Below are 57211 nucleotides of genomic sequence, written 5' to 3'. Positions count from 1 at the left end.
AGGCAGGTAGATCGAGCGGGTGATCGAGGCGGGGTCTCGGCCGATCTGCGCGCAGTAGCGGTCCAGCAAGGCGCTGCGGCCGATCACGTCCTCGATGTCGCCGCCGGGGATGTTCCACACGTCGGCGTGTTCGGCGACGACACGCAGTGTCGCCGACGACCGGCCGCCGATGACGATCGGCGGATGCGGGCGCTGGACGGGTTTCGGGTTGCCGAACGCCCCGGTGAGCTTGATGTACTCGCCGTCGAAGTCGAACGGGTCGTTCTCCGTCCACAGTCGACGGATCACCGTGCACGCTTCGGCGAGGCCGCCCACGGCGTGGGCGGTGTCGTGGAAGGGCAGGCCGTGGGCTTCGTACTCGCGGCGGGCCAGGGGATGGCCGGGCCGGGAGCCCACGCCGATGCCGAAGTCGAGCCGTCCGCCGGAGACGATGTCGACGGTCGTGGCGATCTTGGCGAGCATCGCGGGCGGCCGGAACCGGTTGCTGGTCACCAGCAGGCCGAGCCGCAGCCGCCGGGTCTGTGCGGCGAGGGCGGAGAGCAGTGTCCAGCCTTCGTGAATCGGGCCGTCCAGCTCGCCCGCGATCGGCATGAGGTGGTCGAACAGCCACGCGTGCTCGATGTGGGGGACCGTGTCGGCCTCGCGCCAGACCCGGACGATGTCGTGGTAGTCGACCTGCATCGGGGCGGTCATGATCCCGAAGCTCGGCCGGGATGGGTCGGTCATGCGCCGGGTGTCCTTTCGACATGGCATGATGAGCAAACGGAACGTTGCTCCGCTAACGATACGGAACCGTGTTCCGTTTAGCAAGCGTGCGGAAAGGTGCGATGCGGTGAGTGAAGGCGCGGGCCGGGCGAAGCGGGCGGACGCCCGGCGTAACGAGAAGGCTCTGCTCGACGCGGCCGCCGACGTGTTCGTGACGTCAGGCGTGGACGCGCCGGTCCGCGACATCGCGGCCAAGGCGGGCGTCGGGATGGGGACGATCTACCGGCACTTCCCGACCAGGGCGGATCTCATCGTCGCCGTCTACCGCCACCAGGTCGAGGCGCTCGCCGAGGCCGGCCCGCACCTGCTGGCGACGAGCGAGACCCCGTACGCCGCCCTGGCGAAATGGATCGACCGCTTCGTCGATTTCCTGGTCACCAAACACGGACTGGCCGCTGTGCTGCAGTCCGACGACGCCGGATTCCAGACGCTGCACGCCTACTTCCTCGACCGGCTCGTGCCCGTGTGCACCGAGTTGGTCGAAGCCGCCGCCGGTTCCGGCGAGATCCGCTCCGACATCGGGGCCCTGGAGCTGATGCGCGGCGTGGGCAACCTCTGCGTCAGTCCCGACAACGACAAGCGCTACGACCCGCGCCGGCTGGTCGCGCTCCTCATCGCGGGACTGAAAAAGCCCGGGCCCTGACACCAGTGTCAGAGCCCGGGCTTGGTCAACCGGGATCAGAGCCGAGCGTCGCCCTTGGCGGCGGCGGCCTTCTCGGCGGTGGCCACCCGCTCGGCGGCCTTCGCCGCGCCGGTGCTCTCGCGCTCCGCGGCCAGGGCGGTGCGGGCAGCGCCCAGTGAGGTGGACTCACCGGCGATGCCGCCACGGATGCTGTTGTTGTCCGCGACCTCGGCGACCGGGTCGTTCGCGGTCAGCTGCAGCTGGCCGTTGATGATGTTGTCGTCCAGCGTGGTGCGGCCGGAGGTGTTCGAGATGGCGACATCCCGGGCGAAGTAGTTGCCCGACGCGCACGAGTCCAGCCCGCCGTTCGGGCCGAGCTGCACGCCGCCCAGGTTCCCGGCGAACGTCGACTTGCCCAGGACGGCGCTCCCGCAGATCACGCTGCCGGTCGCGTTGTTCAGCACCGACACCGCACCGTCGACGAAGACGTTCCTCAGGTCGGTGAAGTAGGCGCCGCTCGTGCTGACGGTGCCGGTCACCTCGCTGTCGGTCACGCTGACCTCGCCGACCTGCGAGTTGAGGTTGCCGTCGATCTTCGAGCCCGCCTCGACGAAGAGGAAGCCCTCGACCGGCTGCGTTCCCTTGGGCTGCACCACGACCCGGGCGGTGTCGGTGTTCTTCAGGTAGATGCCGAATCCGCCGGCCGCCAGTGTCACGTCACCGTCGACGCGGGTGTCCACCGAGTCGAAGTAGGCGTTCGCCGCGACCTGCACCTCACCGTTGACCGTGCCGCCCTTGATCACAAGGTTGGCGTCCTTGGCCACCCGGACGTTGCCGGTGATGGTCGTGCCCTGCAGGGAGCAGGACTCGCCCGGCGGCACGTACAGGTCGCTCGGCACCGTCACGGCGCCGCCCGTCCCGACGCAGTACATGACCAGATCGGCGTTCGCCGGCGCGGCCATCATCACGGACGCGGTGACCATCGCGCTCAGGGTCGCGAGCGCTGAAGCGGTCCGTCTAGCCATCTTTGTTTCTCCCTGCTGCGTTGAAAGGAACTAGTTGCCGATGTCGGATCGCGAGGCCGCGCGCACGATCGTGCCTGCGTCCCGCGGGGACAGCACGCCACGGTTCACCAGCTCGGTGGTGACCGCGTCGACGTGCCTGACGAATACCCCGTGGCTCGGCCAGTCGCCGTACTGGTCCACGAGGTCGCTGACGGTGCAGCCGTTACCGGTGTCCACATTGGCCACACCGGTGTCGTCACGTCCGATGATCACGGTCTCGCGTGTGTCGGACTCCGGGCACGCGTCGGTGCCCGGCTCGACGACCGTGAAGGACACGGACTTCTCCGGCGCGACGTTCCCCGCGTTGTCGCTGGCCCGGTACTTCACGGTGTGCGCGCCCTTGGCGCTGACCGGGAAGGTGTTCGTGTACTGCGTCCAGGCCCCGTTGTCCAACGAGTACTCGACGAGTTTGACGCCCGACTGGCTGTCGGTCGCGGTGATGGTGACCGACGCGGTGTCGACGAAGTTGCCGTTCGGGTCCTTCGGGCCCGCGACGGTCGCGTTGGTCGTCGGTGCGGTGGTGTCGGCAGGCGGCGGTGCGATCGTGAAGCTCGTCATGCCTTCGGCCGACACGTTGTTGGCGTTGTCGGTGGCCCGGTAGTGGACCATGTGCGCACCGGTTGCGGTGACGTCGAAGGGTGCCGTGTAGGCGGTCCAGTTCCCACTGTCCACCTTGTACTCGGTCGACTTGACGCCGGACTGGCTGTCCGTGGCGGTGATCGTCACCGTCGCCTTGGCAATGTAGTTGCCGTTCGGGTCCTTGTCACCGGTCACGGCCGCGTTGACGGTCGGGGGTGTGGTGTCCGGTTGTCCGACGATGGTGAAGCTGGTCATGCCTTCGGCGGAGACGTTGTTGGCGTTGTCGGTGGCCCGGTAGTGGACCATGTGGGCGCCGGTTGCGGTGACGTCGAAGGGTGCCGTGTACGGCGTCCAAGCGCCGGAGTCCAGTTTGTACTCGGTGGACTTGACGCCGGACTGGCTGTCGGTCGCCGTGATGGTGACCGTGGCTTTCGAGATGTAGTTGCCGTTCGGGTCCTTGTCACCGGTCACGGCCGCGTTGACGGTCGGGGGTGTGGTGTCCGGTTGTCCGACGATGGTGAAGCTGGTCATGCCTTCGGCCGACACGTTGTTGGCGTTGTCCGTGGCCCGGTAATGCACCATGTGCGAACCGGTCGCGGTCACCTCGACCGGAGCCGTGTACGGCGTCCAAGCTCCCGAGTCGAGCTTGTACTCGGTCGACTTGACGCCGGACTGGCTGTCCGTGGCGGTGATGGCGACCGTGGCCTTGGAGATGTAGTTGCCGCTGGCGTCCTTGTCACCGGTGACAGTGGCGTTGACCGTGGGCGGTGTGGTGTCTGGCTGTCCGACGATGGTGAAGCTGGTCATGCCTTCGGTCGAGACGTTGTTGGCGTTGTCGGTGGCCCGGTAGTGGACCATGTGGGCGCCGGTTGTGGTGACGTCGAAGGGTGCCGTGTACGGCGTCCAGTCGCCACTGTCCAATTTGTACTCGGTGGACTTCACACCGGATTCGCTGTCCGTGGCGGTGATGGCGACCGTGGCCTTGGAGATGTAATTGCCGTTGGCGTCCTTGTCACCGGTCACGGCCGCGTTGACCGTCGGGGGAGTGGTGTCCGACGGCGGCTCGACCACGCGGAACTGGGTCGAACCGGTCTGGGACACGTTGCCGGCCTTGTCCGTCGCCCGGTACTGCACCGAGTGGTCACCGATGGCCGTGACGTCGAAGGGCTGGGTGTAGGTCTGCCAGCTCGTGTCGTCGACCTGGTACTCGACCTTGTCCACACCGGACTCGCTGTCCGTCGCGGTCACCCCGACCGTCGCCTTGCCGACGTAGTCGCCGTTGGTGTTCTTGGTTCCGGTGACCGTGGCGTTGACCGTCGGGGGAGTGGTGTCCGGCTGAGTGGGACCCACGATGAGCTCGCCGGCCATGGTCTGGTGGCCCGGCAGGGCGCAGAAGTACCGGTACTTGCCCGGTGTCAGCGTGACTGTGACTTCGGCCTTGTACGGCGGGAGGAACGCGTCGACGGTCAGGTTGACCGAGACATCGTGGTTGTAGCCCGGCGTCGACTGGTCGAACGTCAGGTTGTGCGTCGTCTGGCTCTGGGTCTGCGGGCCGTTCTCCAGGACGATCGTCGTCGTGCCCGCGGCCGCGTGTGTCGGCGCTGACTTGAACCTGGTCATGTCGTTGTCCGTGGTCCAGGTCAACGTCTGCGCCTGGATCAGGACCGGGTCGGGGATGGGGCCGGCGGACGCGGGAACGGCGACGGCGATCGACGTCACCATCAACGCGCCCGCCACCCCGGTGATCAAGCGTCGAAACATGCTGCACCTTCCATGAGTGCGGGGGACCGGCCGGTGCGCCACCTCGGGCGGCGCACCGGCCGGTCGTTCGCGGTTAGAGCGACCGCACTCGGATGTTCTGGAAATCGATCACGTCGGCGTTGCCGTGGTTCTGCAGACCGATGAAGCCACTGGCGAACTGGCGCAGATCGGTCGGCGGGTCACCCGCACGAGACGACTGCTTGCCCGGCGTGTTGTCGAACTCGTTGATCACCTTGCCGTTGCGGATGATCGTGTAGTGCTGTCCGACGACCCGGATCTCGTAGTCGTTCCAGACGCCCTTCGGCGTGGCACCGGCGGCGGGCATTCCGTTCGGGTCGAAGTTGTAGATCGACCCGGTCTTCTGCGGTTCACCGGTCTCGCCGTCGTAGATCTGGATCTCGTGCCCACAGAAGATCGCGACCCAGGCGGGCGAGGTCTGTGCGCTGCCGACCGTGCCACAGCTGCCCGGCGGACGCTGGTCCAACGGGATGCGCGGGTCCGGGAACCGGGTGAACAGACCACTGTTGGCGCGGGTGTCGCCCGGTGAGGAATCCCGGAACTTGAGCTTCACCGAGAAGTCACCGAACTCCTTCTGCGCGTACCACAGCATGCCCAGCCCGCCGGAGGACCGCAGTGACCCGTCCGGCTGGATCGAGAACGACCCGCTCGGCGCCTGCTCCCAGCCCTGCAGGGACTGCTCGGTGCCGTCGAAGATCGGCTCGTACCCGGTGTTGGCGGCAGTGCCGACGTCAGACCCCGCCGCCGCACGCGTCAGCGCCGAGTTCTCCCGGGCGGTGATCACACCGTCCTTCTGCAACTGGGCGGCCAGCGCCTCGACGTGCCGGACGAACGCGCCGTGGTCGGCCCACGGGCTCTCGTCGTCGAGCAGGTCGTTGATGGTGCAGCCACCACCGGTCTGCTTGTTGGGCACACCGGAGTCGGAGTCACCGACGAACACGGTGGCGCGGCTGTCGGGCACCGCGCACCCGACGTTCACCGTCACCGGCACGACCTGGGTCGCGCCGTCCGCGTAGGTCACCGTCAGCTTCGCGTTGTACGTACCGGTGCGAGCGTAGGTGTGACGCGGGTTGGCCTCGGTCGACTGCGTGCCGTCACCGAAGTCCCACCGGTAGGACACGCCACCGGACTTCGAGCCGGTGAACCCGATCGTCAGCGGCTTGTTCTGCACCGCCACCGAAGTCGCGGCAGGCCGCGGCGTCGGCTCGCCACCGTGGTAGGTGATCCGGATCAGCTTCTGGTTCGGGTGCAGGCTGAAGAACCCGCCGCCGTAGTCGAGCAGGTAGAGCGCGCCGTCCTTGCCGAACTTCGCGTCCATCCAGCTCTGCAGCTGCGTGCTGCCACCACCGCCCGGGATGATCGCCCGCAGCGACTCCGCGAACGCCGGCGGCTGTGCGGTCGGCACGCCGGCCGGGTCGACCGTCACCGCGATGCGGTTGGCCGGGTTGCCCTCGTCACCGATGAACCACTTGTTGTTCCAGTACGACGGCCACGCGACACCGCTGTTGGTGTCGACCAGTTCCCGGTGGTAGGTCGGGCCGGTCATGACCGCCTGGTTGCCGCCCTTCAGGTACGGCTGGGTGAAGATGGTGTCCGCCTTGTTGTACGTCGGCAGGCCACTGCCGTCCGGCCGGGTCGGGAAGACCGGGCCGCCGCCGTCCGGCGAGTACCAGATCATGTTGTTCTTCACCGGCGGCAGGTCGACCAGACCCGTGTTGCGCGGTGAGGTGTTCTTCGGCGCGTTGCAGTCGTACCAACCGGTCAGCACCGACGCGTCGGTGTTGCTGCGGTCGCGGTACGGCTGCTTGTTGCCCATGCAGTACGGCCAGCCGTGGTTGCCCGCCTCGGTGATGATCGTGGCGGTCTCGTACTTGGCCGGGCCGAGCTCAGGGTTGGGCGAGGGCGCGTCCGGGCCGACCCACGCGGCGGTCAGCCACTGCGTCACCGGGTCGATCTGCAGGCGCGAGATGTTCCGCACGCCCATCACGTAGATCTCCGGCCGGGTCTTGTCCGTTCCCGGCGGGAACAGGTTGCCCTGCGGGATGGTGTACGTGCCGTCCGGCTCCGGGTGGATGCGGATGATCTTGCCGTTGAGGTCGTTGGTGTTGCCCGACGTGCGGCGGGCGTCCTGGAAGGACAGACCACCGAACTCCTCGGTCCAGTTGTTGCCGGAGTAACCCGTCGAACCCTCGGACGAGTTGCTGTCACCGGAACCCACGTACAGGTTGCCCTTGGCGTCGAACGCCATGCCGCCACCGGCGTGGCAGCAGCTGTGCTGCTGGACTTCCCACTGCAGCAGGTCCTTGCGCGTGCTCAGGTCGATCGTCTGGGCGTTGCGGTCGTAGGTCAGCCGCGAGATCGTCCGCTTGCCGGTGTGCCGGACCCGGTCGACGGTGTCCTGCGGCATCCAGTAGACGTAGATCCAGCCATTCTCGGTGAACTTCGGGTCCGCGACGATGCCGAGCAGGCCCTCCTCGTTCTTCACCAGCTCGCCGCCGCTGCCGCGGTTGCCCATCACCGGCAGCGTGGCCAACAGCTTGACCTGCTTGGTGTCGGTCTTGAACTGGTGGATCGTGCCGCAGCCGAGGCCGACCTTCGGGTCCTCCCACGGGACGATCGGGCCGGACGGGCAGGCCGCCTTGCCGACGTAGAAGATCGTGCCGTCGGGAGCGGTGGTCAGACCGTGCGACTCACCGATCTGGTCGAGCTGGCCCGGCTGGTTGGCCTGGGTCAGGCGCTCGATCTTGTAGTTCGCCGCGATGGTGGCCTGGCAGTCACCGCGCACCACACCGGCCGTCCACTTCAGCGCACCGGTCAGGTGCGTGCGGAACGCGGGCTCGCTGTAGCTGCCCTCGGTGTGGCCCATGCCGGTGTAGAAGGACCGGCCGCCTTCGTAGTCACGACACCACGAGACGGGGTGGAACGGCCCGTTGGCGCCGGGACCCGCGTCGTAGCGCCACTCCTCGACCTGCGCGACCGTGTGCACGGTGCCGACCGGGTTGGGATCCCAGTTGTACCACCGGTCCGACCGCGTCACGTTGAGCGGGAGGTCCTTGGTGGCCGGGTGCTGCCGGTCGAGGATGTTCACCACGGCCTGGTTGACGGCGGGCGTCGGCGGGGGAGTCGGGTCGCCCGCGAACAGCCCCAGGTCGGCCAGCTGGATGATCGGGTCGCCTGCGTTGGCCGTGATGTTCAGCCGGTAGCGCGTGTACGACACCGGCGAAGCGACGGGGAACACCCTGGTCTGGAACGGCTCGGTGAACACCTGGCCGGTCTGCCGGTCCACCGGCGTCCAGGTGCTGCCGTCGTTGGAACCCTCCAGGGTCCAGTCCTTGGGGTTACGCCCGGGGAAGTCGTTGGCCGACGTCAGCGAGTACCGGTTGACCGCCTTGGCGGCGGGCAGCTGGTAGGCCAGCCAGCCGGTCGGGTTGAACGTCAGCCACTTGGTGCTGGGGTTGTTGTCGGCGGCCTTCTCCTTGGTCTCGTTCGGCGGGTTCTCCGCGCTCGCGGTGACCGTGGCCACCGCCTCCGGCGAGGAGACACTGCCGACCGGCCGGGTGCCGATCAGGCCGGTGAACCACGAGGAGCCGGCCTGTGCCTTGGCGGCGTCACCGACACCGAGGAAACCGCCGCCTGCCTTCATGTAAGCCTGCAGAACGGCTTCCTGGTCACGGCTGAGCGCGGCCTTCTCCGCGGACAGGAACACCACACCGCGGTACGCGGCGAGGTTCTGCGCGGTGAACGCGGCCGGGTCGGAGGTCGTGTCGACCGCGATCCCGTTGGCAGCGCCGATCTCCTTGAACGTCTCGGCGGCCTTGGCCACCGGGTCCTGCTGGTCGGCCAGCGGGCCGTGGAACACCAGGACCTTGATCCCGGCCGCCAGCGACGCCGCCGTGGTGGCGGGTGCCTGCGGTGGCGGTGCCGCGGCCGCCGTGGTCAGGGTGCCGCCGACCATGGCCGCCGCCGCGGTCAGCACCAATAAGGCATGTCTCCCTGTTCTCCTGCGAAATCGACCGGTTGTGAACCGTCGCCCCATCCCAAACTCCTTTGTCGTAGGCAGGCCAGGAGGTCAGTTGTGGTGTGCGTGGCTCTCGTCCGTCCGCGGCGTGTCTGCCGCGGACGGTGCGGAGGCGTGCACGTGTCCGTGGAAGCGATCGATCGCTTCCTGTGCGCCGGGCGGCATGCTGCCGTCGGCGTTGCGGACGAGGAAGATGCCGGCCATCCCGGTGTCGGAGTGGCTCTGCACGTGGCAGTGGTACATCCACGCGCCGGGCCCGACGCCCTGGCCGGCGATGACCTGGAAACCGAAGGACGAGCCCGGGTTGAGGTCCTTGATGTCGATGATCGGGCTGGGATCGGCCGGGCCTTCGAGGTAGCCCGTGCGGTTGTCGGCCCAGCGGTGCGCGTGCAGGTGGAAGGTGTGCAGCGACGTGCCGTGCGCGATGGCCAGCCACTCCACCCGCTGCCCGAGGTTGGCCTCGAACATCGGGGTGTCCGGTGCCTTCTTGTGGTTGATGAACTGGTCGTTGAGGACCGCGACGAAAGTCCTGTCCGGCAGGACATCGCCCCGCCGGCGCACGATCAGGCCGCCGTACAGGCCACGTGCGAGACCGCCCGTGCCGTGGTCTGTGCCATTGGCGTGGTCGTGGTAGTGCCAGTAGCCGGCGCTGCCGGGGGTGTACAGCCTGCCGTGTCCCGTGGAGGCCATCTCACGCGACCGCCAGGTGTAGACCCGGGTCTCGTTGGGACCGTTGAAGGAGGCGTTGAGCGGGCTGCCGTCCGACTCGACGGAGTAGTCGACGCCGTGCGGGTGGATCGACACCCGCTCGTCGGTCTTGTTGACCAGCGTGATCTCCAGCGTGTCGCCTTCGTAGATCTCCAGCAACGGCCCGGGAATCGAGGCCTTGCCCGGCTCGAGTCCGTAGCCGAGTAAGCCGTTGGGCAGGTCCTCGACGTACATGGTGATCTTCTTGACCACACCGGTCTGTGCCTGGGCGGTGGAACCACCGGGAGCCGCCGCGCCCAGCGTCATGGCGGCGGGAACGGCCAGCCCGACGGTGGCCGTGGCGAGCACAGAGCGGCGGTTGACCAGGTTCTGCAACCAGCCGGTCTGAGCGTGCTTGTCCATCCTTCTCCATTCGGGGTAACGACGATCGGGCCGAACGGTCCTCGAAGCGTCTTCGACACCGCTACGAGGGCATGGCGGCACGCCCCGTTTGGTCAGCGTGGCGGCTCGCTCATCCCCAGCAATCGCACAATCCATCCATGCCGCGCTTGCATGGACGGCTGCCGATGTTGTTGTCTTGCCTCAGTCCGACGGGTCCGGTGTTCTTTCGTGTCGATCCCGTGCAACTTATGCATTCTGCAGACAAAAGTTAAGGGCCAAACGGCGTAACGGACCGGACAGGCCTTTGTCATTTCGCAAGACACCCGTCCGGTGTCGCCCGGGTTGGTTCAGGACGAGACAAATCCGCCGTCCACTGCTGCTAGGACTACGCCCACAGTTAATTACCGCGTGACAAAATAGACCGCATCCACGACACGCCGGGACGGCAAGCCTCACCCACAGTCAACCTGCCCCGCGTCCTCGTGAGTCTTTATCGGTGTTCTAACCCTGATAAACACTCACGAGGAGGAGGCTGCTGAGGGCGGCATTCAGCTCCGCCGAGGAGGTCGCGACCGCCGCGACGTAGGCATCGGGCCGGATCACCCACATCTCGCCCGGCCGCACGCCCAGTGCCGCGGACTCCCGGATCACCTGCACGCCGTCGCGGCAGAACGACCGGCACCGCTCCGGCACGAGCCGGCCGGCGGCGGGATGCGTGCCGGACGTCAGGGGAGAGGAGCGATACGGGAACGGCGCGGACAGCCTGCCCGAGTTGACCTCGGAATGCACCGACGGGTCGTGCCTGGCTCGTTCCAGCACCGAAAGCCGTCGTCGGCGCTGGGCATCGTCCTGGGGGACAAGGAAGTTCATCGTCTCGGTGGTCACCGCCAGGTTCTCCAGCGCCGCCGCGTGCCGTTCGACGTGGTACGTCTCGAGCAGATCCCCGGCGGACTTCCCTTGCAGCACAAAGGCGATCTTCCATGCGGCGTTCTCGGCGTCGGCCACGCCGGAGTTCAGGCCACGCGCGCCGAACGGGGCCATCAGGTGGGCACAGTCCCCGGCCAGCAGCACGCGGCCCACCCGCATGCGGGACGCCACGCGGGAATGGAAGCGGTAGACCGACTTCCAGATGACCGAGTACTCCGCGTCGCCGATGATCTGGCGGATCCGGCCGTCCAGGTCGTCGGTCTCCGCCGAGTAGTCCGCGGGCACCTGCCAGTCGATCCGGAACGTCGAACCGGGACACGGGTGGATCAGCACCTGACGGCCCGGGTTCCACGGCGGATCGAAGTAGAAGCGCCGCTCGTGCGCCCAGCCGGGAAGGTCCGCGGATATGTCACAGATGAGGAACTGGTCGTCGAACGACCGGCCCTCGAAGGTGACGCCCAACGCGGACCGCAGGGCGTCCGCGCGGGCTCCCGCGCACAGCACGACATAGGAGGCACGCAGCACTTGCCCGTTCACGCACGTGACGGTCACGCCGTCGGCGTCTTGGTCCAGACCGGTGACGTGGTGGTCCCATCGCACGTCGATCAACGGCTGCCGCGCGATCCAGGAATCCAGGATCTCCTCGGTCCGTGACTGCGACAGGTTCACGAACGGCGGCAGCGTGCCGGTGGACGGCAGGTCTACCGCGAACAACTCGGTGTCCTGGTAGAACGTCCGGGCGGTCCGCCAGGTCAGGCCCTCCGCGGTGATCTGCTCGCCCGCGCCGACCGAACGCCAGATGTCCAGCACGTCGCGCTGCTGGCAGATCGACCTGGAGCCGATCGCATCCCGTTCGGCACGACTGTCCAGCACCACCGCCGGCACGCCCCACCGGGCCAGCAACAACGCGGTGGTCTGGCCGACCGGCCCGTTGCCGACGACCACAACGGGAGTCATGCCAGCTGGTCCCAGACTTCCCGGTCGCGCTCGGCCGTCCAGATCACCGGGCGCTCGACGCCGGACAACTCGTCCCACGCCCGGGAGACGTCGAACGGCAGGCAGTGCTCGAAGATCGGCCACTTGCCGTACTGCGGGGACAGTGCCGCGTGGGTGCGTTCGAAGGCCTCCTTCAGCGTGCCGCCCGCGGCGTACACCGACGAGACCTCGTGCAGCAACACTGTCAGGAAGTTCCTGGTCTGGTCGATCGCGGCGTTCACGGCGGAACGGCCATGGGTGACCGCACCGCGTCCGCCGATCAGCACCGACGCGTCGAACGTCCGTATCTTGTCCAAAGTGGACGTCGCCCAGTCGCGGTGGAACGCGTCGCCGGTGTACAGGGCCGCCTGGGCTTCCACGAGGTCGCCCGCGTACAGGATGCGGTGGCGGGGCAGCCAGGCGACGATGTCGCCTTCGGTATGGCCGCGTCCGCAGTACCGCAGCACCAGATCGCCACGCTCGCCGCCGAGGTCGATGGTGAGCCGGTCGGAGAACGTCAACGTCGGCCAGGTCAGTCCGGGCACCGACTCCGGCGACTTGGCCAGCCGGGGCATCCTGGCGAACTCGCTCGCCCAGTCCTGTTTCCCGCGCTCGGCGATCAGCGCCCTGGTGTTCTCGTGCGCGACGATGATGTCGGCGTCGAACGCGGACGCGCCGAGCGTGCGAACCGCGTGGTAGTGCGACAGAACCAGGTAACGCACGGGTTTGTCGGTGTGTTCGCGCAGTTTGGTGAGCCATTCCCGCGCGGCGACCGGCGTCGCCATCGCCTCGAAACAGACGAGGAAGTCCTCGCCCTCGATCGCACCGACGTTCGGGTCGCCTTCCGCGGTCAGCGCGTAGATGCCGTCGCCGAGTATTTCCAGGGTCTGCTCCTTGTCGGCCAGATCGGCCGACGAGGCGAAACTCTTCTGGTTCACCCGAATGACTGTAGCGCGAACGGGAGTAATCGCGACTAGTCCATGGGCAGGCACCTGTGACGGGAGAAAGGCGGCACGCGGTGGCTACGCAGGCGGGGGAATGGCACGGCTTCCGCGGCAGGCGGAATAACGGCGGCACCGGCCACGGGACTCGCCGTCGCCGGGATCGTCGGGAGTGCCGCTGGTTCGTCCTTTCGAGTGACGGGTTTCTTGATCGTCATCGCTGTCCCGCCGATGGACCAGCGGATTCGGCGGGATCATTCGAGGGATCTCCCGAACGGGTGAACCGCTGTACGGCCTGTACGCCGGCTGGTACGTTTTCCGCTCCGACAGGATCCGCCGTCGCCGGTCCATTGTTTTCGAACCGGCCAGCTGAGGGATGGATTTCGTACGGTGCCCACTGTCGGTGAGATCGTCAAGGACAGCCTCGTCAAGCTGCGCAAGGGCCGCGGCGTGCTCGCCAGGGACCTCGAATCCCGGGTGCGGCCGGAGTTCGCCGAGCTGTTCAACGCCGGTGTGGACACCGGCACCGCCCTGCGCCGCAAGGTGATCGCCTACTGCGAGGAGCTGATGACCGGCCTGCCCGAGCCGTCGCGCCGGGCGGCTCGCTGCGGGCTGAACCTCCCGCCTTCGCAGGACGGCGACACACTGCAGCAGCGGCTGTCCGCCCTGGCGCGCGAGTTGTATTGCGACACAAGGACAGCACGCAGGCGGATGGACGACGCGTTCCTGCAGATGGCGGCGAACGCGGACCGGGGCCAGGTGCCGATGCCGGGCGTCGGGCACGGCGGGGCCGGCTGGTACGTCGACGTGTTCGACGCGGTGCTGCGCCTCGACCTGCCCAGTCCCGAGGCTGTCGAACGCCGCACGATCGTCGCGACCGCGTCGTCGCTCGACCGGATCGTCACGTCCATCGACGTGCCGCGGCACCCCTCGAACCACGACGCGCGGATGGAGCTGACCCGCGAGATGATGTTCGGCGGCCTGCTCGCCGGAACGGGCCAGGGCTCCAGCACCAATTTCAGCACCGAGATCACCCTGCCGAGAACGCTGCACCGCGGTGAACGGCACACCTACGGCCTGATCGCGCGTATTCCGCCCGGCCAGGAAATGGTGAACAGATATGTGTACGTGCCGTACCGGCAATGCCGGTACTTCACGCTGCTCGTGCGATTCCATCCGAACCGCGTGCCGAAGCGGATCTGGCGGCACGACGGCGTCCCGCACAGTGCGGTGGACGACGAGCCGGTCGCCGGAACGGAGCTGGAACCCAATCTGGCCTACGAGGTCAGTGCGCAGTTCCGGGACTTGATCAACGGTTGTGCGTACGGCATTCAATGGCGGTGACGCCGGGGGAGGCCCGCCCCCTGGCGTCACCGATCGCGGACGAATCAGTGCGGCTCCATGGTTTTTCCTCCTTCAGGAAACCGTGCGTGAAGGAAGACGTCGACCTTCGTGATCTGCCACCAGCTGGTGATTCACAGAATGGTCGGTCCCGGCACGGCCCGGAAGGAGTTTCCTGTCGCGGAATCAGTCAGGAAACAGGAAACCCGAAGAGCGCGGCGGATATCTCGACGTGCAGTTGCCTGGCCGGGCGGTAGTTGTGCCTGCGCGCCATCGCCTTGGTGAGCCTGCGCAGTTCGGTGCGTGCGGTGGCCGAGCCGATCGGCTGCGCGATGGCGATGACCTGCGACGCGACCTCGCACATCCGATCGAGGTCACTCGTTGCCTCGTAGGCCAATGCGAGCCGCGCGCCGTACATCGCGCGTGCCCGGCGGGCCGTCGGAGCGGTTCTGGCCAGCGCTCGTTCCAGCAGTTCGGCGGCCTGGCGCGGCCTGCCCAGATCGAAGGTGCACCACCCGGACACGGCCAGGTTGAGGTCGGCGACCGTGGTGGAGCCGAGCGGTGATCCGCCCGGGCCGTCCGGGACTGCTGGGGACAGCAAGGATTCGGCACGGTCGAGCGCGGCCAGGCATTCGCGGCTCTGGTTGAGCATCGCGTGTCCTTGCGCCTCACGGTGCGCGGCGAGGGCACGGACGCGTGTGTCCGCGCCCTCGCGCTGTTGTGCTTGCCGTGCAAGGGAAATCGTGCGTGCGGGGTCCTGGGCGGACATGGCGAGCTCGGCTTCCCTGACCAAGGCGTACGCCGCGAGGACCTGATCTCCGGCGGACGTGGCGAGTGTGGCCGACTGCCGTGTCCACGCCAACGCGGACTGGTTGTCGCCGGCCTCCTGCGCCATCCAGCCCGCGTACTCGGCGTATCGCGCGGCGAGGATCTCGAAGACCGCTCGGGTGGGCGCCCGCGGCGTCGCGTAGGCCAGTTCGAGCAGCGTGCAGTACTCGACGCCGACCGTGCGCAGCACCAGGCCCGGTGCGCTTTGCTGGCCCCGCTTGCGAAGCTGCTCGAACTGGTCGCGGTAGTACAGCCGCGTCTGCGGGTCCTCGCCCGCGGTCTCGGCGTCGGCATCGCTGACGCCCAGCGGCAGGAACAGCGCGCTGCCGAACGCGAGCACGTCCCGCCGGCTGGCGTGGACCATCTCCACACTGGCGTCGTTGGTCCGCCGCGGCCGGGCCCGGTGGACCAGCGCGGCGAGTTCCCCGTTGGCGCCGAGTTCCGCGTCCGCGAGCCGGGCGAGCTGTTCGGTCGGGTGCTGCCTGCCGTTCTCGATCTTGCTGAGGTAGCCCTTGCTGAAGTTCAGCCGCCTGGCCAAGTCGGTCAAGGAGATCTCGGCGTGCACACGCCGTCTGCGCAACTCGGCGCCGAATTCGTGGTTGACCACTCGACGCACCTCCCCTTCGCACGGTACCGCGCGGTACCAACGGTGGCGACGGGTTTCCTGTTGCCGCTGACGAATCCGGATCACTCGGCCCGTTCGGTGGTGGCGGGGACCTTCCACAGCACGGCGGCCACGAACACGGCGACGAGCACGGACACGGCCGCGCACAGCCACACCACCCACTGCATGCCGCTGACGAAACTCGCACGTGCCGCGGTGATCAACGCCTGGCCCAGCTCGACCGGCATCGACGCGGCGATTTGGTGTGCCGCGCCAAGGGTTTCACGTGCCGGGCCGGGGACGTCGGCGGGCAGTTCCGCGCGGTAGATCGCGGCGGCGACGCTGCCGAGCACGGCGATGCCGATCGCCCCACCGAACTCGTTCGCCGTCTCGGACACGGCCGCTGCCGCGCCGGCCCGGTTCTTCGGCGCTGTGGCAAGGACGAGGTCGGTGGCGATCGCGACCACGCCGCCGATCCCCAGGGCGAGCACCACCTGGGACGCGACGACCCAGGCGAGCCCGGTTTCGGTGCCGACCTGAGCGAGCAGGCCGTAGGCCACTGCTGCCAGGACGAGCCCGGCCGCGACGATGATCGCCGGTCGTAACCGGGCCGAGAGGGACGTCGCCACGGCGATCCCCAGCACCATGCCCGCCATGCTCGGCAGGTTCCACAACGCCGCCTTGAGCGGTCCGAAGCCCAGCACCAGTTGCAGGTACTGCGAGATGAACAGGCCCAGTCCGGCCAGCAGTACGAACGTGATGGTGGCGGTGACGACCGCGCCGCTGAACTGCACTCGGCGGAACAGGCTGATGTCGATCATCGGGTGTTCGGCGAGCCGCATCCGGCGCAGGAACAGCGCGCCGAACGCCAGCCCGATCGCGATCGAGCCCAGGTGGCCCCACGCGAACCCGTCCGCGGCGATCTTCTTGACGCCGTAGATCATCGGCAGGATGGTCGCGAGCGAGAGTGCGGCGCCCGCCAGGTCGAACCGGGCCCGGTCCGGGTTGCGGAACTCGGGCAGCAGGAGCGGGCCGAGGACCAGCAGCAGCACCATCACCGGCACGTTGAGCAGGAACACCGAGCCCCACCAGAAGTGTTCGAGCAGCACGCCGCCCGCGATCGGGCCGAGCAGCGCGCCGCCGGCGAAGCCCAGCGTCCAGACGCTGACCGCGATCTGCCGCTGGCCCGGGTCGTGGAACATGGTCCGGATCAACGCCAGCGTGGACGGCGCCAGCGTGGCACCGCCGATGCCGAGCAGGCCACGCGCCGCGATCAGCATCTCGGTGGACGTCGAGTACGCGGCGACCACCGAGGCGACGCCGAACACGGCGGCGCCCGCGAGCAGTACTTTCCGGCGTCCGATACGGTCGCCGAGGGTGCCCATCGTGATCAGGAACCCGGCGAGGACGAACCCGTACAGGTCGAGGATCCACAGCAGCTGGGAACTGGTCGGGGCCAGGTCGGCGCTGAGTGCGGGCAAGGCGTAGAACAGCACCGACAGGTCCATCGAGACGAGCAGGCAGGGCAGCACGATGACGGCGAGACCGAGCCATTCGCGCCGGGTGGCGCGGGTGCGCACGTCGGTTTCCACAAGATCCCCCTCAAGCATGATTACAACGTAAACACGCGATGTTTACAAGGTATACTCGATTGGTGCGCATGGGGCAACCGGGAATGGGAGAGTTATGGCGCGGCCCAGTCTGAGCCGTGAGCAGATCGTGTCCGCCGCGATCGAGGTGGCCGACGAGGGCGGCCTCGACGCGGTGACGATGCGCCTGGTCGGTCAGCGTCTCAACGCCAGCGGCATGGCGCTGTACCGGCACGTGGCCAACCGGGAAGCGTTGATCGAGGCCATGGTCGACGCGGTGGTGGGGGAGTTCGCCTACCCCGAGCCACGCCCGCCGCACTGGCGCGACGCGCTCGCCGCGCTGGCCAACCAGGACTGGCGCTCGTATTTCGCGCACCCCTGGTTTCTCGCCGCGACGGCCACCTGCCGTCCCGTGCTGGGGCCGAAAATGCTGGCGGCGATGGAATGGGCACTCGCGTCATTCGACGGCCTGGACGTAACCGCGCTGGAGAAATTGCACCTGCTCAGCATTGTCACGTCGTACGGCCAAGGCCTCGCCCTGACGTGGACGCAACCCGATCGTGAGGGCTCCGGCCAGTACTGGCGCGAGCAACTGCGGGGCGTCGGGCATCGGCGGCTGGAAGCGATCCCCGCCGAACTCGGTGACGACGTCGAACTCGATCTGGACCGGCAGTTCGCGTTCGGCCTGGAGCGAGTGCTCGACGGCATCGAGATGTACTTGACGTCGCCTCCGGCGAGGCGACCCTAGTGCCGTGAAGGCCGCGGTGCCGGCGTCGGATGCCCGGCAAGCGGCCCTCACGGCGGGGGAGCGTCAGTCCAGGACCTCGGCCTTTTCGATGATGACGTCCTGCTTCGGCACGTCCTGGTGGCCGCCCGCGTTGCCGGTCGGCACGGCCGCGATGGCGTCCACGGTCTCGGTGCCCTCCACGACCTTGCCGAACACGGCGTAACCCCAGCCCTGGCCCGCGGGGGCGGTGTGGTTGAGGAAGTCGTTGGTCGCCGTGTTGATGAAGAACTGCGCGGTGGCCGAGTGCGGGTCCGAGGTCCGCGCCATGGCGACGGTGTAGTGGTCGTTCTTCAGGCCGTTCTGGGCCTCGTTCTTGATCGGGGCGCCGGTCGGCTTCTGGCGCAGACCCGGCTCGAAGCCACCGCCCTGGATCATGAAGGTCTTGATCACGCGGTGGAAGATCGTGCCGTCGTAGTGCCCGCTGTTCACGTACTGCAGGAAGTTCGCCACGGTCTCGGGGGCCTTCGCCGCGTCGAGCTCGAGGACGATCGGGCCGTGCGACGTGTGCAGCTTGACTTTGCTCATGCCCACATTCTGCATTGACCCGGCCGGACCGGCGCGACCGCCGCTCCGGCACAGCCACCTACCAGCAGATCGTCGACCAGGCCAAGCACGCGCTGCGGCTCGGCAAGCGCTACCGCCGTGGCTGGGCGCTGCGCGATCGCACCTTCGAGTCGCCCTCCTCGTGAGTGTTTATCGGGGTTAGAACCCTGATAAACACTCACGAGGTCTCCGACGCGCTGGCGTGGGCGTCCCGCCGCCGGCTGGCCTAGATCAGGATGAGCGACCCGAACGCCACTCCGCCGACCAGGACCGTGGACAGCGCCCCCAACACCAGGCCCTTCTTGCCCGCCCGCACCAACTTGCCGATCCGGACGGTCGTCCCAAGCCCGAACATCGCCGCCGCGAGCAGGGTGGTGGTGGTCACTTTCGCCCCGTCGAGCACGGGGCCGGGAAGGATTCCCGCGCTACGCACCAGAACCATCGCCAGAAAGCCCACGGCGAAGAGCGGGACCGCGGGAGGCTTCGGCCCGTCCTGCCGTTGAAAGAACCCCACACCCGCCACGATCGGCGCGAGCAGGACGACACGCGTGAGCTTCACGACCACCGCGGCACCGACGGCCGCGGCACCGGCAGGCGAGGCGGCCGCCACCACCTGTGCGACCTCGTGAACGCTCAATCCCGCCCACTTGCCGAGGAACTCACTGCCCATCCCACGGCCGATCAAGGGCACCAAGGCGATCGCCGCACTGCCGTACAGGGTGACAAGCGTGACACTGGCGGCAACGTCCTCTTTGTCCGTCCGGGCAACACTGTCCATGGCCACGATGGCCGAAGCGCCGCAGATGGAGAACCCCGTCGCCACCATCAGCCCAAGCCCGCGCGACACCCCGATCCACCGGGCCAACGCCAAAGTGCCGAAGAAACCGGCCAGCACAGTGACCACGACCGCGAGAACAGTCCCGAACCCGAGATCGGTGATCTGAGCGAGGCTGAGCTGCAGCCCCAGCAGGACCACACCGGCCCGCAGGAACCGCCGGGTGGCGTGCTGGAGGTCGGCCCTGACCGGAACCAGTACTCCAATGAGGACAGCCACGGTCAGGGCACTGAGAACTGGCACGAAGTGATTGACCACCAGTGCCACGACCGCACCCGCCAACGCCACCCACATGCCACCAGGTTGCCGCCCCTCGCGCGCACGCGGTACCGGGTGATTGAGCCTGAGGTCATAGCCAAAGGGAATGACTGAGGGCGAACCGGAAGCCGAGACCCGGACACGACACACCAGAACCGGCCTTGAGCTACCTTGACCCCCATGGGCGAGACAGGCACCGAAGAACACACCTGGAACAACTGGCGACGCCCCCTGCCCACCCCGGCCCAGCAGCGCCAGGACGTCCTGATCGCGATCCTGACGCTGCTCGGCGCCCTGGCCGCGATGATCCTGATCAACAGCATGGGTGCCTTCACGTTCGGAGCGGCCCCCGCGCTGTGGGAACAGCTCATCTGGGCCGCTGCCCTCACGCTGCCGCTGATGCTGCGCCGCCGCTACCCGCTGGCGGTCCTGCTGATCGTCGGAGCCTTGTTCATCGCCGCCCAGGCCAGGCAGGTCGGCGACAACCTGATGCCGTCGATCGCCTTGTTCATCGCCACCTACACCGTTGGCGCGTGGGAACGGAACCGAACGTGGGCACGCTGGGCCCGCGTCGCGGTCATCCTCGCGATGTTCGCCTGGCTCGGCTACGGCATGCTCATGACGATCGCCAAGCCGAGGCCGCCCTTCCCGGACGCCGCCGGGCCGCTGGACCCGCTGCTGGCGAACTTCCTGTACGGCTTGAGCGTCAACATCCTGTTTTTCCTCGGCGCCTACTTCTTCGGCAACGTCGCCTGGCTCTCGGCGCGGCGAGAGGCCGAACTGGTCCGGCGTGCGGAAGAACTCCGTCTCTCCCAGGAGCAGAACACCCGGGGCGCGATCGTGGCCGAGCGCGTCCGGATCGCCCGCGACCTGCATGACGTCGTCGCACACCATGTCTCCGTCATGGGCGTCCAGGCGGGTGCCGCACGCCGGGTGCTGGCGAAGAACCCCGAGGTGGCCAGCGAAGCCCTGCGAACAGTCGAGCAAACCGCCCGCACGGCCATCAACGAACTGCGCAGCCTGCTCGGAGTCCTCCGGGCCGAAGACACCGACGTCCCCGAAACCCACCCGGCCTCACCGGGACTCGACCAGCTGCCGGAACTCGTCACGGCCGCCCGTAACGCTGGCCTCGAAGTGGACCACGGTGTCTACGGCGAGCCCCGGCCGGTGCCGCAAGGCGTCGCCCTGTCCGCCTACCGCGTCGTCCAGGAGGCCCTGACGAACGTGGTGAAACACGCCGGTGCCCACAAAGCCGACGTCCGGGTGCGGTACCTCGATTCCGCGCTGGAGGTCGAGGTCACGGACGACGGCCGCGGTGACGTGAAAGGATCGAACGGATTCGGTCTGCTGGGGATGCGGGAACGGGTCGCGGTGCACGGCGGCGAGCTGGAGGCGGGACCTCGCCGCAGCGGCGGGTACCGCGTCCGGGTCAGCCTCCCGACTGTCCACTAGGGAGGGACTGTGGCACTGCGGGTGGTGCTCGCCGACGACCACGACCTGGTCAGAGTCGGTTTCCGGGTGATACTGGGCGCCGAGGACGACATCGAGGTGGTCGGTGAGGCGGGCGACGGCCGCACCGCGGTCGACCTGGTCACCGAGCTGCGCCCGGACGTGGTGCTGATGGACGTGCAGATGCCCGGCATCGACGGGCTGGAAGCCACCCGGCGGGTCGTGGACGTGGCCAAGGTCGTCATCCTCACCACGTTCGACCGCGAGGACTACCTGTTCGAAGCGCTTCAGGCGGGCGCGAGCGGCTTCCTGCTGAAAAACGCCTCACCCGAGGACCTCGTCGACGCGGTGCGAATCGTGGCGCGCGGCGACGCCCTGCTGTCGCCCGAGGTGACCAGGCGGGTGATCGCCCGGTTCAGCGGAAACGCGCCCACTGTGCCGTTGGCCCGGCCACCGCAGCTCACCGACCGCGAGTGCGAGGTGCTGATCCAGCTCGCCCGTGGGGCCAGCAACGCCGAGATCGCCAAGGAACTGTTCCTCGGCGAGACGACGGTCAAGACACACGTCTCCCGCATCCTCACCAAACTCGGGCTTCGTGACCGTACGCACGCGGTCGTGTACGCATACGAGAACGGGATCGTCGCCCCAGGTCGTTTGTAGTTCCCGCGGAGGACACGCGGGGTCGATCGTGCGCCGGACGCGGCGGCGCACCGCCGGTTCCTAGTCTCACCGCATGTTGAAGGTGACTTCGGTCAGCCGGAGTTTCGGTGACCACCGGGTCCTCGACGAGATCTCGTTCGACGTCCACTCCGGACGGATGACGGGCTTCCTCGGCGCCAACGGATCCGGCAAGACGACGACGATGCGGATCATCCTCGGGGTGCTCGCGCCGCACGGCGGCAGCGTGACCTGGCGTGGCGGGCCGATCACGCAACCGGTCAGGCAGAGCTTCGGGTACATGCCCGAGGAGCGCGGCCTGTACCCGAAGATGAAGGTGGCCGAGCAGATCACCTGGCTCGGTCAGCTGCACGGGCTGTCGGCGTCGAAGGCGAAGGCCAACACCGGGAAGCTGCTCGACGAGCTGGACCTGACCGGGCGCGCCGACGACAAGCTGGAGGAGCTTTCGCTGGGCAACCAGCAGCGCGCCCAGATCGCTGCCGCGCTGGTGCACGACCCGGCGCTGCTGATCCTCGACGAGCCGTTCTCCGGGCTGGACCCGATCGCGGTGGACACCGTGCTGCGGGTGTTGCGCGACCGTGCCGCCGAAGGCGTGCCGGTGTTGTTCTCCAGTCACCAACTGGCTCTGGTGGAACGTCTCTGCGACGACCTCGTGATCATCTCGCGTGGCTCGATCACCGCGAGCGGCGGACGGGAGGAGCTGCGTGCCAAGTACGGAACTTCGCGTTTCGAACTGGTGGTGGACTCCGACGCGGGCTGGCTGCGCGACCATCCCGGTGTCCGAGTGGTCGATCTGGACGGTCCGCGCGCGGTGTTCGAAGTGGACAACGGGCAGACCGACCAGCGCGTGCTGGAGTCGGCGTTGAGCCGGGGCGCGGTCCGCAGCTTCACGCCGCTCGTGCCGTCCCTGGAAGAGATCTTCAAGGAGGCGATCTGATGGCCACCACGGGATTCTGGCCGGCGACAAAACTGGTCGCCGAGCGGGAGATGAGGACCTTCCTGCGGCTGAAGGGCTTCTGGTTCGGCCTGGCGATCCTGCTGATCGCCCTGTTCGCCGCGGCCATCCTGCCGACCCTGTTCGGTGACTCGAAGCCCGTGGTGGCCGCGGTCGGGCCGGAGGCCCGCCAGGTCCTCACCGACACCAGCGTCGAGATCCGTGACGTGCCCGACGTCGCGACGGCCGAACAGCTCGTCCGCGCTGAGGAAGTGGAAGCCGCGGTGGTGCCGGGCCCGCGGGTGATCGCGTTGGACGATCCGCCGACCAAGGTGATCGCCGCGCTGGCCACCGCCCCGCCGGTCGACCTGCTCGCGCCGGCCGCGGTCACCGAGGGCGTCCGGATCCTGGTCATCCAGCTGTTCGCCTTGGTGTTCCTGATGTTCGGGATGGGCGGCTCCGCGATCGCCCAGGGCACGGTCACCGAGAAACAGACCAGGATCGTGGAGATCCTGGTGGCCACCGTGCCGGTGCGGGCCTTGCTGGCCGGCAAGATCCTCGGGCACTGGCTGCTCAACGTCGGTCAGCTGCTCGTGGTGACGATAGCCGCGCCGATCGCGCTGCAACTCGGGGGACACTCGTCGCTGTTGACCATGGTGGCGCCCGCGCTCGGCTGGTTCATACCGTTCCTGTGCTTCGGATTCGTCCTGCTCGCCTCGATGTGGGCGGTCGCGGGCGCACTCGTGAGCCGTCAGGAAGACCTCGGCGCGAGCATGGGACCGGTCATGATGCTGGTCATGGGCCCGTACTTCGGTGTGGTCTTCGCATCGGACAACGCGACCGCCATGACCGTCCTGTCGTACATTCCGTTCTCCGCCGCGGTAGCGATGCCTCTACGGATGTTCACGGGCGAGGCGCAGGCCTGGGAGGCAGCGCTGTCGTTGGGCGTCTTGGCCGGAGCGGTCGTGGCCATCGTGCTGCTGGCGAGCCGGCTGTACACGGGCTCCTTGCTCCAGACCGGCGGCAAGGTCGCCCTGAAGAAGGCATGGGCCCACGCCGACTAACCCCCTCGTGAGTGTTTATCAGGGTTAGAACCCTGATAAACACTCACGAGGTCTGATCAGGCCTGTTCGGACCACCATTGCTGGCCGGCGTCCGGCAGCGTGCCGATCGGGTCGTAGTACGGGTACTGGCGGGTCAACGCCTCCGGGTCGGCGTGCTCGATTCCGGTGCGGTAGTTCTTCGTCCAGTACGAGATGCCACGTTCCCGGTCGTACTCGTGCACCTGGTGCACCCACCGCTTGCCGACGTACGGCACATCGCACACGATCCGCGGCGTCGCGTAACCGGGTAGGTAACCCATGATGGCGTGCTGCAGTTCCTGCGCCTCCCACACCGCGACCCGCCAGTGCTCGGCGTTGGGGATCATGTCGCACATGTAGAAGTAGTACGGCAGGATGTTCGCCTCCCCTTGCAGCGCGAAGCAAAGGTCGAGCAGGTCGGCGGGGGTCGCGTTCACGCCCCGCATCAGCACGCCCTGGTTGCGGACGTCCCGCACACCGACCTCGAGCGCGGTCCGTGCGGCCTCGGCCACCAGCGGTGTCACTGACTGCACATGGTTGACGTGCGTGTGGATCGCCAGGTTCACGCCCCGGCGGTGCGCGGTCCGCGCCACACGCTCCAGGCCCTCGACGACCTTGGGCTGCAACCAGTGCTGCGGCATTCCCGCCAATGCCTTGGTGGCCAGGCGAATGTCGCGCACGGTGTCGATGTCCATCAACCGCATGAGGAACGACTCGAGCTGGTGCCATGGCACGTTGGCCACGTCGCCGCCGGACACCACGACGTCACGGACACCCGGCGTCTTCTTCAGGTACGCGATCATCTCGTCCTGGCGGTCGACCGGCTTGAGCGTCAGCTTGTGCTTGTCCACCTGTGCCGTCGAGTTGCCGACGAGGTCCATCCGCGTGCAGTGCCCGCAGTACTGCGGACATGTCGACAGCAGTTCCGCCAGGACCTTGGTGGGGTAGCGGTGGGTCAGGCCTTCGACGACCCACATCTCCGCCTCGTGCAAGGAGTCCCGTGACGAATACGGGTGGTTCGGCCAGCGTGGGTCACGGTCGCTGCGGACCGGCAGCATGTAGCGGCGGACCGGGTCGGCGTAGAACGCCTCGGTGAACTTCTGCTGGTCCTCGCCCGCGTCCGGCGCCATGGTGTTGAGCATCTGCGGGGGCAGCAGCATCGACATCGTGGCCAGGTGTTCCTGGTCGGCCGCGAGGTCGTCGTAGAACCGCTCGTCCAGCAGATCGCCGACGCACGCGCGCAGCTGCTTGATGTTGCGCAGGCAGTGCACGCGCTGCCACTGGGCGTCCCGCCACTGGGCCTCTGTGACGTCACGCCAGCCGGGGAAGCGACGCCAGTCAGGTTCCACTAGCTCACGGCGCGTGTAGGAGTACGGCTGCTCGTCACTGGCCTGTATGGCTGCGGTGACGGTGGTCGTCGCAGTCATATCTCCTCCTCGCTGTCGACGATGCGTAAAGATATACTGTCAGAACGACAGTACAACGTAAATCTTCCGGAGGTGCGTGGATGTCCTCGTACGGTCTGTATCGGGTGACGGAGCCCGTGGGCGTGCTTCCGCAGCAGGCGGAGCGCCTGGACGCCGACCCGGTCGCCAGGCCGGACGAGGTGGTCGTGGACGTCGAGTGCCTCAACCTGGACGCCGCCTCGTTCCGGCAGCTCCGGGAGCAGTACGGGGACGGCGACCAGGTCCGTGCCGCCGTAGTGGACATCGTCCGGCGTCGCGGCAAGATGCACAATCCCGTCACAGGGTCCGGCGGCATGCTGCTCGGCACGGTCCGCGAAGCCGGTCCCGACTCGCCGCTCGGCCTCAAGCCGGGGGACCGGATCGCCACGCTCGTGTCCCTGACGCTGACGCCGTTGCGCATCACCGACGACCTGGTCAAATGGGACGGCACGACTGAGCAGGTGCCGTGTGCGGGGACCGCGATCCTCTTCGGGCGTTCCATCGCGGCCGTGCTGCCTGACGACATGCCGGACCACCTGGCGCTGTCCGTACTGGATGTGTGCGGCGCGCCCGCGTTGACCGACCGTGTGGTCCGTCGGCGCGAGCAGCCGTCGGTCCTGGTACTCGGTGGAGGAGGCAAGTCCGGCTCGCTGTCCCTGGCCGCGGCACGCCGGGCAGGCGCCAAGAGGCTCGTCGCACTCGTCCCGACCGGGCACGAGGCGGCGGCGGTGCGTGACGCCGGGCTCGCGGACGAGGTCGTGATCGCGGACGCCCGCGACCCGGTCGCCGTCGCCGAGAGGGTCGGCGACCAGGTGGACGTCACGATCGTGTGCGTCGACGTTCCCGGATGCGAGCACGGCGCGGTACTGGCCACCGCGGACGGCGGGACCATCGTGTTCTTCTCGATGGCCACGTCCTTCGCCGCCGCCGCGCTGGGCGCCGAGGGACTGGCCGCGGACGTCGAGATGATCATCGGCAACGGGTACGTGCCTGGTCACGCGGCGTTCGCGCTGGATCTGCTGCGGACCGAGCCAGGGGTCCGCCGGTTGTTCGAAGCCCGCGAGCGGCAGACTTCCGGGGCATGAGGATGTTGTTGCTGGGTGGCCGGATCCACGCCGCGGGTGCGCCGGACGCGACTGCCATGGCGGTCGAGGACGGCACCGTGGTGTGGATCGGCCAGGACGGCCCGGCGAAAGCGCTGTACCCGGACGCTGAGGTCGTCCAGCTCGACGGGGCTTTTGTGGCGCCCGCGTTCGTCGACCCGCACGTGCACTCGACAGCCGCCGGCCTGCAGCTCACCGGCCTGGATCTGACCGGGTGCACGTCGCTGGTGGAGATGCTCGACGCGCTGCGCAAGGCCGACGGCGACACAGTCTGGGGTCACGGCTGGGACGAAACGGCGTGGCCTGAGCGCAGACCGCCGACTCGCGCGGAGATCGACGCGGTCGCGGGCGGGCGGTTGGTGTACCTGTCACGGATCGACGTGCATTCGGCGTTGGTGTCGTCGGCGACCGTGGACCGCGCACCGGACGCCAGGGGAGCGGACGGTTGGGACGCGGACGGGCCGTTGTCGCGCGACGCTCACCACCACGCCCGTCGAGTCGCGTTGCGAAGCCTGTCGGCTGAGCAGCGTCAGGCCGCCAAGCTGGCGTTTCTCCAGCACGCCGGCTCGCGCGGAGTGGCCGCGGTGCACGAGTGCGCCGGTCCGGAGATCTCCGGCAAGCAGGACCTGGCCGAAGTCCTCGACCTCGGCCGCTCCGAATCACTGCCGGACGTCGTCGGCTACTGGGGCGAAATCGGCGCGGTCGAGGTGGCGCGGGAACTCGGCGTGCGCGGCTTGGCCGGCGACCTGTTCGTCGACGGCGCCATCGGTTCACGCACAGCGGCCTTGCACGAGCCGTACGCCGACGCGCCGACCACCGGCGCTCGCTACCTGGACGCCGGTGACATCGCCGAACACCTCATCACGTGCACCAACGCCTCGCTCCAGGCCGGATTCCACGTGATCGGTGACGCGGCGGTCGCGGCAGTGGTCGACGGCTTCGCCAAAGCGGAGGCGACGGTCGGGCGCGACGCGCTGGCCGCGGCCCGGCACCGGCTGGAACACGTCGAAATGGTGACCGCGGAGCAGGCCGACCGGTTGGCGTCCTGGGGTGTCATCGCCTCGATGCAGCCGATGTTCGACGCCGCGTGGGGCGGACCGGACGGGATGTACGTGCAACGTCTGGGGGAGCGGGGCACGTCGTTGAATCCGTTCGCCATGCTGGCTCGTAGCGGTGTCGTGCTCGCGTTCGGCTCCGACGCGCCGGTGACTCCCGTGGACCCGTGGCGATCCGTCCAGGCGGCCGTGCACCACAAGACACCAGGTTTCGGCGTGTCGGCACGGGCCGCGTTCACGGCGCACACACGCGGCGGCTGGCGTGCCGCGGGCGTGGACGACGGTGTGACTGGTGTTCTGACGCCAGGTGCTCCGGCCACGTACGCCGTGTGGGAGACCGGGGATCTCGTCGTCGCGGGCAGCGACAGCCGGGTGCAGCGCTGGTCCACCGACCCGCGCTCGGGCGTTCCCGGCCTGCCCGCGCTCGACCCGGGTGCCGAACTGCCGGCGTGTGTCCGGACCGTGTTGCGGGGAAAGACGATCTACCAGAAAGGATGAGGCGGATGGGTGATCTGCTGAACCTCGACCCCAACGTCGTGGCCAAGGCTCGGCAGCTCGCTGCTCGGGCGAGCGAACCGGTGATCGCGCTGGCCAAAGCGCACACCACGGTCGCCGTCGAGCGCGCGACTCTCCGCCTCGCGGGCATCACCGGCGCGGACACCGCTCACCGCGCCGGTGACGTCCCCTGGGTCAACCGTGTCGTGGACACCATCCGGGAGCACTGCGGCCTGGAGCACGGCGCGGTGTTGCCCGCGTTCGACGCGTTGCGGCGACACGACTTCGCGAACCTGACCGAACTGGCCGAGGCGACCGCGGCCGGGCAGGTCCAGTACAAGGTTCCGGCAGGCCGTGAGGCCGAACGCGCGTACAAACTCGCCCGCACGGCGGTGGGGAAGGGGGTACGGACGGTCGACCGCAACCGCGCCCAGCGCGACAAGCTGATCGCGCGGCTGGGCGATCCCGCGCAACGACCGTGGATCTACCTGATCGTGGCCACCGGCGACATCGACGAAGACGTCATCCAGGCGGGCAACGCGGCCAGGGCGGGCGCCGACATCATCGCGGTGATCCGGTCGACCGGGCAGTCCCTTTTGGACTACGTGCCGGAAGGCGCCACGCACCACGGGTTCGCCGGCACGTACGCGACCCAGGAGAACTTCCGGATCATGCGGGCCGCGCTCGACGAAGTGTCCAAAGAGGTCGGTCGCTACATCCGGCTGACCAACTACGCCTCCGGGCTGTGCATGCCCGAGATCGCCGTGCTCGGCGGCCTGCAGCGGCTCGACATGATGCTCAACGACTCGATGTACGGCATCCTGTTCCGCGACATCAACCCGATCCGCACGTTCGTCGACCAGCGCTTCTCCCGCCAGGTGCACGCCCGCGCCGGGATCATCATCAACACCGGCGAGGACAACTACCTCACCACCGCCGACGCGGTCGACGCCGCCCACACCGTGACCGTCTCGCAGCTGCTCAACGAGCACTTCGCGCACGAAGCCGGGCTGCCCGACTCGTTGCTGGGCCTCGGCCACGCCTTCGAGATCAACCCGGACATCCCGGACTCCTTCCGGCTGGAGCTGGCGCACGCGTTGCTGGCACGGGAACTGTTCCCGGACGCGCCGCTGAAGTGGATGCCGCCGACCAAGCACATGACCGGTGACGTGTTCCGCGGCCACCTGCTCGACGGCTTCTTCAACCTCGCCGGTGTCCTGACCGGGCAGTCGATCCTGCTGGTCGGGATGATGACCGAAGCCGTGGTCACGCCGTTTCTGGCCGACCGTGACCTGGCGCTGGCCAACGTGCGGTACGTGCTCGGCGCGGCCGGGAACCTGCGGGAGGACTTCCGGCCCGCGCCGGACGGGTTCATCGTCAAACGTGCCCACCAGGTCCTCGGTGAGGCCGTCGACCTGCTTGAGCGCATCGTCGACGACGGCCTGCTGAACGCGATCGCCGACGGCACCTTCGGCCTGATGAAACGCCCGCCCACCGGGGGAAAGGGCGCGGACGGCGTGATCGAGAAAACAGCCGGGTACCGCAACCCGGCCGTCGACCTGCTGGAGGAGGCCCGGTGAGCAGCTCGGGGAGCAACTCGGGGAAACGCCACGTCCGGCCTTATGGCGACACCACCGGCGACGGCATGATCCAGGTGTCGTTCACCTTGCCCGTGCCGCACGGCCCGCGTGCCGACGGCGCCGCGTTGCAGCTGGCGGGCAAGATGGGCATGGACCCGGCGATGGTCGTGCACTCCAAGCCAATCGGCGCGGACTTCACGTTCTTCGTCGTCTACGGCTCGGTGAAGCACATCGTCGACCTCGACGAAGTGCGCGTGGTGGAACGGGAATACCCGTTGCTGTCACCGTCCGAAGTGAACGCGACGGTGAAGAAGGAACTGCGCCGCAAGCTGGTCGTCGTCGGCGGGTGCATCGGCACGGACGCCCACACCGTCGGCATCGACGCGATCCTCAACATCAAGGGCTTCGCGGGGGAGAAGGGCCTTGAGTACTACCGCGAGCTGCGCGTGGTGAACCTGGGCGCCCAGGTCTCGGTGCCGGAGCTGGTGAAACGGTCCCGTGCCGAGAAGGCTGACGCGGTGCTGGTCTCCCAGGTGGTCACGCAGCGGGACGCGCACATCCACAACACGCAGGAGATGTCGGCGGCGTTCCGTGAGGCGATGGGGGAGAAGCGGCCGCTGTTGATCGCGGGCGGGCCGCGTTTCGACCCGTTGATGGCGGGGGAACTCGGTGTCGACCGCGTCTTCGGCCGCGGGACCACGCCGGGGGAAGTGGCGAGTTTTTTGGTGCACGCGTTGCGGCGGAAGACGGGAGCTGGAGTGTGAACGGGGCGTTGATCGAGGGGTTCACGGTCACCCAACGGCGGTACGTGCCGCATTCGCACGCCCATTACGGCGGCAATCTGGTCGACGGAGCGTACGGTCTCGGCATGTTCGGCGACGTGGCCACCGAGATGATGATCTGGACCGACGGCGACGAAGGCCTGTTCGCGGGCTACTCGGCCGTCGAGTTCCTCGCTCCCATCCAGGCAGGCGACGTGATCGAGGCGACCGGCACGATCGTGCGGATCGGCAACCGGTCACGGGAGATCGCGTTCGAGGCGCGTGTGGTGTGCCGCGCCAACCCGGACCGTGGACCGTCGGCCGCCGACGTCCTCGACCCGCCGATCGCCGTCACCCGTGCTCAGGGGACTGTGGTCGTCCCGGTGTCGTCCGAGCAGGCCCCTGTGCAGAACAGCGCCGTCTGAAACAGCGATGTCCGAAACCGGCCAGCACACTGGCGGCTTCGGGCACAGGCTGGAGACATGCGATCTGTGTCTTCAGCCGACTGGCCCGCCCTCGTCGACGAGGTGAACACCTACGGGTGTGCCCTGACGCACCAGATCCTCACGGCGAAGGAATGCCAGTCGATCTCCGCGTTGTACGACGACGTCTCGCGTTTCCGGTCGACCGTCGACATGGCCCGCCACCGGTTCGGCTCCGGCCAGTACCGGTACTTCGACTCGCCGTTCCCGTCACTGGTCGCCCGGTTGCGCGAGGCGTTCTACCCGCACCTGCTGCCGATCGCCCGCGACTGGGCCGCGAAACTCGGCAAGCCAGCGCCGTGGCCGGACACTGTGGACGAGTGGCTTGAGATGTGCCACCGTGCCGGCCAGACCAAGCCGACGCCGATCCTGTTGCGCTACCGGGAAGGCGACTGGAACGCCCTGCATCGCGACCTGTACGGCGACCTGGTGTTCCCGCTGCAGGTGGTGATCGGCCTGGATGTGCCCGGGGTCGACCACTCGGGCGGTGAGTTCCTCTTGGTCGAGCAGCGTCCACGTGCCCAATCCCGGGGTATGGCAACGCTTCTGCCGCAAGGCCACGGCCTGATCTTCACCACGCGGGAGCGTCCCGTGCGCTCGGCCCGCGGCTGGTCCGCCTCACCCGTGCGGCACGGCGTGAGCGTGATCCGGTCTGGCATCCGCCACACGCTCGGCCTGGTGTTCCACGACGCCGCCTAAGGACGTAGCCGCCGTTCGGTGAGCTCGGTCAAGGCGCCTGTGGTCTCGGCGAGGTGATGGACCTGGTCGAGGAAGGCGCGGGCGCCTGAGCCGAGGATGGCCCTGAGCTCGCGGTTGACGTGCGCGCGGGCCTTGCGGCTGGCGTGGATCGCCTCCCAGCCCCGCTCGGTCAGCTCGACGACGCGCTTGCGTTGGTCGCCGGATGACGGCGTGCGGGAGACGTAGCCCTTGCGCTCCATCTCGATGACGGTCTTGGAGACGCCCTGCGCCGTGATGCCCAGCTTGGTCGCGAGTTCGCCGATGGTCTGCGGTCCTTGCTGCAAATGCTGGACCAGGTAGCCGTCCGACGGGCGCAGGTCGCCGAACCCGGCCTTCGCGATTTCGGCGGTGACCTGTGCCTGCGTGTTCGCGGCCAAGGCGGTGAACAGCAGAACCAGGTCTTCGGCGATGGGCTCAGGGGCGGTCACCCGGCCAGCCTCCGATATGCAACCATGGTTGTGCAACTTAGGTTGAATATTTGTCGGAGGTGCTGTGATGGTTGCCGGAAGACCTGTCTCACTCGCCGAGCTCGCTGACGACCTTGCCGAGATCACCGGGCGGATCGTGTGGAGCACGGTGTCGACCACCGACCGGCTCGGCAGGCCGCGGGCGAGGATCATGCACCCGGTCTGGGAGATCGGTGCCGCGTCGGTGATCGGCTTCGTCGGAACCCGCCGGACCCCGGTGAAGGTCGCGCACATCGCCCGGTCGCCGTGGGTGACCTGCGCCTACTGGTCGCCAGACCACGATGCCGCCTTCCTGGACTGTCACGTGACCTGGGTGGGCGCGGAGGCGTGGGACCGGCTCGCCGCCGGGTACGACCCTGCGACGTTGTGGCCGGACGGCCCGTCGTCGCCGGAGTTCGCCGCTTGGGAGCTGCGGCCTTACCGGATCCAGGTCATCCGCGGCGCCGACGTGACCGCCGGTCTTCCCTCGCCGATCTGGACAGCGTCTAGTACTACTGACACGGTTAAAACCGTCCGTGACGAAAATACAATGACCGCAGAGAAATGAGAGATTTCGCAGGTAGGCGAGGCGGCGGACGGTCGTTAACGTGAGGGCATGGACTGGTCTCCGCGCACTCTCGCGATCGTCTCCGGGCGGCCGCAAGGCCCTGGCGCACCGCTGAACACGCCGATCGTCGCCGCGAGCACGTTCGAAGCCGGCGGCGGCGTCGTGTACTCGCGGTCGGACGGCACGGCGACGTGGGCCGCCCTGGAGGATGCCGTTGGCGCGCTCGAAGGCGGACAGGCCACGGCGTACGCGTCCGGCGTGGCGACGTTGTCAGCCATCCTCGACACGTTGCCTGTCGGCTCGTCCGTCGTGGTTCCGACGTTCAGCTACGCCCTGACACGCGGAGTCCTGAAGCACGCGCAGCAGATGGGACGTCTGACGGTCACGGAACTCGACCCGACGGACACAGCGGCCTGGCAGGCAGCGGACGCGGACCTGCTGTGGCTGGAGTCGCCGACGAACCCGACGCTCGACGTGATGGACATCGAGGCGATCGCGTCCGCCGCGCGTGGACGTGTGGTCGTGGACAACACGCTGGCCACACCGCTGCAACAGCAGCCACTCCGGATGGGCGCGGACATCGTGGTGCACAGCGCCACCAAGATGATCGGCGGACACAGCGACCTGCTGCTGGGTATCGCGGTCACCAACGATGAGCAGATCGCGCAGGACCTGAGGAACGCCCGCACACGCGTCGGCGCGACGCCTGGCGCGCTGGAGGCGTACCTGGCGCTGCGCGGTCTGCGGACCATGCCGGTCCGGCTCGCCGAGCAGGAACGTACGGCGGCGCTGCTGGCGTCACGGCTCGCGGAGCACCCGTCCGTGACGAAGGTGCGCTACCCGGGCTTCGGGATGATGGTGTCGTTCGAGACCGCGGACGCCGAATCGGCTGGCAAGGTCTGTGATTCGGTGGAGCTGATCCGTTCGGCCACCAGCCTCGGCGGCGTGGAAACCTTGGTGGAGCGCCGCGCCTGGCTGCCAGGTGAGGAACGAGTACCCCCGGGCCTGATCCGGATGAGCGTCGGCCTGGAAGACCCGGAAGACCTCTGGCACGACCTGCACAACGCCCTGACCTGAACCCCTCGTGAGTGTTTATCCGTGTTCTAACCCTGATAAACACTCACGAGTAGGTCGTCACTGAGCGTTTACAGTTCGCCCGTACTCTGATGGGGTGATCGCTCCTCCCGTGCCGCCTGAGTCCAGGTCTGGCCAGCGCACGGTCTCGTTCGTCCGCCGGCACCCGGTCATCTGGCGGACGGCGGCGTCGCTTGCCGGTGGGGGACTGCTCGCGCTGAGCTTCCCGCCGAGGACGACCTGGTGGCTGGCGGTCGTCGCGTTCGCGTTGCTGGCTGGCGCGATCCGCGGCCGGCGGGCCCGTGCCGGGTTCGGTTACGGATTCGCCTTCGGGATGGCGTTCCTGATGCCGTCCCTGTACTGGCTGCAGAACTTCCTGGGGGAGGGTTTCGGGCCGACGCCGTGGGTCGCGTTGTCGGCCGCGCTGTCGGTGTTCATCGGGTTGGCGTCGGCCGGGATGGCCGTGGTCAGCACGATGCCCGGCGGTCCTGTGTGGATGGCCGCCCTGTACGTCGTGGGGGAGGCCGCGCGGGGGAGGTTCCCGTTCGGCGGGTTCCCGTGGGCACGTGTGGGTTTCGGTCAGCCCGACGGGTGGTATCTGCCCCTGGCGTCGCTCGGGGGTGCGCCGCTGCTGGGGTTCGCGGTGGTGCTGACGGGCTGCGCGATCACCGAATTGCTCGTCCGAAGGCGGATCGGTCCGGCGTTGATGGTCGTCGCCCCACTCGCGGTCGCCTTCGCGACGTTGCCTTTCGTGGGCACCGACGCGCAGAACGGCACGATGACGGTCGCGGTCGTGCAAGGCAACGCACCGGAAGGACTCGGGGCGCTCGGTTCCGGTGACGAGATGCGGCGCAACCACATCGCGCGCGCCGAGCAGCTGGCTCGGGACATCGAGGCCGGGCGGGTGCCGAAGCCGGACGTGGTGATCATGCCGGAGACGTTCACCGGGCTCGGCCCGAACGCGGCCGACGACGTCCAGCTCAGCCGGATGGTCGCCGATCTCGGCGTGCCGACGTTGATCGGCGCGCGGCAGCGGCAGGCGGACGGCACCGACCAGAACGTGGTGATCGCCTGGGACCCGGCGGCCGGTCCCGGCCAGGAGTACGCCAAGAGCAAGCTGGTGCCGTTCGGGGAGTTCGTGCCGATTCGCCCGGTCGCGCGAATCTTCACCCCGTTCGTGGACGGCCAGTCCGACATGCGGCCCGGTGTGCAACCGCCTGTGCTCACCGCCGCCGGGACCGAACTCGGTGTCGCGATCTGTTTCGAGGTCGCGTACGACGAGGTCCTGACGCAGGCGGCACGGGACGGCGCGCAGGTCCTCACCGTCCCGACGAACAACAACTGGTACGGCCGCACCGAGATGAGTCACCAGCAGCTGGCGATGTCGCGGGTCCGTGCGGTCGAGCACGGCCGGGCGGTGGTGGTGTCCGCCACAACGGGCGTGAGCGCGATCGTGCAACCTGACGGCTCCGTCACCCGTCAGACTGAGTTGTATACAGCTGACACGCTGGTGGCCACAGTGGCCAAAAGGTCGACCGTTACCCTGGGTACCCGGATCGGCGCCTGGCCGGAGGGGGTCATGGTGGTCGGCGGTCTCGCGGCGTTGCTGTGGGCCATCGGTTCGCGGGTCCGGCAACGTAAGCGTCGGGCCGGTGACTCGAGCCGGACAGGGAATGAGTAGGAGAGGAACGTATGGCGGAGCTCGAGCCGGTGCTTGTGGTGATCCCGACGTACAACGAGCGGGAGAACATCACGCCGATCATCAACCGGCTGCACGGTGCGCTGCCCAAGGCGCACGTGCTGGTCGTCGACGACGGCAGCCCGGACGGCACTGGTGAGGTCGTGGACAAGCTCGCCGCGGCCGACGAGCGGGTGCACGTGATGCACCGCACCGAGAAGGCCGGGCTCGGTGCCGCGTACGTGGCCGGATTCACCTGGGCGCTGGAGCGTGACTACAACGTCATCGTCGAGATGGACGCCGACGGCTCGCACTCGCCGGAGGACCTGCCGCGGATCATCGACGCGCTGCACGACTCGGACCTGGCGATCGGTTCGCGGTACGTGCCCGGCGGGAAGACCGTGAACTGGCCCAAGCGCCGCTGGCTGCTGTCCAAGGGCGCCAACATGTACTCGCGCCTGTGGCTCGGCGCGAAGGTCAACGACATGACTGCGGGTTTCCGGGCGTTCCGCCGTGCGGTGCTGGAGAAGGTCAAGCTGCACAACGTCGCGTCGGCGGGTTACTGCTTCCAGATCGACCTGACCTGGCGGACTCTTGAGGCCGGGTTCACCATCTCCGAGGTGCCGATCACGTTCACCGAGCGGGAGATCGGCGTGTCCAAGATGGACGGCTCGATCGTCCGCGAGGCGCTGTGGCGGGTGTTCAAGTGGGGTGTGCGGGTGCGCGGCAACCAGCTGCGTTCGCTGGTCAAGGGCGGCAAGTCCGCCTGAGGCGATGGCCGAGCAGGGTTTACTGGCCGGCATCGGCTGGACCCGCGCTGTCCGGCTGGACGGGCTGACCGGCCCGGACGACGCCGAGGTGTGGGTGAAGCTGGAAGCGGCGAACCCGACCGGGTCCTACAAGGACCGGATGGCGCTCGCGATGATCCGCGGCGCCGAGCAGACCGGCCGGTTACGGCCCGGGCAGATCGTCGTGGAGGCGACCGGCGGCAGCACGGGTGCGTCGCTGGCGATGGTGTGCGCGGTGACCGGGCACCCGCTGCGGGTGGTGACGTCGGACGCGTTCGCGCTGGAGAAGTTGTCGGCGATGCGGGCGTTCGGCGCCGAGGTCGATCTGGTGGCCAGCCCGCCGGGTGGGTTCCGGCCGGAGTTGTGGCCGCAGTTGATCGAGCTCGCCCGGATGGTCGCCGACCAGGTGGAGGGGTTCGCCACGGACCAGTTCCACAACCCGGACGTGATCAACGCGTACAAGCCGCTGGGTTATGAGGTGGCGGCTCAGGTGCCGGGCCGGATCGACGCGTTCTGTGTGTCGGTGGGCACGGGCGGCTGCCTGGTCGGTGCGGGGCGGGCGCTGCGGCAGCGGTTCCCGGCGATGCTGCGGGTGGCGGTGGAGCCCGCGGAGTCGCCGGTGCTGTCGGGTGGGCAGCCGGGGACGCACCGGATCGAGGGTGCGGGCATCGGGTTCTGGCCGCCGCTGGTGGAGTCGTACGACTTCGACGAGGTGATCACGGTGACCACGTCGGATGCGCGGGAGATGGCGCGGGTGGCGGCCGCGGAGTACGGGTTGTTCTCGGGGCCTTCGACCGGTGCCAATCTGGTGGCGGCCGGGCGGTTGGCGCGGCGGTTGGGGGCCGGGCATCGCGTGCTGACCGTCCAGGTCGACAGTGGTCTGAAGTACCTGTCGGGCGGGCTGTTCGAGTAGGCGGGTACAAGAAACCCCGCCCAGGCGGGAGGTCTGGGCGGGGTTTGTCTCGTGGTGGGAGTGGCTACGCGGTCCGGCTGCGCCGGCCACGGAGCTCTTCGAGCCGCTCGGTCAGCAGGTCCTCGAGTTCCGGGATGGTCCGGCGCTCAAGCAGCATGTCCCAGTGCGTCCTCGGCGGCTTGACCTTCTTCGGCTCGGGCAGTGAACCGTCGATCATCTTCGACTCGAGGCCGTGCAGGCGGCATTCCCACACCGGCGGCACCTCGGCGTCGTCCGAGAAGGGCACCTCGAAGTCGTGGTCCTTCGGGCACGCATACCTGACCGTACGACGCGGCGCGAGATCGTGGTTCCGGTCAGTTTCGTAACTGACCGCTCCCAGCCGGCTTCCACGGAGAACACGGTCGGCCATGGCGGTGTCCTTTCGTTCGGCCCGAGTTCCCTCGGACCAGGGTGGTGCTCACTGTCAGCAACGAACGGAACGGCCGGGAGATTCCCTGTACCCGGCACTTCGTCGCGGACAGTGACATGTTTCACCCGTCAACAACAGCTTCCTCCTAAGGGAGGCAATCGGCGCGGGAAAGTGACGCGTTATCCCACAATCGACACCCACATCTCACCCGTTCGGAGGAGTTATGTCACAGGTCAGTCCAAGTTCTGCTGGTACCCGGGCAGTCCGCACTCTAAACGCGGATCGGCCCGGAGAAAAATCCATGACTTCGGGTAGTCACTCAAACTCGAATACAGACGATACGGAGCGTTTATCGATTGTCACGCCTTGCTCTCGAGAGTTTGCGGCACGGTGTTGCCGACCGCCTCGATCGCCCGCTTCACCGGGACGAACAGCATCAGCACGAAGCCGATCGCGAAGAAGATCACCAGGGAGATGATCGCGTACCGGTAGGACCCGGTCTGCTGGGCCATGAACGCGAACAGCAACGGCCCGAGCCAGGACGTCGCGCGTTCGCCGACCTCGTAGACCGAGAAGTACTGTGCCTCCTTGCCGGGCGGGATCATCTGGCTGAACAGCGCCCTGGCCAGGGCGTTCGTGCCGCCGAGCACCAGGCCGATGCCCGCCGCGACGGCGTAGAACTGCAGTTGCTGGCCTGCCTGGACGAAGTACGCCGCGCCGATCACCAGCACCCACACGCCGAGGCTGAGCAGAATGGTGCGCTTCGCGCCGATCCGGCGGGCCACGATGCCGTGCAGCAGGCCGCCCGCGTAGGCCACGAACTGGACGATCAGGATCGTGGTGATGAGCACCTGCTGGTCGAGATCGAGCTCCTCGCTGCCGTACTGGGCCGAGACGTTGGCGACCGTGGCGATGCCGTCGGTGAAGATCAGGTAGGTGCCCAGGAACGCCAGTGTCAGCGGGAAGGCCTTGGCGCCGCGCAGCGTGTCGCCGAGCTCCTTGAAGCCGGCGGTCAGTGCTGAGGTGTCCTGCGCGGAGGTGTGGGCGGGCTGGTGCTTCTTGAGCCGCCGCAGCGGGATGGTGGTGAAGATCGCCCACCAGATGCCGGAGAGCAGGAACGCGATCCGGGCCGCGTTGCTCTCCGAGATGCCGATGCTGTCGCCGAACAGCACGAGCACCAGCTGGACGGCCAGGGCGGCACCGCCGCCGAGGTAGCCGAACGCCCAGCCCTTGGTGGACAGGTCGTCGCGTTCGTCCGCGGTGGCGATCTCCGGGATGAACGAGTAGTAGATGGCGACCGAGGTGCCGTAACAGATGTTGCCCAGGATGAACAGCAGCGCGCCGAGCTCCCAGTTCCCGCCCGCGACCAGTGCGATCAGCGCGGTGGCCACCGAGCCGGAGAACGCGAAGATCGCCAGCATCCGCTTCTTGTTCTGGGTGCGGTCGGCGATCGCGCCCATCAGCGGCACGATCAGCACCTGGATCACCGTGGCGAACGACAGCAGGTAGCCCCACAGCGATCCGGCCGGGAACTGCAGGCCGAACACCGAGATGTCGCAGTCGCGCAGTCTGTCGCCCGCGGGACACGGGGCCGGGCCGTTGGTCGCGGTATCCGCCTCGGCGGCGGTGGCGGCGACGGCGGTGAGGTAGAGCGAGCCGAAGACCGTGGTCACGGAGGTCGGGAAGACCGAGTTCGCCCAGTCGTACCACACCCAGCCGCGCTGCTCCCGCTTGCGGCTCAGGGCCTCTGTCTCAGTACTCACTCGGTCCTCCCAGTCGGCTGGTACGCGGACTGTACTGGTCGGTTTCCGGGGCCAGTGATCGGCTTCGCCATGCCGTAGGCGAATGTTCACAGCGGAGTGACTGGCCGTGCGAACGATAACGACGTGTTTTACCGTCCGTGGTCATGAGAAAACGGCTTGTTGTCGTCAGTCTCGTGATCGGAACCGTGATGGCGCCCGTCGCTTGGGCGGATCCGCCGTCCGGCGACTGGGCCCGGCTGCGGAAGTGTGAGTCGAATGGCCGCTATGACGCGAAAGGGAAGTATTACGGCGCGTACCAGTTCGACATCGACACGTGGCGCAGCGTAGGCGGCCGGGGGTATCCGCATCTGGCCACCCCCGACGAACAGGACTATCGGGCGTTGTACCTCTACCGGATGCGGGGCTGGGGTCCGTGGAGCTGTGCGCGGAAACTGAAACTGCGTGAGGACGCGGACGCGCGCAGCAAGCGGATCCCGACTTACGCGGAATCCGCCTACATCGGGTGAGACCGGTCAGACCGCGTGCGCGGCCGGCCACATGCCGCGGGCCCGCAGCACGTCGCGCAGGACTTCGGGCTGGTCGGTGACCAGTCCGTCCACGCCGAGGTCCAGCAGCCGGTTCATCTGCGGGGCGTCGTCGATGGTCCACACGTGGACCTCCATGCCCCGCCGGTGTGCCGCGGTGACCAGGCGCCGGTCGACCACCGTCAGCCGGCCCTGGTTGACCGGGACCTGGGCCATCCGGCCACGGATGGCGCGCCATGCCCGAGGGGCCCAGACGCGGCCCGCGGCCCAGAGTGCGGCGACCGAGCGGGGGCCCATCGAGGTCATCAGCCGGGGCCCCATGCGGCTGCGCAGCCGCTGGAGCCGGGAGTCGGAGAACGACGCGAGGCAGACGCGGTTCAGCGCGCCGGTCCGGCGCAGCGTGCGGACCACCGGTTCGACCGCGGCGTCGGACTTGACGTCGATGTTCAGCAGGGCGTCCGGCAGCTCCTCGAGCAGGTCCTCCAGGCGGCAGACCGGTTCCCGGCCGTCGATCCTGGCGTTCTTGACCGTGCGCCACGGCAGGTTCGCCACGATCCCGTGCCCGTCGGTGGTCCGGTCGAGCGCGTCGTCGTGATGCACCACCACGACCCCGTCGGACGTGGCGTGGACGTCGGTCTCGAGGTAGCGGTACCCCTCCTGCACCGCGCGTCTGAACGCGCTGAGGGAGTTCTCCATGCCCTTGAGGTCGCCGACATGCCACCCGCGGTGGGCAAAGGCCCGCGGGTACGGTCCGGCCAGATAATCGTGGTCGCGCACATAACGAGTGTGCACCGGCGGCGTGGCGGATGGGTGGCGGCGCGATGGCCAGATACGGTCGATTGTCATGACAGCGGTTACCGGGACGGAATCCCCGGGGGAGTTCACCGTGCAACGTGATCCACTGCGCGGGGATCCGAGGCACTGTGGCTGGTGTGGCCGCAGACTGCCGGAGGAGGACAGGGTCGGCAGGCCAAGGCGCTATTGCGCGCAACCGTGCCGGCAACGTGCCTACGAGCGCCGATCCGCGCTTCAGCGCAGCGGGTTGCCGGACGACGCGGTCGTGTTGTCCACAGCGGAACTGGCGGATCTGCAGGACAGGTTGTTTCAATTGCGGTGTGCGGCGGAGGATGTGGTGACTGCGGCGCAGGACGGGGCGGACGCGGCGGAGCTGGGCCGGTTGGCGGCGCAGATCCTGCGTTCGGCGGATGCGCTGGAGCGTCTGCGCTGACCGGGCCGGTCGGCTACGCTTCGTGCGCGCATGAGAAAGACAACCTGCTTGTAACGATCCTGCGAGGGTGTGAGTGAGCGACGACAGCGCCTCATTGGGCGAGGTGCTGGCGGCCAGCGATATCGCTTTTGCCGTCACCGACCAGCGGTGCCGGGTGAAGTGGGCCAACCCGCGAATGGCCGAGCTGCTCGGGCTGAGTGTCGAGCAGAGCGTGGGCCGGTCCCTGCCCGCGCTGCTGGCCGGCGCGCCCGAGTCGCCGGACAGTGAGGCCGTCGTGGTCTCGTGGCGGTCCCGGGACGAAACAGGCCACAGGTGGCTGGAGATCTCCTGTGCCGCCGTGGCCGAGACCGACCTGGTGTTCCGTGCGGTGGACGTCACCCGTTGGCGTGACCAGGAGCTGCGGGCCGCCAAACTGGGGCACCGGCACGAGGACCTGCTGCGGATGGTCGAGGAGGACCCGCTCACCGGGTTGCCCAACCGCCGGGCGTTGACCAGGGAACTGGAACGGCAGCTGGCGCTCGGGGTGCGGGGCGCGTTGTTGCTGCTGGACCTGGACAACTTCAAGGACATCAACGACCTGCGCGGGCACCCGGCGGGGGACCGGGTGATGTGCACGCTGGCGAACCTGCTGCGCGACCGCCTGACCGACGGGCAGGTCGTCGGGCGTCTCGGCGGCGACGAGTTCGCGGTCGTGTTGCCGGGTGCGGACGAGCGTGAGGCCGTCGCCGTGGCGGATCGGCTGCGGACGGCCGTGGCGGCGATCCCGCTCAGCGGTGGGTCGGGCGCGACGCGCACGACGATCAGCGCGGGCGTGGCCCGGTTCGACTCGGGGGAGAGCTGGCAGGCGATCCTGGCCAACGCGGACCTGGCGCTGTACGCCTCGAAGGCCGCGGGACGTAACAGGGTCACCGTCTACGAGCAGGGGCACTACACGGACACGGCGTTGCGTGTGTCGGTGTTGGACCGGCTGCGTGGCGCGTTGCAGGACGGCGGGTTCGCGCTGCACGCCATGCCGATGGTCAAGCTGGCCAGCGGCCGTGTCGTCGGGCACGAGCTGTTGTTGCGGCTGGAGGACAACAAGCATCCGCGCCTGGGGCCGGGGGAGTTCCTGCCCGCGGCCGAACGCAGCGATCTGGTGCTGGACATCGACCGGTGGGTGGCGGGCACGGCGATCGACGCGCTGGTCGAGCACCCGTATCCGGGTCTGCGGTTCAACGTCAACGTGTCCGGCCGGACCCTGGAGGACGAGGACTTCGGCGACTTCGTGCTCGACCGGATCGCCGCGGCGGGTGTCGCGCCGGGACGGCTCGGGTTCGAGATCACCGAGACCGCGGCGGTGACCAATCTGGACGCGGCCCGCAGCCTGGCGCAGCAGCTGCGGGCCAGTGGCTGCCGGATCACGTTGGACGACTTCGGTTCCGGGTTCGGCTCGTTCGTGCACCTCAAGCAGTTGCCGATCACCGGGTTGAAGATCGACGGCGAGTTCGTGCACGGCATCGACTACGGCAGCCGCGACACGGTGCTGGTGAGCGGGATCGTGGACATCGCCCGTGGGCTGGGGCTGTCGGTGGTGGCGGAATGGGTGGAGCGCCCGACGCAGGTGCAGGCGCTGTCCCGGCTGGGGGTGCGGGTGGCGCAGGGCTTCCACCTGGGCAGGCCGGAACCGTTGAACGCGTTGCTGTCGCGTCCGAACGTCGGGTGGCCGCAGCGGCCGCAGTCGATGGAGGAAGCGGCCGAGCAGAACCGCGCGCGGGCTGAGAACGCCTAACGCCCGATCGCGTAGCGGAAGGCGTTGACCAGCCGGTATCCGCCGCTGTCGGTCTTGTACGGTCGCGCGGCTTCGAGCACGGTTGTCGCGTCGGCGTCGGCGTCGGCGTCGCCTCCCAGCAGGACGCCACGCACGAGTGTGTCGTCGTCGCGTGCGTGCCAGACGACTTCGACGATGCCGTGGCCGGTGACTTCCAGGCCCGCGGCGCGCATCAGGTCTTCGAGGGAGTCGCGGTGCCCGCCGTCCGGCCGGGGTTCGCCTTCGAGGGCGTCCTCGATGACGGTGAAGTCGTTGCGGGCCCGCTCGGCCCAGCCCGCGATCGCGACCTGGCGGCCGACCCTGCGCAGTTCGGTGATGGCCGCTTCGGGGTCTTCGGCGAACTGGATGGCGTTGAACGCCGTGACGACGTCGAAGGAGTCGTCCGGCCAGGGCAGGTGCTCCGCGTCGCCTGTTCTGACCTCGGCGTGGGGTGCGGTTTTCCTGGCGAGGGCGACCATGCCGGGCGCGGGGTCGGCGCCGGCGGCGCGGGCGCCCAGCCGATGGGCGTAGGCGAGGAACTCGCCGCTGCCGCAGCCGACGTCGAGCACGGCGGTGCCCGGTCCGATGCCGGTGGCCTGGGCGACGGCCCGCTGGGCGGGTTCGGCGAACCCGCCCCACAGTTCGGCCCAGCCTTCGGCGATCTCGGACCAAGGGTCGGTCATGCAGTCCTCGCCACCGCTTCCTGCGCTCCGGGGCCGTTGACTCTAGCGGGACGGCCGGTGGCGAGCATGAGCAGCTCGGCCGCGGGGCCGTGCACCTCGGTCGGGCCGTCGCCGCCGTGCCAGTCCGCGTCGGTGGCGATCAGCTTCATCCCGGCGAACCGCTTCCTGGCACCGTAGAACCCGCTGGGCCAGACGTAGTCCAGCAGCGGGACCAGCCATTCCCGCGGCATCTGCCGGTCGAGTCCCAGCGGCCGCGCGATGTCCTGCCCGTGCACGAGCACGTCGACCAGCGGGTCCATCGCCCCGGCGAGCCGGAACTTCTTGTCCGAGTGGGCGTCTTCCCGCAGCTGTGCGATGAGCTGCCGCGGTGTGAACCGCGTGGCGCGCTCCTTGGCCCAGTCGGCTTCGGTCTTGGGGTAGTTGCCTTTTGCCTTCAGCACGCGCAGCAGCGTCTTGGGCAGCGACTGCCGGGTGGACAGGGTGATGTGCGCGAGGACTTGGTGGACCGTCCACTCCGCGCACAGCGACTGCACCTGCCAGGCGTCGTCGTCCAGCGTTTCCAGGAAGTCGGCGAGGGCACGGCGTTCGGCGTGGATGGCAGGCAGGACGTCCATGGGTGTCTCTCCTTATGTACCGGTGTCGGTGGAGAGACTCGGGCGCCGGCCGGAACTCATCGCGCCGGTCGGAGGTTTCCGGGACGGGGGACAGGAGCGGCACGCGTTGGACATTCACCGACGAAATGCCCGGGACAGCGATGGTTCACGATTAGGCTGCTTTTTCCGTGCGCGGTGGCTGCGCGCGGGCCGAGCGGCAAGGATCGTCTGCGTGAGGGAGCGTGCACACCGGACAAGGCGCGCAAACCGGCAGCTTAAGCGGGGTTATGCGTCGACTGGACAGGGAGGGGGCCTGCCGGGCATGCTCTGCCCCCGAGCCAGCTTGGTACAGACCAATGCAACAAGAGTGCATCTTTGTGTTGACTTCTGCTTAAAACTGCCGGAATAGTTGCACATCCGCGCAAGGCGGCCGGGCTCGTCTTGCCAACAAGGCTTCATAGGTGGTGACTGGATGCGATCGATCTATGGCGGTAGGCGAGGCACGTCCGCTCTCGTGCTGACCGCTGCCGTCTCGCTCGTACTGGCCGGATGTGGTTCCGGATCGGACAACGCGGGCGGCGGTTCGGGCAACGCGCCCGCGGGCGACGACGGCAAGCTCGTCGGCGAGCAGGAGTTCATGAACGCGCCGTGCCCCGAGCCCGCGGTCAAGCCCACCCAGAAGGAGTTCACCTACTGGTCGATGTGGACCAAGGACGAACCACAGGGCCGGGTGCTGCAGAAGGCCTTCAAGTGCTTCGAGGAGAAGGCCGGCGTCAAGGTCAACGTCCAGTGGTTCGGCCGCAAGTTTCTCACCCAGAACGTCGCGCCCGCGCTGAACACCGACACCGTGCCCGACCTGATCGACCAGGACATCAGCCAGGTCAAGGCGGCCGTCGTGGACGTGGGCGGCACGCAGGCCGTCGACGACGTGCTGGCGATGAAGATCGGTGAGGGCGACAAGACCGTCAAGGACGTCATCCCGTCGTTCCTCTACGACATCCCGCAGAGCAAGGACAAGGACGGCAAGCTCTTCTCCGTGCCTTACGAGGTGCTGTCCAACGGCTGGTGGTACGACAAGAACCGGCAGAAGGACTTCGTCGAGCCGAAGACCACCGACGAGTTGTTCGCGGCACTGGACAAGGCCAAGGCCGCGGGCGGCGCGATCGCCCAGGACGGCGACATCGACTTCTACAACGCCTACTTCCTGACCCAGATCGCCGAGAAGTACGTCGGCGCGGGCGGCATCCAGAAGGCCGTCGACGACCGGACCGGCAACCTGTGGCGCTCCGAGCCCGGCTTCCTCAAAGCCGCGCAGTACGTCGAGCGCCTCGCCAAGGGCAAGTACTTCATCGACGGCTGGGACGCCAGCAAGTTCCCGCAGGTCCAGCAGCGCTGGGCGGACGGCGAGGCGGCGTTCCTGTTCGTCGGGTCGTGGGGTCCCAGTGAGACCCGCGAGTACCTGGGCAAGCAGGGCGGCGGCGCGACCATCGACTACGGCTCGTTCCAGTTCCCCAAGCCCGAGGACGCCACGCACGACACCATCGAGTTCCTGCCGATCGGCTGGTCGGTGACCAAGAAGGCGAAGAACGCGGAGGCCGCCAAGGCGTTCATCGCGTACTTCACCAACAAGGACCTCGCCCGTGGCATCCCCGCGGTGGCCGACAACCTGCACCCGCGGGCCGAACTGCCGGTGCCGGACGACCTGAAGCAGCTCAACACCGCGCTGACCGACTCCAAGAAGGAGAAGGTCATCTTCATGGACTCGATCGACTCGCTCTACGAGGGCACCTACGTCAAGAACGTCTTCTACCCGCTGAACAACGACCTGCTGAAGGGCAAGATCACCGCCCAGCAGTTCATTGACCAGATCGGCCCGAAGACCGCCGAGTTCTGGACGAACAGGGGATGACGACGAGTGTGGTGACCCCGCCTGCCTCCGGCCACCAGCCGGGGGCAGGCGGGCGTGGTACCCCGGCCGCCCACGTCGCCCGCCGGAAGAAGCTGTTCTGGCCGTTCGTGGCGCCGACGCTCGTGCTGTACGGGTTGTTCCTGGTCGTCCCCACGCTGGCGACCGTGGTGCTCAGCTTCTCCAACTGGCGCGGCGCGGGCGACACACCGCAGTTCACCGGGTTCACCCAGTACGCGCAGATGTTCAGCGACGACGGGTTCCAGAACGCCTTCGTCAACACGCTGATCTACATCACGCTCGGCGGCGTGGGCACGTTCGTGCTGGCGTTCCTGTTCACGATGGTGCTGCGCGACATGCGCGGCAACAAGATGGTGCGGGCGATCCTGTTCTTCCCGAACATCGTCGCGCCGGTCGCGCTGGGCATGTTCTTCGGCGTGGTGTACCGCTACCAGCCCAACCGGCAAGGGCTGGCGAACTACCTGCTGGAAAGCGTCGGCCTGTCGGCGGTGAAGTTCCTTGAGGCCGATTCGGTCACGTGGGTGGTGCTGGGCTCGATCATCTGGGCCAGCGCGGGCTTCTACATCACGATCCTGATGGCCGCGGTCGACCGGATCCCGCCGTACCTCTACGAGGACGCCTCGATCGCGGGCGCGTCGCCGTGGCAGAAGTTCCGCAACATCACGCTGCCGCTGACGTGGGACGTGGTCGGCATCGCCGGTGTGCTGTGGACGATCAACGCGATCAAGATCTTCGAGCTGGTGTTCGTGATGGCCGGTTCGGGGACCTACGCACCGCCGATCCACACGTGGACGCTGGGCATCTTCGTGTTCGACCGGTCGTTCGGCGGCACGCCCGCCTACGGCGCGGCCTGTGCGTGTGCGGTCGTGATGATCGTGCTGGTGTCGGTGTTCGTGGTGGCGCTGCGCAGGTTGCTGCGTCGCGACGCCATCCAGTTCTGAGAGGCGGACGTGTCGACCACCGCTCTGTCATCGTCGTCCACGGGGTCCACTGGGCAACCACCGCCGCGCCGCAAGGCGCCGAGACGGCCCAAGCCCGCGCCGGGGACCCAGCGGATCAGCCCGTTACGCGTGATCGGGCTGACCGTGGTGTGGCTGTTCACCGCGTTCAACCTGCTGGTGCTGTACTGGCTGATCATGGCGGCGTTCAAGACGCCGCTGGAGATCTTCCGTGAGCCGCTGTCGTTGCCCGCGACGCTGTTCGAGCGCGGCACGCCGTTCCGCAACTTCGTCTACGCGTGGGAGAGCGCGGAGTTCGGCACGGCGTTCCTGAACACCGTCATCCTGGTGGCGGTCTGCTCGGTGGTGATCGTGCTGGTCTCCGCGCCTGCGGCGTACGCGCTGTCGCGCCTGGGCGTGCGTGGGTCCGGGCCGATGACCGCGTTCATCGCGATCGGCATGGGTGTGCCGTTCCAGACGGTGATCATCCCGCTGTTCATCGCCATGTCGGAGATCGACCTGAACAACAACCTGTTCGGGTTGGCGCTGATCTACGTCGCGTTGTCGCTGCCGTTCACGGTGTTCTTGCTGACCGGGTTCTTCCGGTCGCTGCCCGACGAGCTGGAGGAGGCCGCGTCGATCGACGGCGCGTCGGCCACCCGCACGTTCTGGTCGATCATGCTCCCGCTGGCCCGCGGCGGCCTGATCACCGCGCTGATCCTCAACGCCATCGGGCTGTGGAACGAGACGTTGCTGGCGATCGTGTTCCTGCAGGAGAACGCGAACTTCACGCTGGCGCGCGCGTTGTTCACCTTCTACAACGCCGCGTCCTACCAGTCGGAGTACGGCGGGCTGCTGGCCGGTGTGGCCATCATCGTGCTGCCGATGCTCGTGATGTACATCCTGCTTGCTCGTCGGATCATCACCGGCCTCACGCTCGGCGCCGGAAAGTAGGGAGAGCTCCAAGATGGCTACGGTCTCGTTCCGGGGCGCGACCCGGTACTACGCCGGCAACGACAAGCCCGCGGTCGACGGGCTGGACCTCGAGGTTGCCGACGGGGAGTTCCTCGTGCTGGTCGGCCCGTCGGGTTGTGGCAAGTCCACGACGCTGCGGATGCTCGCCGGTCTGGAGGGCGTCGACGACGGCCAGATCTGGATCGGCGACAAGAACGTCACCGACATGGAGCCGCGGGCGCGGGACATCGCCATGGTGTTCCAGAACTACGCGCTCTACCCGCACATGACGGTGCACGAGAACATCGCGTTCCACCTCAAGATCGCCAAGATGCCCAAGGACCAGCGCGACGCGCGCGTCCAGGAGGCGGCCAAGCTGCTGGACCTGGAGCCGTACCTGGACCGCAAGCCCGCCAAGCTGTCCGGTGGCCAGCGGCAGCGAGTGGCGATGGGACGCGCGATCGTGCGTCAGCCCCAGGTGTTCTGCATGGACGAGCCATTGTCCAATCTGGACGCCAAGCTGCGGGTGCAGACCCGTACGCAGATCGCGTCGCTGCAGCGGCGGCTGGGCACCACGACGATCTACGTCACGCACGACCAGGTCGAGGCCATGACGATGGGCGACCGGGTCGCGGTGATGCGCGATGGGCTGTTGCAGCAGTGCGACACCCCGGTGGGGCTGTTCGCCAAGCCCCGCAACGTGTTCGTGGCCGGGTTCATCGGGTCGCCCGCGATGAACCTGATCCCGGCGCGGCTGTCGGACGCCGGTGTGGCGCTGGGCGGCGCGACGATCCCGTTGACGCCCGCGCAGAAGGCGGCGGTGACCGGCACGGAGGTGATCGTCGGGATCCGGCCGGAGGGCTGGGACACCGTCGCGGCCTCCGAAGGATTGCCGGTGACCATCGAGGCGGTCGAGGAGCTGGGCTCGGACCAGTACCTGTACGGCTCGTCCGAGGCGGAAGTCGTCGCGGCGGGGGAGGACGTCGAGCACAGGGAGGCGCCGCACCCCATCGTGATCCGCACGCCCGGCATGTCGGACTGGAGCAGGGGACAGCAGCTCGGTGTGCGGCCGCGCACGGGCGCGGTGCACCTGTTCGACAAGGAGACCGGGAACCGGCTGCCTGACGCGTGACCGTGCCGAGCCCGGGTCCCAGTGGCCCGGGCTCTCTTTCTGTGCGATTCTGGGAGCGCTCCCAGAATCGCGCGGGAGCACTCCTGAAGGACCCCTGCGAAGGAGTGACATGCGAAATCCTGTCCGTGTGCTGCTGGCAAGCCTGGCGGTCGTCGGCGGCATCGTGCTGCCCGCCGGCCCGGCCCAGGCCGACGTGCAGATCTGTGACCAGTACGGCTCGACGACCATCCAGGGCCGTTACGTCGTGCAGAACAACCGGTGGGGCTCGTCGGCGACCCAGTGCATCAACGTGACGTCGACCGGCTTCTCGATCACCCAGCAGCAAGGTTCCGCACCGACCAACGGCGCGCCGCTGTCGTACCCGTCGGTGTTCCTCGGGTGCCACTACAGCAACTGTTCACCGGGGACGAACCTGCCGATCCAGGTCAGCCGAATCGCCAGCGCCACGTCCTCGATCAACTACCGGTACACCGGTGGCACGTACAACGCCTCGTACGACATCTGGCTCGACCCCACGCCCAAGACCAACGGGGTGAACCAGATGGAGATCATGATCTGGTTCAACCGCCAGGGCCCGATCCAGCCGATCGGCTCGGTCGTCGGCAGCACCTCGATCGGCGGCCGCAGTTGGGAGGTCTGGCGCGGCAGCAACGGCTCCAACAACGTGATCTCGTACGTGGCACCCTCGCCCATCACGTCCTGGAGTTTCAGCGTGCTCGACTTCATCCGTGACATCCGGGCACGGGGAGCGATCAACGACTCCTGGTACCTGACCAGCATCCAGGCCGGTTTCGAGCCGTGGAACGGCGGCGTCGGCCTGGCGGTCGACTCGTTCTCCGCCGCGGTCACCGCACGCTAGCCGGTACTACACACACAGTGCTTTACCTAGTGACGAAAAAGGAATAGCAGCTCAGACGCCCCGAAGCCCCTCGTGAGTGTTTATCGGTGTTCTAACCCTGATAACCACTCACGAGGGGTGACCAGGGGTTACGCGCGCAGGGCGTCGATGAACCATTCGAACACCGGGACCGACGGCGGGCGCTCGGGCCAGCCGTTGATCTTGCCGAGCAGTGCCCAGTAGCGCTCGACCCGCCGGTCGCTGAAGGTGGCCATCGTGTCGGCGAGCGCTCGGCGCTCGTCGGTGGGCATGTCGGCCGGGATGATCCGGTGCAGGATCTGCTGGCCTTCGGCGGAGGTGGGGTCGATGCCGGCGGCGAGGGCCGGTCCGGCGTGTTCGCTCACCTTGGCGGGGTCGGCCTGGGCCGGGGGCTGGGCGGCGCCGGCGGATCCGGCGACGGCCATTTCGCGGACGCGGGCCTTGAAGGACGGGTCGCTGACCAGTTCGGCGAGTTCGATCCAGGCGTCGACCTGTTCGGGTGTCGGGTCGTCGGGCAGCTCGGCGGGCATCTGGCGCATGCCGTCGGCGATGTGTGCGCCTTCTGGCCGTGGCTCGACGCCCGCGAAGGCCTCATCGACGAATTCGTCGATGATCCGCTGCCGCTCCTGTGCGGACAGCTTGGCCAGTTCGTGCATCAGTTTCATCTCCTCAGTCGTGCTGCCTCTTTTGGCGACCGAGTTGAGTACCGCGCGGCGTAGCCGCAGGGTGCGGATTTCCGCGTCCAGCGCGCGGACGTGCGCTTGGGCCACGTCGGCGACGGTGACCTGCTCGCGGAGCACGCGCTCGACGGTGTCGAGGTCGATGCCCAGTTCGCGCAGGGTGCGTACCAGGTCGAGCCGGGCCGCGGCCTCGGCGTCGTACATCCGGTAGTTGCCGGATGTCCGTCCCGCGGGTGGGACGAGGCCGAGGTCGGACCAGAACCGTACGGTGCGCACCGGCAGGCCGGTGGTTCGGGCGAGCTGCCCGATGCTGAACAACTCGGTCACGACACTCAGCCTCAACCTTCCAGCGACTGGAGACTCAACTCGATTATTCAGGCGTGGGAGAGGAAGTGATCGAGGACACGGGTGCCGAAGTGCAGTCCGCTGATGGGGACGCGTTCGTCGACGCCGTGGGCCATGGCGCGGTAGTCGAAGCCTTCGGGCAGCGACAGGGGTGCGAAGCCGTAGCCGGGGATGCCGAGGCGGGCGAAGGCTTTGGCGTCGGTTCCGCCGCCCATGCAGTAGGGGACGACGACGGCGTCGGGGTCCTGGGAGCGGATGGCGGTGGCCATGGCGTCGAACCAGGGTGAGTCGACCGGTGCCTGGATGGCGGGCAGGCGGTGGACGAATTCGCGGGTGATGCCGGGGCCGAGGAGGCTGTCGATGGTGGCCAGGAGTTCTTGTTCGGTGCCGGGCAGGGTGCGGGTGTCGACTTCGGCGACGGCGGTGGAGGGGATGACGTTGACCTTGTAGCCGGCGCGCAGGACGGTGGGGCGGGTGGAGTTGCGGACGGTGTTCTCGACCAGGGGTGCGGCTTTGCCGAGGCGTTGGAGTGTGCCGTCGACGTCGTTGAGGTCGACGTCGATGCCGAGGGCGGCGCCGGTGCGTTGGAGGAACGCGGTGACGGTGGGGGTGAGGCGGATCGGCCACTGGTAGTGGGCGATGCGGTCGAGTGCGCTGATGAGTTTGACGACGGCGTTGTCGTCGTTGCGGCGGGAGCCGTGGCCGGCGCGTCCGGTGGCGGTGAGGCGTAGGTGGCTGGTGCCGCGTTCGGCGGTGCCGATGGGGTAGAGGCGGACGGGCCGGCCGGTGGCGTTGGTGACGTGGTAGGAGTAGCCGCCGGATTCGCTGATGGTGGCGCCGCAGCCGTCGAACAGGCCGGGGTGTTCGTTGACGAGCCATTCCGCGCCGTAGGCGCCGGTGTCTTCTTCGTCGGCGACGAGGGCGAGCACGATGTCGCGGCGTGGTCTGCGGTCTTCGCGTGCCCAGGTGCCCAGGACGGTGAGGACCATGGCGACGAAGTCCTTCATGTCGGTGGCGCCGCGGCCCCAGACGTAGCCGTCGGTGATCTCGCCGGAGAAGGGGTCGCGGGACCATTGGTCGGCGTCGGCGGGGACGACGTCGAGGTGTCCTTGGACCAGCAGTGGGGGCAGGGTGGCGTCGGTTCCGGAGACGCGGGCGATGACGTTGCTGCGGCGGCTGGCGCGTTCGAGGATTTTGGACTCGATGCCCGCGGCGGACAGGACGGTCGCGGCGAGTTCGGCGGCTTCGCGTTCGCCGGCTGATTCGCCGCCACCGTAGTTGGTGGTGTCGACGCGGATCAGCCGGGAGCACAAAGTCTCAACGTCATCCATAGATTCCCTCCACGGCTCCCGCCGCGATGGCGGTCACCACTTTGAACGTTTTCATCGCTTCGGTCATGGTGGGCGCGTCGAAGCCGACGCGACGGACATCGATGAGGTCGACGGTCGGCACGACGGCGGCGGCGTGTGCCAGGTGTGTCGCGTCGAACTGCACTTCGATGCGGTGTGGCGCCGGCTGGCCGGTGCGTCGGCCTGCCTGTTCCATGCTCGCCGCTGCCTGGGCGCGGATGAGTTCCGCGGTTCTGGCCGGGGGCAGGCAGATGGCCGCGTACCGGCTGACGCATTCCTTGACACTGACTACCCGTGCGTCTGGCACGTATTCGTTGGCGTCGTCACAGGTCTTGTCGTCGCCGGTGACGAGCAGGACGGGGACGCCGTGTTCGGCGGCCATGGCGGCGTTGAGTCGTCCTTCGCCGGCGTGGGTGCCGTCGAGCCAGACGCCGGTGATGGAGTTTTCGAGGTAGGTGTGGGCGAGGACGCCGTCGACGCCGGCGCCGGTGTGGTAGCCGAGGAAGACGACGCCGTCGACGCCGGTGTCGATGCCTTGCATCATGGAGAGGGGTTTGTGGCGGCCGGTGAGCATGGCGGCGCGGGAGTCGAGGTCTTCCAGCAGGAGGTTGCGTTGGCTGGAGTGGGCCTCGTTGACGAACACGCTGGTGGCTCCGCCGTCGTGGAGGCCGGCGATGCAGGCGTTGACGTCGGAGGTGAACAGGCGTCGCATCCGTTGCCATTGTTCGGTGCCGGGGATGACGTCCTGGGTGTAGGTGACCCCGGTGGCGCCTTCCATGTCGGCCGATATCATGATCCGCACGCTGGCCACCGTAGAGCCTTAAGTTACGTCTTGGCACGATCTGCCGGTAATCGTTGACTTCTCGTACCGGTGAATGGTTACTTCTTTCCGAATTGCGGAGGAGAGGTGGTTCGTCGTGCTGGTCAGACGTCGCTTGGCTGGGGCGGTGTCGGTGATCGCGCTGGTAGCGGTCACGGTGCCGTGGGTGGCGGGCGCCGCGCAGGCGCAGGGTGAGAAGGTGTTGCGCGCGGGGATCACGCAGGATCTTGATTCGCTCAACCCGTTCATCACGATCACCCGAGTGGGTACGGATCTGACTCGGCTGACGTACGAGTACCTGACGACGTACGACCCGAAGGACTACCGGCCGGTGCCGGGGCTGGCGGAGAAGTGGGAGACCTCGCCGGACAAGCTGACGTGGACGTTCACCATCCGGTCGGGGGCGAAGTGGTCGGACGGGCAGCCGATCACCGCGGCTGACCCGGCGTTCACGTTGAACAAGATGATGACCGACAAGGCCGCGGCGACCGCGAACGGCAATTTCGTGCAGGGCTGGGAGTCGGTCACCGCGCCGGACGACCGGACTTTGGTGATCAGGACCAAGCAGCCGCGGTCGACGATGCTGGCGCTGGACATCCCGATCGTGCCCAAGCACGTGTGGGAGAAGGTGACGGACTTCAAGGCCGAGCCGCCGTTGCCGCTGGTGGGGTCGGGTCCGTTCATCGTGCAGGACTACAAGGCCAGTCAGTTCATCAAGCTGAAGGCCAACAAGGACTACTGGCGGGGCGCGCCGAAGATCGACGCGCTGGACTTCGTGTACTACAAGAACGTCGACGCGGAGGTGCAGGCGCTGCAGAAGGGCGACATCGATCTGATGAGCCGTCTGGTGCCCGCGCAGTACGACGCGTTGAAGAACGACCCGAACATCAAGTTGAACACCGGTGCGGGCCGCAGGCTCAACGAGATCCTGATCAATCCGGGTGCGGCGTCGGCGGACGGCAACCCGATCGGGAACGGCAATCCGGCGTTGAAGGATGTGCAGCTGCGTAAGGCGATCGCGTTGGCGATCGATTCCAGGACGCTGGTGGACAAGGTGTGGGGTGGGTACGCGGTGGAGGCCGCGGGGTACATTCCGCCGGGGTTCGCGGAGTTCCACTGGCCGGAGAAGCGCAAGTTCGATCCGGCCGAGGCGAACAAGATGCTCGACGAGGCGGGGTATGTCCGGGGCGCGGACGGGGTCCGGGCGGACAAGACGGGCAAGCCGTTGCGGTTGCGGCTGCTGGGGCACGCGGGCACGAACCTGGACGAGCAGGGGTCGAAGTACATCACCAGCTGGCTCAAGGACATCGGGATCGCGGTCGAGCCGCAGATGGTGGCCGATCAGAAGGTCAACGACGCGACCACGGCCGGCAACTTCGACCTGGCGTTCTCCGGGTGGAGTGCCAACCCGGACCCGGATTACGTGTTGTCGTTGCAGACGTGCGCGTCGCGGCCGAACGCGGACGGCAAGGGTGCGACGCCGGATTCGTTCCTGTGTGACCCGGAGTACGACGCGTTGTACGCGCAGCAGTTGGCGGAGACCGACCGGGCGAAGCGGATCGAGATCGTCAAGAAGATGCAGCAGGTGCTGGCGGACCGGGCGTCGCTGGTGATCCTGGGGTATGACAACCCGTTGGAGGCGTACCGGGCTGACCGGTGGGCGCCGTTCACGACGCAGCCGTCGTCCGGTGGCGTGATCATGAACCAGCAGGGTTACTGGGGTTATTACAGTGCCACGCCGGGCCGGACGACGGACGCGGACGCGCCTGCGGAGGCGCAGGGTGGCGGCGGGAACACCGGTCTGGTGATCGGGTTGGTCGGTGGTGGTGTCGTGGTGGTGCTGGCGGGTGTGCTGGCGTTCGCGCGGCTTCGTCGTCGTGGCACGGCCGACGAACGGGAGTAGGCACCGGTGACCGATTTCCTCGCGCCGGTCGAGGAGACGATCGCGGAGGCCCCGCCGCCGCAGCGTGGTGGCGGGGCCGTTCGCTATCTGCTCACGAAGGTCGGTGGCGCGATCATGAGTGTGCTCATGGTCGTGGTGCTGGGGTTCTTCTTGTTCCGGGTGATGCCGGGGGACCCGGTGACGATCATGACGCGGGGCCGTCCGGTGTCCGGGGCGCAGCTGGACCAGTTGCGGGCCGAGCACGGGTTCGACCAGCCGATCCTGGTGCAGTTCTGGAACTACCTGGTCGGGTTGCTGCACGGGGATTTCGGCAATTCGTACGCGTTCAACGCGCCGGCGGGCGCGATCATCGGTGAGCGGCTGGGTCCGACGTTGTTGTTGTCGGGCACGGCGGCGGTGCTGGCGGCCGCGCTGGGGTTGTGGCTGGGTGCGAAGACCGCGTGGTATCGCAACGGGCCGTTGGATCGGGCGAGCACTGGTGTGGCGTTGGTGTTCTGGTCGATCCCGCCGTGGTGGCTGGGTGTGGTGCTGTTGATGATCGCCGGTGGGGTGTTCCCGACCGGTGGCATGCAGAGCCCGGACAGCCCGACGGCGTTGGTCCCGCACGCGTTGGACGTGGCGCATCACATGGTGTTGCCGGTGTTCACGCTGGTGCTGGCGATCTATGGGCAGTATCAGCTGGTGATGCGGGCGTCGTTGCTGGAGGAGATGAACTCCGACTACCTGACCACCGCGCGGGCCAAGGGGCTGCGTGATGACATGGTGCGGCGGCGGCACGCGTTGCCCAACGCGTTGCTGCCGACCACGACGCTGGTGTTCCTGCATCTGGGCATGGTGGTGTCCGGTGCGATCACGGTCGAGGCGGTGTATTCGTGGCCGGGCCTGGGGCAGTTGACCGCTGAGGCGCTGGAGGCCAAGGACCTGCCGTTGTTGCAAGGGATCTTCATTGTGCTGGTGATCGCGGTGGTGATCATGAATTTGGTCGCTGATGTGCTGTTGCGGGTGCTGGACCCGAGGGTGCGTGCGTCATGACCTCGCCGGTGTGGGCGCGTCGGCGGGCGGCGGCGGGCCGGGTGTGGCGGGAGTTCGCGGCCAACCGGGGCGGCCTGGTCGGTGTGGTGGTGCTGGGGTTGTTCGTGCTCACCGCGATCCTGGCGCCGTTGTTGATCAGCGAGTCGAGTCTGGACGTCACGCGCGCGACGGGGCAGCGGCTGGAGTCGCCGAGCGGGGACTTCCCGCTGGGCACTGACGAGAACGGCTTGTCGGTGCTGACGTTGACGTTGTGGGGCACGAGGTTGTCGCTGGTGGTCGGGTTGGCGGCGGCGGTGCTGTCGGTGCTGATCGGCACGACGGTGGGGATCCTGGCCGGGCATTTCGGTGGGTGGCTGTCGGCGGTGTTGCTGCGGTTCACCGACTTTTTCCTGATCATGCCGTCGCTGGTGCTGGCGATCGCGTTGTCGGCGGTGCTGGAGGGCGGTGCGGGCACGATCATCCTGGCGATCGGGGTGGTGTCGTGGCCGACGAGCGCGCGGCTGGTGCGGGCGCAGACGCTGGCGGTGGAGGCGCGGCCGTACATCGAGCGGGCGCGGGCGTTGGGCGGCGGGCATGGTCACGTGATCTTCAAGCACGTGTTGCCGTCGGTGTTGCCGTTGGTGTTCGTCAACACGACGTTGGCGGTGGGCACCGCGATCGTGGCCGAGTCGACGCTGCGGTTTCTTGGCCTGGGCAGCACCAGTGAGATCACGTGGGGTGGGTTGTTGCGTTCGGCCAGCAGCAGCGGCGCGATCACCTACGGCGCGTGGTGGTATCTGCTGCCGCCGGGGATCGCGATCGTGCTGCTGGTGTTGGCGTTCACGCTGGTGGGCCGGGCGTTGGAGACTGTGTTGAACCCGAAGCTGCGGGAGCGCCGGTGACCCCTGTGCTGGAGTTGCGTGACCTGCGGGTGACCTACGCGGGCGGGCATGAGGCCGTGCGCGGGGTGGACCTGACGCTGCGGTCTGGGCAGACGCTGGGGTTGGCGGGCGAGTCGGGGTGTGGCAAGTCGTCGCTGGCGATGTCGGTGCTGCGGCTGCTGCCCAAGGACGCCACGGTCAGCGGGGAGATCCTGCTGGACGGTGCGGACACCCGCACGATGAGCTGGGGCCGGTTGCGGGCGGTGCGGTGGGCTTCGGCGTCGATCGTGTTCCAGGGCGCGATGCACGCGCTCAACCCGGTGCGGCGGATCGGCCAGCAGATCGCCGAGCCGATCCTGCTGCATGCGACGTCGCCGCCGGACGAGGTGGACGCGCGGGTGGCGGAGTTGCTGGCGCAGGTGGAGTTGCCGCCGGAGAAGGCCCAGGCGTACCCGCATGAGCTGTCCGGTGGGCAGAAGCAGCGGGTGATGATCGCGATGGCGCTGGCGTGCCGGCCGCGGCTGGTGATCGCCGACGAGCCGACCACGGCGCTGGACGTGATCGTGCAGGCTCAGGTGCTGCGGCTGCTGACCCG

Annotated in this window: 51 protein-coding genes and 1 pseudogene (2 of these 52 only partly in view); 31 read left to right on the top strand and 21 right to left on the bottom strand. The window is 68.1% G+C overall.

The genetic code is table 11. The features are described 5' to 3' along the window. Positions 1 to 726 carry the 5' portion of an LLM class flavin-dependent oxidoreductase gene (locus tag GC106_RS14115; RefSeq protein WP_173129545.1) on the bottom strand. Its footprint begins 165 nt before the window's first position, so only the first 726 of its 891 coding nucleotides appear in the window; its start codon is at positions 724 to 726; its stop codon lies off the left edge, out of view. Positions 727 to 832: 106 nt separating this feature from the next. Between GC106_RS14115 and GC106_RS14110 the strand changes: the two genes are divergently transcribed. Further along, positions 833 to 1408, top strand: coding sequence for a TetR/AcrR family transcriptional regulator (locus tag GC106_RS14110; RefSeq protein WP_312872641.1), 576 nt, complete (start codon positions 833 to 835; stop codon positions 1406 to 1408). 35 nt (positions 1409 to 1443) lie between these two features. On the opposite strand, the gene GC106_RS14105 is transcribed toward GC106_RS14110, so the two are convergent. The 6 genes from GC106_RS14105 to GC106_RS14080 all read right to left on the bottom strand — a co-directional run bounded on the left by GC106_RS14105 (position 1444) and on the right by GC106_RS14080 (position 12756). Next, entirely contained in the window at positions 1444 to 2412 is a 969-nt protein-coding gene (locus GC106_RS14105) for a hypothetical protein (RefSeq protein WP_173129542.1), read from the bottom strand. Positions 2413 to 2442: 30 nt separating this feature from the next. Continuing rightward, a complete protein-coding gene (locus GC106_RS14100) occupies positions 2443 to 4791 on the bottom strand; it encodes an OmpL47-type beta-barrel domain-containing protein (protein WP_173129539.1) in 2349 nt (782 codons plus the stop codon). A gap of 73 nt (positions 4792 to 4864) precedes the next feature. Continuing rightward, positions 4865 to 8845: a ThuA domain-containing protein gene (locus GC106_RS14095; protein WP_173129536.1), complete on the bottom strand. Its 3981-nt coding sequence runs from the start codon at positions 8843 to 8845 to the stop codon at positions 4865 to 4867. 33 nt (positions 8846 to 8878) lie between these two features. Next, positions 8879 to 9937: a multicopper oxidase domain-containing protein gene (locus tag GC106_RS14090; RefSeq protein ID WP_173129533.1), complete on the bottom strand. Its 1059-nt coding sequence runs from the start codon at positions 9935 to 9937 to the stop codon at positions 8879 to 8881. A gap of 480 nt (positions 9938 to 10417) precedes the next feature. Continuing rightward, positions 10418 to 11800: an FAD-dependent monooxygenase gene (locus tag GC106_RS14085; RefSeq protein WP_173129530.1), complete on the bottom strand. Its 1383-nt coding sequence runs from the start codon at positions 11798 to 11800 to the stop codon at positions 10418 to 10420. Continuing rightward, a complete protein-coding gene (locus GC106_RS14080; RefSeq protein WP_173129527.1) occupies positions 11797 to 12756 on the bottom strand; it encodes an MBL fold metallo-hydrolase in 960 nt (319 codons plus the stop codon). Before GC106_RS14080 ends, GC106_RS14085 begins: the two co-directional genes overlap by 4 nt. A gap of 393 nt (positions 12757 to 13149) precedes the next feature. Here GC106_RS14080 and GC106_RS14075 point away from each other — a divergent pair, with 393 nt between their 5' ends. Then, positions 13150 to 14103 carry a hypothetical protein gene (locus GC106_RS14075; protein WP_173129524.1) on the top strand — a complete coding sequence of 318 codons (954 nt, stop codon included), beginning with the start codon at positions 13150 to 13152 and terminating at the stop codon, positions 14101 to 14103. Positions 14104 to 14290: 187 nt separating this feature from the next. Here the strand turns inward: GC106_RS14075 and GC106_RS14070 are convergent, their stop codons facing one another. Both GC106_RS14070 and GC106_RS14065 read right to left on the bottom strand, forming a co-directional pair. Then, positions 14291 to 15535, bottom strand: coding sequence for a helix-turn-helix domain-containing protein (locus GC106_RS14070; protein WP_173129521.1), 1245 nt, complete (start codon positions 15533 to 15535; stop codon positions 14291 to 14293). Positions 15536 to 15615: 80 nt separating this feature from the next. After that, positions 15616 to 17142, bottom strand: coding sequence for an MFS transporter (locus tag GC106_RS14065; RefSeq protein WP_173129518.1), 1527 nt, complete (start codon positions 17140 to 17142; stop codon positions 15616 to 15618). 76 nt (positions 17143 to 17218) lie between these two features. Here GC106_RS14065 and GC106_RS14060 point away from each other — a divergent pair, with 76 nt between their 5' ends. Continuing rightward, on the top strand, positions 17219 to 17869 hold the full coding sequence (locus GC106_RS14060) for a TetR/AcrR family transcriptional regulator (RefSeq protein WP_173129515.1): 651 nt from the start codon (positions 17219 to 17221) through the stop codon (positions 17867 to 17869). 63 nt (positions 17870 to 17932) lie between these two features. On the opposite strand, the gene GC106_RS14055 is transcribed toward GC106_RS14060, so the two are convergent. Further along, positions 17933 to 18433 (bottom strand): peptidylprolyl isomerase, encoded by a 501-nt coding sequence (locus GC106_RS14055; protein WP_173129512.1) that lies wholly within the window; start codon positions 18431 to 18433, stop codon positions 17933 to 17935. Between the two features lie 14 nt (positions 18434 to 18447). Between GC106_RS14055 and GC106_RS14050 the strand changes: the two genes are divergently transcribed. Further along, positions 18448 to 18597 (top strand): hypothetical protein, encoded by a 150-nt coding sequence (locus GC106_RS14050; RefSeq protein WP_173128872.1) that lies wholly within the window; start codon positions 18448 to 18450, stop codon positions 18595 to 18597. 80 nt (positions 18598 to 18677) lie between these two features. Here the strand turns inward: GC106_RS14050 and GC106_RS14045 are convergent, their stop codons facing one another. Beyond that, positions 18678 to 19580 carry a YeiH family protein gene (locus GC106_RS14045; RefSeq protein WP_173129510.1) on the bottom strand — a complete coding sequence of 301 codons (903 nt, stop codon included), beginning with the start codon at positions 19578 to 19580 and terminating at the stop codon, positions 18678 to 18680. Between the two features lie 144 nt (positions 19581 to 19724). Here GC106_RS14045 and GC106_RS14040 point away from each other — a divergent pair, with 144 nt between their 5' ends. The 4 genes from GC106_RS14040 (at position 19725) to GC106_RS14025 (ending at position 23669) form a co-directional block, all read left to right on the top strand. Next, positions 19725 to 20996 carry a sensor histidine kinase gene (locus GC106_RS14040; protein ID WP_173129507.1) on the top strand — a complete coding sequence of 424 codons (1272 nt, stop codon included), beginning with the start codon at positions 19725 to 19727 and terminating at the stop codon, positions 20994 to 20996. 9 nt (positions 20997 to 21005) lie between these two features. Further along, complete coding sequence (locus GC106_RS14035) at positions 21006 to 21653, top strand: response regulator (RefSeq protein WP_173129504.1); 648 nt, start codon at positions 21006 to 21008, stop codon at positions 21651 to 21653. 73 nt (positions 21654 to 21726) lie between these two features. Next, positions 21727 to 22608 carry an ABC transporter ATP-binding protein gene (locus GC106_RS14030; protein ID WP_173129501.1) on the top strand — a complete coding sequence of 294 codons (882 nt, stop codon included), beginning with the start codon at positions 21727 to 21729 and terminating at the stop codon, positions 22606 to 22608. Then, complete coding sequence (locus tag GC106_RS14025; protein WP_173129497.1) at positions 22608 to 23669, top strand: ABC transporter permease; 1062 nt, start codon at positions 22608 to 22610, stop codon at positions 23667 to 23669. Before GC106_RS14030 ends, GC106_RS14025 begins: the two co-directional genes overlap by 1 nt. A 56-nt stretch (positions 23670 to 23725) precedes the next feature. Here the strand turns inward: GC106_RS14025 and GC106_RS14020 are convergent, their stop codons facing one another. Beyond that, complete coding sequence (locus GC106_RS14020) at positions 23726 to 25114, bottom strand: KamA family radical SAM protein (protein ID WP_173129494.1); 1389 nt, start codon at positions 25112 to 25114, stop codon at positions 23726 to 23728. Between the two features lie 80 nt (positions 25115 to 25194). On the opposite strand from GC106_RS14020, the gene kdd reads away from it, so the two are divergent. From kdd to GC106_RS13990, 6 genes are read left to right on the top strand one after another with little or no spacing between them, the layout of a single operon-like run. Beyond that, complete coding sequence (gene kdd, locus GC106_RS14015; RefSeq protein ID WP_173129491.1) at positions 25195 to 26217, top strand: L-erythro-3,5-diaminohexanoate dehydrogenase; 1023 nt, start codon at positions 25195 to 25197, stop codon at positions 26215 to 26217. Continuing rightward, entirely contained in the window at positions 26214 to 27788 is a 1575-nt protein-coding gene (locus tag GC106_RS14010) for an amidohydrolase (RefSeq protein ID WP_173129488.1), read from the top strand. The genes kdd and GC106_RS14010 overlap by 4 nt, the downstream gene beginning before the upstream one ends. 5 nt (positions 27789 to 27793) lie before the next feature. Continuing rightward, a complete protein-coding gene (kamD, locus tag GC106_RS14005) occupies positions 27794 to 29365 on the top strand; it encodes a lysine 5,6-aminomutase subunit alpha (protein ID WP_173129485.1) in 1572 nt (523 codons plus the stop codon). After that, positions 29362 to 30129 carry a lysine 5,6-aminomutase subunit beta gene (gene kamE / locus GC106_RS49300; RefSeq protein WP_173129482.1) on the top strand — a complete coding sequence of 256 codons (768 nt, stop codon included), beginning with the start codon at positions 29362 to 29364 and terminating at the stop codon, positions 30127 to 30129. Before kamD ends, kamE begins: the two co-directional genes overlap by 4 nt. Then, positions 30126 to 30551: a 3-aminobutyryl-CoA ammonia lyase gene (gene kal, locus GC106_RS13995; protein ID WP_173129479.1), complete on the top strand. Its 426-nt coding sequence runs from the start codon at positions 30126 to 30128 to the stop codon at positions 30549 to 30551. The genes kamE and kal overlap by 4 nt, the downstream gene beginning before the upstream one ends. A 57-nt stretch (positions 30552 to 30608) precedes the next feature. Next, entirely contained in the window at positions 30609 to 31307 is a 699-nt protein-coding gene (locus GC106_RS13990) for a 2OG-Fe(II) oxygenase (RefSeq protein ID WP_173129477.1), read from the top strand. Here the strand turns inward: GC106_RS13990 and GC106_RS13985 are convergent. Next, a complete protein-coding gene (locus GC106_RS13985; protein ID WP_217280476.1) occupies positions 31304 to 31774 on the bottom strand; it encodes a MarR family winged helix-turn-helix transcriptional regulator in 471 nt (156 codons plus the stop codon). The two genes, GC106_RS13990 and GC106_RS13985, sit on opposite strands and share 4 nt — an antisense overlap. A gap of 67 nt (positions 31775 to 31841) precedes the next feature. On the opposite strand from GC106_RS13985, the gene GC106_RS13980 reads away from it, so the two are divergent. The 5 genes from GC106_RS13980 (at position 31842) to GC106_RS13960 (ending at position 36813) form a co-directional block, all read left to right on the top strand. Continuing rightward, a complete protein-coding gene (locus GC106_RS13980) occupies positions 31842 to 32360 on the top strand; it encodes a pyridoxamine 5'-phosphate oxidase family protein (RefSeq protein WP_217280475.1) in 519 nt (172 codons plus the stop codon). A gap of 48 nt (positions 32361 to 32408) precedes the next feature. Further along, entirely contained in the window at positions 32409 to 33437 is a 1029-nt protein-coding gene (locus GC106_RS13975; protein WP_173129468.1) for a trans-sulfuration enzyme family protein, read from the top strand. Between the two features lie 94 nt (positions 33438 to 33531). After that, positions 33532 to 35115, top strand: coding sequence for an apolipoprotein N-acyltransferase (gene lnt, locus GC106_RS13970; RefSeq protein WP_173129465.1), 1584 nt, complete (start codon positions 33532 to 33534; stop codon positions 35113 to 35115). 11 nt (positions 35116 to 35126) lie between these two features. Next, positions 35127 to 35882, top strand: coding sequence for a polyprenol monophosphomannose synthase (locus tag GC106_RS13965; RefSeq protein WP_173129463.1), 756 nt, complete (start codon positions 35127 to 35129; stop codon positions 35880 to 35882). Positions 35883 to 35886: 4 nt separating this feature from the next. Beyond that, positions 35887 to 36813, top strand: coding sequence for a PLP-dependent cysteine synthase family protein (locus GC106_RS13960; protein ID WP_173129460.1), 927 nt, complete (start codon positions 35887 to 35889; stop codon positions 36811 to 36813). A 64-nt stretch (positions 36814 to 36877) separates the two neighbouring features. Here the strand turns inward: GC106_RS13960 and GC106_RS13955 are convergent, their stop codons facing one another. Further along, entirely contained in the window at positions 36878 to 37222 is a 345-nt protein-coding gene (locus tag GC106_RS13955; protein ID WP_033391943.1) for an RNA polymerase-binding protein RbpA, read from the bottom strand. Positions 37223 to 37581: 359 nt separating this feature from the next. Further along, complete coding sequence (locus GC106_RS13950; protein WP_173129457.1) at positions 37582 to 38985, bottom strand: MFS transporter; 1404 nt, start codon at positions 38983 to 38985, stop codon at positions 37582 to 37584. Between the two features lie 143 nt (positions 38986 to 39128). Here GC106_RS13950 and GC106_RS13945 point away from each other — a divergent pair. Then, a pseudogene (locus tag GC106_RS13945) lies at positions 39129 to 39488 on the top strand (transglycosylase family protein); the annotation flags it as partial. A 9-nt stretch (positions 39489 to 39497) separates the two neighbouring features. On the opposite strand, the gene GC106_RS13940 reads toward GC106_RS13945, so the two are convergent. Next, entirely contained in the window at positions 39498 to 40286 is a 789-nt protein-coding gene (locus GC106_RS13940; protein ID WP_312872640.1) for a glycerophosphodiester phosphodiesterase family protein, read from the bottom strand. A gap of 67 nt (positions 40287 to 40353) precedes the next feature. Between GC106_RS13940 and GC106_RS13935 the strand changes: the two genes are divergently transcribed. After that, positions 40354 to 40737, top strand: coding sequence for a hypothetical protein (locus GC106_RS13935; RefSeq protein ID WP_173129448.1), 384 nt, complete (start codon positions 40354 to 40356; stop codon positions 40735 to 40737). Positions 40738 to 40810: 73 nt separating this feature from the next. Beyond that, positions 40811 to 42505: a putative bifunctional diguanylate cyclase/phosphodiesterase gene (locus GC106_RS13930; protein ID WP_312872639.1), complete on the top strand. Its 1695-nt coding sequence runs from the start codon at positions 40811 to 40813 to the stop codon at positions 42503 to 42505. On the opposite strand, the gene GC106_RS13925 is transcribed toward GC106_RS13930, so the two are convergent. Both GC106_RS13925 and GC106_RS13920 read right to left on the bottom strand, forming a co-directional pair. Further along, positions 42502 to 43206: a class I SAM-dependent methyltransferase gene (locus tag GC106_RS13925; RefSeq protein WP_173129445.1), complete on the bottom strand. Its 705-nt coding sequence runs from the start codon at positions 43204 to 43206 to the stop codon at positions 42502 to 42504. The genes GC106_RS13930 and GC106_RS13925 overlap by 4 nt on opposite strands. After that, positions 43203 to 43820 (bottom strand): maleylpyruvate isomerase family mycothiol-dependent enzyme, encoded by a 618-nt coding sequence (locus GC106_RS13920; protein ID WP_173129442.1) that lies wholly within the window; start codon positions 43818 to 43820, stop codon positions 43203 to 43205. Before GC106_RS13920 ends, GC106_RS13925 begins: the two co-directional genes overlap by 4 nt. Positions 43821 to 44271: 451 nt before the next feature. Here GC106_RS13920 and GC106_RS13915 point away from each other — a divergent pair, with 451 nt between their 5' ends. The 5 genes from GC106_RS13915 to GC106_RS13895 all read left to right on the top strand — a co-directional run bounded on the left by GC106_RS13915 (position 44272) and on the right by GC106_RS13895 (position 49609). Further along, the gene (locus tag GC106_RS13915; RefSeq protein ID WP_173129439.1) at positions 44272 to 45708 is read left to right on the top strand and encodes an ABC transporter substrate-binding protein; all 1437 of its coding nucleotides are present in this window, start codon (positions 44272 to 44274) and stop codon (positions 45706 to 45708) included. Further along, positions 45705 to 46667 carry a carbohydrate ABC transporter permease gene (locus GC106_RS13910; RefSeq protein ID WP_246365633.1) on the top strand — a complete coding sequence of 321 codons (963 nt, stop codon included), beginning with the start codon at positions 45705 to 45707 and terminating at the stop codon, positions 46665 to 46667. Before GC106_RS13915 ends, GC106_RS13910 begins: the two co-directional genes overlap by 4 nt. Positions 46668 to 46676: 9 nt before the next feature. Continuing rightward, positions 46677 to 47618, top strand: a complete 942-nt coding sequence (locus GC106_RS13905) for a carbohydrate ABC transporter permease (RefSeq protein ID WP_312872638.1) — start codon at positions 46677 to 46679, stop codon at positions 47616 to 47618. 13 nt (positions 47619 to 47631) lie between these two features. Further along, the gene (locus GC106_RS13900; RefSeq protein WP_173129436.1) at positions 47632 to 48750 is read left to right on the top strand and encodes an ABC transporter ATP-binding protein; all 1119 of its coding nucleotides are present in this window, start codon (positions 47632 to 47634) and stop codon (positions 48748 to 48750) included. A gap of 109 nt (positions 48751 to 48859) precedes the next feature. Further along, entirely contained in the window at positions 48860 to 49609 is a 750-nt protein-coding gene (locus tag GC106_RS13895) for a GH12 family glycosyl hydrolase domain-containing protein (RefSeq protein ID WP_173129433.1), read from the top strand. 128 nt (positions 49610 to 49737) lie between these two features. On the opposite strand, the gene GC106_RS13890 is transcribed toward GC106_RS13895, so the two are convergent. The 3 genes from GC106_RS13890 to GC106_RS13880 are packed head-to-tail and all read right to left on the bottom strand — an operon-like array spanning position 49738 to position 52803. Further along, positions 49738 to 50634, bottom strand: a complete 897-nt coding sequence (locus tag GC106_RS13890; RefSeq protein WP_312872637.1) for a helix-turn-helix domain-containing protein — start codon at positions 50632 to 50634, stop codon at positions 49738 to 49740. Between the two features lie 47 nt (positions 50635 to 50681). After that, positions 50682 to 51983, bottom strand: a complete 1302-nt coding sequence (locus GC106_RS13885; RefSeq protein ID WP_173129430.1) for a M20/M25/M40 family metallo-hydrolase — start codon at positions 51981 to 51983, stop codon at positions 50682 to 50684. Further along, the gene (locus tag GC106_RS13880; RefSeq protein WP_173129848.1) at positions 51976 to 52803 is read right to left on the bottom strand and encodes a M55 family metallopeptidase; all 828 of its coding nucleotides are present in this window, start codon (positions 52801 to 52803) and stop codon (positions 51976 to 51978) included. Before GC106_RS13880 ends, GC106_RS13885 begins: the two co-directional genes overlap by 8 nt. Before the next feature lie 115 nt (positions 52804 to 52918). Here GC106_RS13880 and GC106_RS13875 point away from each other — a divergent pair, with 115 nt between their 5' ends. The 4 genes in view from GC106_RS13875 to GC106_RS13860 are tightly spaced (at most 6 nt apart) and all read left to right on the top strand, a layout consistent with a single transcriptional unit that may run on beyond the window. Then, positions 52919 to 54724 (top strand): ABC transporter substrate-binding protein, encoded by a 1806-nt coding sequence (locus tag GC106_RS13875; protein WP_312872636.1) that lies wholly within the window; start codon positions 52919 to 52921, stop codon positions 54722 to 54724. 6 nt (positions 54725 to 54730) lie between these two features. Next, complete coding sequence (locus tag GC106_RS13870) at positions 54731 to 55756, top strand: ABC transporter permease (RefSeq protein WP_312872635.1); 1026 nt, start codon at positions 54731 to 54733, stop codon at positions 55754 to 55756. Continuing rightward, positions 55753 to 56637: an ABC transporter permease gene (locus GC106_RS13865; RefSeq protein ID WP_173129425.1), complete on the top strand. Its 885-nt coding sequence runs from the start codon at positions 55753 to 55755 to the stop codon at positions 56635 to 56637. Before GC106_RS13870 ends, GC106_RS13865 begins: the two co-directional genes overlap by 4 nt. Next, positions 56634 to 57211, top strand: the start of a protein-coding gene (locus GC106_RS13860; protein WP_173129422.1) for a dipeptide ABC transporter ATP-binding protein. It continues 1039 nt past the right edge of the window; 578 of the gene's 1617 nt are visible here — the first part of the coding sequence; the start codon lies at positions 56634 to 56636; the stop codon falls past the right edge of the window. The genes GC106_RS13865 and GC106_RS13860 overlap by 4 nt, the downstream gene beginning before the upstream one ends.

This window comes from Kibdelosporangium persicum, assembly GCF_013280595.1.
GTDB lineage: Bacteria > Actinomycetota > Actinomycetes > Mycobacteriales > Pseudonocardiaceae > Kibdelosporangium > Kibdelosporangium persicum.
The sequence above is the reverse complement of the archived record's forward strand: the minus strand, read 5'-3'. Positions and strand labels throughout refer to the sequence as shown.

Coding starts and splice junctions, on each gene's coding strand:
- GC106_RS14105 (WP_173129542.1), bottom strand. CDS start 2,412: ATGGCTAGACGGACCGCTTCAGCGCTCGCGACCCTGAGCGCGATGGTC.
- GC106_RS14100 (WP_173129539.1), bottom strand. CDS start 4,791: ATGTTTCGACGCTTGATCACCGGGGTGGCGGGCGCGTTGATGGTGACG.
- GC106_RS14095 (WP_173129536.1), bottom strand. CDS start 8,845: ATGGGGCGACGGTTCACAACCGGTCGATTTCGCAGGAGAACAGGGAGA.
- GC106_RS14090 (WP_173129533.1), bottom strand. CDS start 9,937: ATGGACAAGCACGCTCAGACCGGCTGGTTGCAGAACCTGGTCAACCGC.
- GC106_RS14085 (WP_173129530.1), bottom strand. CDS start 11,800: ATGACTCCCGTTGTGGTCGTCGGCAACGGGCCGGTCGGCCAGACCACC.
- GC106_RS14065 (WP_173129518.1), bottom strand. CDS start 17,142: ATGCTTGAGGGGGATCTTGTGGAAACCGACGTGCGCACCCGCGCCACC.
- GC106_RS14060 (WP_173129515.1), top strand. CDS start 17,219: ATGGCGCGGCCCAGTCTGAGCCGTGAGCAGATCGTGTCCGCCGCGATC.
- GC106_RS14055 (WP_173129512.1), bottom strand. CDS start 18,433: ATGAGCAAAGTCAAGCTGCACACGTCGCACGGCCCGATCGTCCTCGAG.
- GC106_RS14045 (WP_173129510.1), bottom strand. CDS start 19,580: ATGTGGGTGGCGTTGGCGGGTGCGGTCGTGGCACTGGTGGTCAATCAC.
- GC106_RS14040 (WP_173129507.1), top strand. CDS start 19,725: ATGGGCGAGACAGGCACCGAAGAACACACCTGGAACAACTGGCGACGC.
- GC106_RS14030 (WP_173129501.1), top strand. CDS start 21,727: ATGTTGAAGGTGACTTCGGTCAGCCGGAGTTTCGGTGACCACCGGGTC.
- GC106_RS14025 (WP_173129497.1), top strand. CDS start 22,608: ATGGCCACCACGGGATTCTGGCCGGCGACAAAACTGGTCGCCGAGCGG.
- GC106_RS14020 (WP_173129494.1), bottom strand. CDS start 25,114: ATGACTGCGACGACCACCGTCACCGCAGCCATACAGGCCAGTGACGAG.
- kdd (WP_173129491.1), top strand. CDS start 25,195: ATGTCCTCGTACGGTCTGTATCGGGTGACGGAGCCCGTGGGCGTGCTT.
- GC106_RS14010 (WP_173129488.1), top strand. CDS start 26,214: ATGAGGATGTTGTTGCTGGGTGGCCGGATCCACGCCGCGGGTGCGCCG.
- kamD (WP_173129485.1), top strand. CDS start 27,794: ATGGGTGATCTGCTGAACCTCGACCCCAACGTCGTGGCCAAGGCTCGG.
- GC106_RS13990 (WP_173129477.1), top strand. CDS start 30,609: ATGCGATCTGTGTCTTCAGCCGACTGGCCCGCCCTCGTCGACGAGGTG.
- GC106_RS13980 (WP_217280475.1), top strand. CDS start 31,842: ATGGTTGCCGGAAGACCTGTCTCACTCGCCGAGCTCGCTGACGACCTT.
- GC106_RS13975 (WP_173129468.1), top strand. CDS start 32,409: ATGGACTGGTCTCCGCGCACTCTCGCGATCGTCTCCGGGCGGCCGCAA.
- GC106_RS13965 (WP_173129463.1), top strand. CDS start 35,127: ATGGCGGAGCTCGAGCCGGTGCTTGTGGTGATCCCGACGTACAACGAG.
- GC106_RS13960 (WP_173129460.1), top strand. CDS start 35,887: ATGGCCGAGCAGGGTTTACTGGCCGGCATCGGCTGGACCCGCGCTGTC.
- GC106_RS13955 (WP_033391943.1), bottom strand. CDS start 37,222: ATGGCCGACCGTGTTCTCCGTGGAAGCCGGCTGGGAGCGGTCAGTTAC.
- GC106_RS13935 (WP_173129448.1), top strand. CDS start 40,354: ATGACAGCGGTTACCGGGACGGAATCCCCGGGGGAGTTCACCGTGCAA.
- GC106_RS13925 (WP_173129445.1), bottom strand. CDS start 43,206: ATGACCGACCCTTGGTCCGAGATCGCCGAAGGCTGGGCCGAACTGTGG.
- GC106_RS13920 (WP_173129442.1), bottom strand. CDS start 43,820: ATGGACGTCCTGCCTGCCATCCACGCCGAACGCCGTGCCCTCGCCGAC.
- GC106_RS13915 (WP_173129439.1), top strand. CDS start 44,272: ATGCGATCGATCTATGGCGGTAGGCGAGGCACGTCCGCTCTCGTGCTG.
- GC106_RS13910 (WP_246365633.1), top strand. CDS start 45,705: ATGACGACGAGTGTGGTGACCCCGCCTGCCTCCGGCCACCAGCCGGGG.
- GC106_RS13900 (WP_173129436.1), top strand. CDS start 47,632: ATGGCTACGGTCTCGTTCCGGGGCGCGACCCGGTACTACGCCGGCAAC.
- GC106_RS13895 (WP_173129433.1), top strand. CDS start 48,860: ATGCGAAATCCTGTCCGTGTGCTGCTGGCAAGCCTGGCGGTCGTCGGC.
- GC106_RS13885 (WP_173129430.1), bottom strand. CDS start 51,983: ATGGATGACGTTGAGACTTTGTGCTCCCGGCTGATCCGCGTCGACACC.
- GC106_RS13865 (WP_173129425.1), top strand. CDS start 55,753: ATGACCTCGCCGGTGTGGGCGCGTCGGCGGGCGGCGGCGGGCCGGGTG.